This window comes from Akkermansia sp. UNK.MGS-1 (assembly GCF_000980515.1).
GTDB lineage: Bacteria > Verrucomicrobiota > Verrucomicrobiia > Verrucomicrobiales > Akkermansiaceae > Akkermansia > Akkermansia muciniphila.
The window spans coordinates 49,871-107,541 of the sequence record NZ_LBCB01000012.1; the positions used below are offsets into that span (position 1 = coordinate 49,871).

Annotated in this window: 44 protein-coding genes; 27 read left to right on the top strand and 17 right to left on the bottom strand. The window is 57.0% G+C overall.

Annotated features, from left to right (window positions below; all coding sequences use genetic code 11):
- From WW58_RS07855 to WW58_RS07890, 8 genes are all read left to right on the top strand, one after another.
- Positions 1-515 (top strand): HesA/MoeB/ThiF family protein (locus WW58_RS07855; protein WP_288143429.1); only part of this gene is annotated, 515 nt, incomplete at its 5' end.
- A 44-nt stretch (positions 516-559) separates the two neighbouring features.
- Positions 560-1,531: a KpsF/GutQ family sugar-phosphate isomerase gene (locus WW58_RS07860; RefSeq protein WP_046436727.1), complete on the top strand. Its 972-nt coding sequence runs from the start codon at positions 560-562 to the stop codon at positions 1,529-1,531.
- A 114-nt stretch (positions 1,532-1,645) separates the two neighbouring features.
- Positions 1,646-2,431: a YdjY domain-containing protein gene (locus WW58_RS07865; RefSeq protein WP_128154857.1), complete on the top strand. Its 786-nt coding sequence runs from the start codon at positions 1,646-1,648 to the stop codon at positions 2,429-2,431.
- Positions 2,432-2,437: 6 nt separating this feature from the next.
- Complete coding sequence (locus tag WW58_RS07870; protein ID WP_046436731.1) at positions 2,438-3,616, top strand: prenyltransferase/squalene oxidase repeat-containing protein; 1,179 nt, start codon at positions 2,438-2,440, stop codon at positions 3,614-3,616.
- 124 nt (positions 3,617-3,740) lie between these two features.
- Entirely contained in the window at positions 3,741-4,205 is a 465-nt protein-coding gene (locus WW58_RS07875) for a DoxX family protein (RefSeq protein WP_217730243.1), read from the top strand.
- A 111-nt stretch (positions 4,206-4,316) separates the two neighbouring features.
- Entirely contained in the window at positions 4,317-5,144 is an 828-nt protein-coding gene (cysE, locus tag WW58_RS07880) for a serine O-acetyltransferase (RefSeq protein ID WP_046436850.1), read from the top strand.
- Between the two features lie 200 nt (positions 5,145-5,344).
- Entirely contained in the window at positions 5,345-6,064 is a 720-nt protein-coding gene (locus WW58_RS07885; protein WP_288143430.1) for a GDSL-type esterase/lipase family protein, read from the top strand.
- 85 nt (positions 6,065-6,149) lie between these two features.
- Positions 6,150-11,171: an autotransporter outer membrane beta-barrel domain-containing protein gene (locus WW58_RS07890; RefSeq protein ID WP_046436735.1), complete on the top strand. Its 5,022-nt coding sequence runs from the start codon at positions 6,150-6,152 to the stop codon at positions 11,169-11,171.
- A gap of 80 nt (positions 11,172-11,251) precedes the next feature.
- Here the strand turns inward: WW58_RS07890 and WW58_RS07895 are convergent, their stop codons facing one another.
- Positions 11,252-12,541: a glutamate-5-semialdehyde dehydrogenase gene (locus WW58_RS07895; protein ID WP_046436737.1), complete on the bottom strand. Its 1,290-nt coding sequence runs from the start codon at positions 12,539-12,541 to the stop codon at positions 11,252-11,254.
- 4 nt (positions 12,542-12,545) lie between these two features.
- Positions 12,546-13,304 (bottom strand): glutamate 5-kinase, encoded by a 759-nt coding sequence (gene proB, locus WW58_RS07900; protein ID WP_046436739.1) that lies wholly within the window; start codon positions 13,302-13,304, stop codon positions 12,546-12,548.
- Positions 13,305-13,741: 437 nt separating this feature from the next.
- Between proB and tkt the strand changes: the two genes are divergently transcribed.
- Positions 13,742-15,745, top strand: coding sequence for a transketolase (gene tkt / locus WW58_RS07905; protein WP_046436852.1), 2,004 nt, complete (start codon positions 13,742-13,744; stop codon positions 15,743-15,745).
- A gap of 492 nt (positions 15,746-16,237) precedes the next feature.
- Here the strand turns inward: tkt and WW58_RS07915 are convergent, their stop codons facing one another.
- On the bottom strand, positions 16,238-18,073 hold the full coding sequence (locus WW58_RS07915) for a GreA/GreB family elongation factor (protein ID WP_215833621.1): 1,836 nt from the start codon (positions 18,071-18,073) through the stop codon (positions 16,238-16,240).
- A 255-nt stretch (positions 18,074-18,328) separates the two neighbouring features.
- On the opposite strand from WW58_RS07915, the gene purC reads away from it, so the two are divergent.
- From purC to WW58_RS07945, 6 genes are all read left to right on the top strand, one after another.
- Positions 18,329-19,039, top strand: coding sequence for a phosphoribosylaminoimidazolesuccinocarboxamide synthase (gene purC / locus WW58_RS07920; RefSeq protein WP_022198548.1), 711 nt, complete (start codon positions 18,329-18,331; stop codon positions 19,037-19,039).
- Positions 19,040-19,105: 66 nt separating this feature from the next.
- Positions 19,106-19,561 (top strand): hypothetical protein, encoded by a 456-nt coding sequence (locus WW58_RS07925; RefSeq protein ID WP_146023944.1) that lies wholly within the window; start codon positions 19,106-19,108, stop codon positions 19,559-19,561.
- Positions 19,562-19,582: 21 nt separating this feature from the next.
- Positions 19,583-21,985: a phosphoribosylformylglycinamidine synthase subunit PurL gene (gene purL, locus WW58_RS07930; protein WP_046436745.1), complete on the top strand. Its 2,403-nt coding sequence runs from the start codon at positions 19,583-19,585 to the stop codon at positions 21,983-21,985.
- A 48-nt stretch (positions 21,986-22,033) separates the two neighbouring features.
- Positions 22,034-22,741 (top strand): phosphoribosylformylglycinamidine synthase subunit PurQ, encoded by a 708-nt coding sequence (locus tag WW58_RS07935; protein ID WP_046436748.1) that lies wholly within the window; start codon positions 22,034-22,036, stop codon positions 22,739-22,741.
- Positions 22,742-22,780: 39 nt separating this feature from the next.
- Positions 22,781-23,560 (top strand): hypothetical protein, encoded by a 780-nt coding sequence (locus tag WW58_RS07940; protein WP_046436749.1) that lies wholly within the window; start codon positions 22,781-22,783, stop codon positions 23,558-23,560.
- Between the two features lie 142 nt (positions 23,561-23,702).
- Positions 23,703-24,782, top strand: coding sequence for a M42 family metallopeptidase (locus tag WW58_RS07945; protein ID WP_102732522.1), 1,080 nt, complete (start codon positions 23,703-23,705; stop codon positions 24,780-24,782).
- Between the two features lie 280 nt (positions 24,783-25,062).
- Here WW58_RS07945 and WW58_RS07950 read toward each other — a convergent pair whose 3' ends face one another.
- Together WW58_RS07950 and WW58_RS07955 are read right to left on the bottom strand one after the other, a co-directional pair.
- A complete protein-coding gene (locus tag WW58_RS07950) occupies positions 25,063-25,542 on the bottom strand; it encodes a MauE/DoxX family redox-associated membrane protein (RefSeq protein ID WP_128154849.1) in 480 nt (159 codons plus the stop codon).
- A gap of 7 nt (positions 25,543-25,549) precedes the next feature.
- Positions 25,550-28,291: a glycoside hydrolase family 2 TIM barrel-domain containing protein gene (locus WW58_RS07955; protein WP_215833622.1), complete on the bottom strand. Its 2,742-nt coding sequence runs from the start codon at positions 28,289-28,291 to the stop codon at positions 25,550-25,552.
- Positions 28,292-28,561: 270 nt separating this feature from the next.
- On the opposite strand from WW58_RS07955, the gene WW58_RS07960 reads away from it, so the two are divergent.
- The 3 genes from WW58_RS07960 to WW58_RS07970 all read left to right on the top strand — a co-directional run bounded on the left by WW58_RS07960 (position 28,562) and on the right by WW58_RS07970 (position 32,571).
- Positions 28,562-29,593, top strand: coding sequence for a rod shape-determining protein (locus WW58_RS07960; RefSeq protein ID WP_046436751.1), 1,032 nt, complete (start codon positions 28,562-28,564; stop codon positions 29,591-29,593).
- 184 nt (positions 29,594-29,777) lie between these two features.
- Complete coding sequence (locus tag WW58_RS07965) at positions 29,778-31,385, top strand: Rne/Rng family ribonuclease (RefSeq protein WP_232051454.1); 1,608 nt, start codon at positions 29,778-29,780, stop codon at positions 31,383-31,385.
- Positions 31,386-31,449: 64 nt separating this feature from the next.
- Positions 31,450-32,571, top strand: coding sequence for a hypothetical protein (locus WW58_RS07970; RefSeq protein WP_022198557.1), 1,122 nt, complete (start codon positions 31,450-31,452; stop codon positions 32,569-32,571).
- Between the two features lie 469 nt (positions 32,572-33,040).
- On the opposite strand, the gene WW58_RS07975 is transcribed toward WW58_RS07970, so the two are convergent.
- The 7 genes from WW58_RS07975 to WW58_RS13310 form a co-directional block, all read right to left on the bottom strand.
- Positions 33,041-34,084, bottom strand: coding sequence for a hypothetical protein (locus WW58_RS07975; protein WP_143246968.1), 1,044 nt, complete (start codon positions 34,082-34,084; stop codon positions 33,041-33,043).
- 26 nt (positions 34,085-34,110) lie between these two features.
- Positions 34,111-37,344 (bottom strand): tetratricopeptide repeat protein, encoded by a 3,234-nt coding sequence (locus WW58_RS07980; RefSeq protein ID WP_046436755.1) that lies wholly within the window; start codon positions 37,342-37,344, stop codon positions 34,111-34,113.
- Between the two features lie 1,160 nt (positions 37,345-38,504).
- Entirely contained in the window at positions 38,505-38,963 is a 459-nt protein-coding gene (locus WW58_RS07990; protein ID WP_046436759.1) for an ExbD/TolR family protein, read from the bottom strand.
- 11 nt (positions 38,964-38,974) lie between these two features.
- On the bottom strand, positions 38,975-39,481 hold the full coding sequence (locus WW58_RS07995) for an ExbD/TolR family protein (protein WP_046436761.1): 507 nt from the start codon (positions 39,479-39,481) through the stop codon (positions 38,975-38,977).
- Between the two features lie 78 nt (positions 39,482-39,559).
- Positions 39,560-40,351 carry a MotA/TolQ/ExbB proton channel family protein gene (locus WW58_RS08000; RefSeq protein ID WP_012419601.1) on the bottom strand — a complete coding sequence of 264 codons (792 nt, stop codon included), beginning with the start codon at positions 40,349-40,351 and terminating at the stop codon, positions 39,560-39,562.
- A 92-nt stretch (positions 40,352-40,443) separates the two neighbouring features.
- Positions 40,444-41,082 carry an endonuclease III domain-containing protein gene (locus WW58_RS08005; RefSeq protein WP_046436763.1) on the bottom strand — a complete coding sequence of 213 codons (639 nt, stop codon included), beginning with the start codon at positions 41,080-41,082 and terminating at the stop codon, positions 40,444-40,446.
- 87 nt (positions 41,083-41,169) lie between these two features.
- Positions 41,170-41,841 (bottom strand): 3D domain-containing protein, encoded by a 672-nt coding sequence (locus WW58_RS13310; protein WP_012419603.1) that lies wholly within the window; start codon positions 41,839-41,841, stop codon positions 41,170-41,172.
- An 894-nt stretch (positions 41,842-42,735) separates the two neighbouring features.
- On the opposite strand from WW58_RS13310, the gene WW58_RS08025 reads away from it, so the two are divergent.
- Together WW58_RS08025 and WW58_RS08030 are read left to right on the top strand one after the other, a co-directional pair.
- Positions 42,736-43,710: a uracil-DNA glycosylase gene (locus WW58_RS08025; RefSeq protein WP_046436769.1), complete on the top strand. Its 975-nt coding sequence runs from the start codon at positions 42,736-42,738 to the stop codon at positions 43,708-43,710.
- Positions 43,711-43,713: 3 nt separating this feature from the next.
- Positions 43,714-44,499 carry a hypothetical protein gene (locus tag WW58_RS08030; RefSeq protein ID WP_046436771.1) on the top strand — a complete coding sequence of 262 codons (786 nt, stop codon included), beginning with the start codon at positions 43,714-43,716 and terminating at the stop codon, positions 44,497-44,499.
- A 152-nt stretch (positions 44,500-44,651) separates the two neighbouring features.
- Here WW58_RS08030 and WW58_RS08035 read toward each other — a convergent pair whose 3' ends face one another.
- The 5 genes from WW58_RS08035 to rpsN all read right to left on the bottom strand — a co-directional run bounded on the left by WW58_RS08035 (position 44,652) and on the right by rpsN (position 47,753).
- Positions 44,652-45,008, bottom strand: coding sequence for a YraN family protein (locus WW58_RS08035; RefSeq protein ID WP_012419606.1), 357 nt, complete (start codon positions 45,006-45,008; stop codon positions 44,652-44,654).
- Between the two features lie 22 nt (positions 45,009-45,030).
- Positions 45,031-45,675, bottom strand: coding sequence for a ribonuclease HII (locus WW58_RS08040; RefSeq protein ID WP_012419607.1), 645 nt, complete (start codon positions 45,673-45,675; stop codon positions 45,031-45,033).
- Between the two features lie 4 nt (positions 45,676-45,679).
- Positions 45,680-47,092: a hemolysin family protein gene (locus WW58_RS08045; RefSeq protein ID WP_031930337.1), complete on the bottom strand. Its 1,413-nt coding sequence runs from the start codon at positions 47,090-47,092 to the stop codon at positions 45,680-45,682.
- A gap of 58 nt (positions 47,093-47,150) precedes the next feature.
- Entirely contained in the window at positions 47,151-47,411 is a 261-nt protein-coding gene (locus WW58_RS08050; protein ID WP_012419609.1) for an FmdB family zinc ribbon protein, read from the bottom strand.
- A 72-nt stretch (positions 47,412-47,483) separates the two neighbouring features.
- The gene (rpsN, locus tag WW58_RS08055) at positions 47,484-47,753 is read right to left on the bottom strand and encodes a 30S ribosomal protein S14 (protein ID WP_012419610.1); all 270 of its coding nucleotides are present in this window, start codon (positions 47,751-47,753) and stop codon (positions 47,484-47,486) included.
- 935 nt (positions 47,754-48,688) lie between these two features.
- On the opposite strand from rpsN, the gene WW58_RS08070 reads away from it, so the two are divergent.
- The 7 genes from WW58_RS08070 (at position 48,689) to WW58_RS13320 (ending at position 57,109) form a co-directional block, all read left to right on the top strand.
- Positions 48,689-49,981, top strand: coding sequence for an argininosuccinate synthase (locus WW58_RS08070; RefSeq protein ID WP_031930340.1), 1,293 nt, complete (start codon positions 48,689-48,691; stop codon positions 49,979-49,981).
- A 101-nt stretch (positions 49,982-50,082) separates the two neighbouring features.
- Entirely contained in the window at positions 50,083-51,642 is a 1,560-nt protein-coding gene (locus tag WW58_RS08075) for a sulfatase-like hydrolase/transferase (protein WP_046436775.1), read from the top strand.
- Between the two features lie 86 nt (positions 51,643-51,728).
- Positions 51,729-52,967, top strand: coding sequence for an RsmB/NOP family class I SAM-dependent RNA methyltransferase (locus WW58_RS13315; protein ID WP_102758738.1), 1,239 nt, complete (start codon positions 51,729-51,731; stop codon positions 52,965-52,967).
- A gap of 52 nt (positions 52,968-53,019) precedes the next feature.
- Positions 53,020-53,784, top strand: a complete 765-nt coding sequence (tpiA, locus tag WW58_RS08085; protein ID WP_046436777.1) for a triose-phosphate isomerase — start codon at positions 53,020-53,022, stop codon at positions 53,782-53,784.
- Positions 53,785-53,931: 147 nt separating this feature from the next.
- The gene (locus WW58_RS08090) at positions 53,932-54,615 is read left to right on the top strand and encodes a type II secretion system protein (protein ID WP_012419615.1); all 684 of its coding nucleotides are present in this window, start codon (positions 53,932-53,934) and stop codon (positions 54,613-54,615) included.
- A gap of 130 nt (positions 54,616-54,745) precedes the next feature.
- Positions 54,746-55,357, top strand: a complete 612-nt coding sequence (locus WW58_RS08095; RefSeq protein WP_012419616.1) for a hypothetical protein — start codon at positions 54,746-54,748, stop codon at positions 55,355-55,357.
- 180 nt (positions 55,358-55,537) lie between these two features.
- Positions 55,538-57,109 carry a sulfatase-like hydrolase/transferase gene (locus WW58_RS13320; RefSeq protein WP_180975841.1) on the top strand — a complete coding sequence of 524 codons (1,572 nt, stop codon included), beginning with the start codon at positions 55,538-55,540 and terminating at the stop codon, positions 57,107-57,109.
- Positions 57,110-57,671: the final 562 nt, after the last annotated feature.

The window sequence follows — 57,671 nt, forward strand, 5'->3', positions numbered from 1 at the left end:
CCGCCAGCGCCGCCAGACGCCTGTACGCCCTGAACCCCTCCGTACGCATCAACACGGTCCACAGGCGCCTTACGCCGGAAAATGCCGTTTCCCTGCTGGAAGGGTGCGACCTGGTCCTGGACGCTTCAGACAATTACGCGGCACGCTTCGCCATGGCGGATGCCGCCTGCACCCTGCGCATTCCGCTGGTGTACGGCGCCGTGAAGGGCTTTATCGGGCAGGTGGCCGTTTTCGCCCCCCATCAGGGAACCGCCTGTTACCGCTGCCTCTTCCCGGCAGATACGCCCATGCAGGAAAAAGACACCGCCTCCGCCGCAGGCATTCTGGGTGCGCATGCGGGCATCATCGGTTGCATCCAGGCCATGGAAGCCCTGAAATATCTTGCGGGCATTCCCTCTCCGCTGGTGGGCGCCATGCTCTCTGCGGACACGCGGCGCATGCGCTTCTCCACCATTCCCCTGACGCCTAATCCCGCGTGCAGATGCCGGACAAGCGGGGGTGCGGAGCCGCAATGAAAAATTGACGGCGACGGCGGCATCTGGCATCATTTCCAACAGGTATGAATCATTTAACACGCGCCAAATCCGTTTTTGAAATGGAGATTGAAGAGCTGCGCGGCGTCCTGTCCCGGCTGGACGACAATTTCAACAAGGCTGTGGACCTCATGTCCCAGGCTCTGGACCGCGGCAACAAGATCGTCATTGTAGGCGTAGGCAAATCCGGCAACATCGGGGCCAAAATCGTCGCTACCCTGAACTCCACGGGAACGCCCACCGTTTTGCTGGATTCCCTGAACGCCCTGCACGGGGATCTGGGCATCGTCCAGGACGGGGATGTCTGCATTGCCATGTCTTTCTCCGGAGAAACCTCGGAGCTGCTGGCCCTGCTCCCCTTTATCAAACGTTTTGAACTGCCCATCATTTCCATGACGGGCAACACGGCCTCCTCCCTGGCCAAATACTCGGACATCGTGCTGGACACGGGCGTTTCCCGGGAAGCCTGCCCGCTGAACCTGGCCCCCACTTCCAGCACCACGGCCATGCTCGTCATGGGAGACGCCCTCGCCATGGCTCTGGTGGAAGCGCGCCACTTCACCGCGCGGGACTTCGCCAAACGCCACCCCGGCGGCTCGCTGGGACGTGCCCTGCTCACCCGGGTGAGCGACATCATGCGCCGCGGGGAAGAAATGGCCATGCTTCCGGAAACCGCCTCCGTGAACGACTGCCTGAAAGCGATGACCACGGCCCACGCCGGCGCCTGCGTCCTGCTGACGGCGGACCGCAAACTGGCCGGCATCTTCACCCACGGAGACTTTGTCCGGGCATACGGGGCCAATCCCCTCATTGGAGAACAGCCCGTCAGCGGATTCATGACCCGCAATCCCATTTACGTCATGGAAGAAGACCTGGCCGCTGAAGCGGCGAAGGCCGTGAGCAACCGCCGCATTGACGACCTGGTGGTGCTCAATGCGGAAATGACTCCCGTGGGCATCATTGACCTCCAGGACCTTGCCAGGCTGAAACTGGTTTAAGCCCTCCCTTTCCCATTCCTTTCAGGCATCCGTGATTCAAAAGTAACAAATCAGTCACGGATGCCTTTTTCATTGAACGGAAGCTTCCGTTTCCACAATCTTAATTCCATAAACATGTTCCTGAAATTTACCATCGCCCTGCTTGCCTGCACCTGGGGCTTTTCCTGCGCACAGGACATCTCCGGCCCGGAAGCAAATCCCAATGCTCCCGCTGCGGAGGAAGCCCCGCGGGAAGTCCCTCTTCCGGACGGGAAAACGGTTCCCAAATTCGAACCCCTGGATGAGCACCGCATCAAAATAGGCCATGTGATTGTCAACCACAAGGAGCGCACCGTCAGTTTTCAGGCCCAGGTCAACATGAAGGAAGGAATTCTGGAATACGTCTGCTGCATGCCCAACGGCAAGCTGCATGAATCCCTGCTGGTGACGGAAGCGGATCCCCTGCATATCAGCCTGGGAATGACGCTGCTCAAATTCCGCCGCTTTGAAAAATTTTTCCCGGTGAGGGATGAAAATTTTGAATGGCTGCCCTTCACGGAACCCAAGCCGGAGGACTACGCAGACGCCTACGTGCAGATTGTCATGACCTATACGGAAAACGGCAGGGAACAGAAAAGCGATTTTTCCGACATCGTCGTAAACTCACAAACGCGGAAGGGCCTGAATCCCAGCGACTGGCTTTACACCAACTCCTTCTTTTACGAAGGCGCCTACCAGGCCAGCCTGAGCGGGGAAGTAATCTCCATTTTCGCGAGCCGTACCTCCCCCATCAACTACATCGGAGACTTCCATGACGGCGTCAACGACACGGGCTGGATCGTCAACCCGAAGAAAAACCTGTCTCTGGGCACGAACGTTACCATCACCATTTCCCAGAAACCGGTTCAACCCAGGCAATAACACCTTATGTTCAAATCCGTACTTTCACTAACGCTGGCCGCCGCGCTGGGCACAGCCTCATTCGGACAGACCACCCTGACGGCCGTGCCCGGAGAAGCGGCCTCCGCCAAATACGCCTCCATCAGCCAGGAAATCCTGCGCGCCATTGAAAAAGGGAACGAATACCTGAAAACCAGGCAGAACCCGGAAGGCTACTGGGCCCAGCCGTCCTACCCTGCTCTGACGGCCCTGGCGGTCACCGCCTACATGCGCGACCCCGCCAACCAGGGCAAGCCCCTTCCGGAATACATCCGGAAGGGGTATGACTTCATCCTGAAATCCCAGAAAGAGGACGGCTCCATCTTCAACCGCGGCATGTCCTCCTACAACACTGCGGTATGCATGATGGCACTTCTGGCCGCCAACAAGGAGGAATACGCCCCCGCCATCCTCAAGGGCCGCGCCTACCTCATCAAGCAGCAAAACCACTTTGCCCCGGACAACCCTTATAACGGAGGCATCGGCTATGGCGACAAGCAGGCTCCTCCCATTGCAGACCTTTCCAACACCTCCCTGGCGCTGGAAGCCATTTACTACTCCCAGAAACTCGCCAAAGACGGCAAGTACGGTGAACAGCCGGATCTGGACTGGAACGCCGCCACGGAATTCATCAACCGTTGCCAGCAAAACCCTGCCGTAAACAAGGAACCCTGGGTTTCCAATGACAAATCCCAGATCGGCGGCTTCGTGTACCGTCCCGGCGTCTCCAGCGCCAGGGACAAAAAAGCCGCCGCCTTTGACAAAGCGGAGCCCCCCAAAGCTTACGGCAGCATGACGTATGCGGGCATGCAGTCCCTTATTTACGCCAATGTGGATAAAAACGATCCCCGCGTCAAGCTGGCCCTCAAGTGGCTGGAAAACAGCTACAGCCTGGACGAAAACCCCGGCATGGGCGTCCAGGGGCTTTACTACTACTATCAGGCTATGTCCAAGGCGCTCAGCGCCATGGGAATAGATACCCTGACGCTGGAAAACGGCCGCAAGGTGGACTGGCGGGATGAACTGGCCAACAAGCTCATTTCCATCCAGAAGAGCGACGGTTCCTGGGTGAACACTAACAACCGCTGGTGGGAGGCGGATCCCGTCCTGGTGACCTCCTACTGCGTGCTGGCGCTGGAACAGCTCTACCACTCCATTCCCCGGTAACGGACTGCCATGCTGATTTCCCGGGCCGGAAGGGGAGGCAATGACCTCCTTTTCCGGCCTTTTCCGTACCCGGAAATGAACGCCCCATGAAATAGAAGGGTCTTTTCTTCAATACTTCAAATTCATGGACACCATTGATTCCATTACCATGATTGCAGCGGCATGGGGCCTGCTGGTTCTCCGGCTGACGCTGGCTTTTATCCTGTGGCCGCACGGGACCCAGAAAGTGCTGGGCTGGTTTGGGGGCGCGGGCTGGGAGGGCACCTACCGGGCCTTCACGGAAAAAATGGGCATTCCCCCCTTCCTGGCCAAGGTGGCCATGCTGACGGAATTTTTCGCCCCCATCTGCCTGGTGCTGGGCATCTTCACCAGGCTAGCGGCGCTCTCCGTCATCATCATGATGGCCGTAGCCATGACCAAACACGTCAAAAACGGCTACTTCTCCAACTGGTCCGGCAAAAAAACCGGGGAAGGCGTGGAATTCCACCTGCTTTATGCCGGCTCCGCCCTGGCGCTGCTGCTGACCGGTCCCGGCCCATGGTCCGTGGACGCCTGGTGCATGGACATCGTGCACGTCATCTTCGGCTGACGGCGGCAGACAGCACACGGAAGGGCATAGAACATACTTTCCGATTCTCAAACCCGCCGTATTCTGGTATTTATGGAAAGGCTTTCTTTTGCCTCGTTAACCCTTTCCGCCATGACCAGCCATAAACGCTTAAAACTCCGGCAGTGCACCAACTGCGAATGCGTCATTAACGGAGTATGGGAATGGGTGGAGGAATGCGCCCGCGGCGCAGCGGCGGAAGAACCCGCCATGCGCGGTATTCTGGATGACGTCTGCCTGTCCCGCAATTCCCTGGCCACTTCCATCTCGGCCCGGCTGGCCCGTAAGCTCTCCCGCCGGGATATGCCGCGGGAGCTGATTGAGCCCCTTATTCGGGAAGCGCTGGCGGAAGACCAGAACATCCTCAGCCAAATCGCCCAGGACCTGATCGCCATCGTGGACAGGGATCCCGCCTGCCGTACGCCGCTGGAACCCCTGCTTTTTTACAAGGGATTCCAGGCCATCACCACGTACCGCATCTCCCACTGGCTGTGGCAGCATGACCGGACAATCATGGCACTTCAGTTCCAGAGCCTGGCCAGTGAAGTATTTGCGGTGGACATCCATCCGGCGGCCACCATCGGCTGCGGCATCCTGCTGGACCACGCCACCAGTTTCGTAGTGGGGGAAACCTCCATCATCCGGGACAACGTCTCCATCCTGCATGAAGTCACGCTGGGCGGCACGGGCAAGGAGGAAGGGGACCGCCACCCCATTGTGGAATCCGGAGTTCTTATCGGCGCGGGAGCTAAAATACTGGGGCGCGTCACCATCGGCGCCTGCGCCAAAATCGCAGCCAGCTCCGTCGTTCTGGAAAATGTCCCCCCCCATACCACGGTAGCGGGCGTACCCGCCGTTATCGTCAACGATTCCATTCCGGACAATCCCGCGCTGGACATGAACCAGCGCCTTTGCAACTGATAGATAACAGATTAGAAATCCGTCACTTACAGCAGAAAACGAATTAAATACGCAACTCCGCAAACATCAGCGGGAAAGGTAAATTCTGAAAAGACCGGACATAATATAATAGTTTCAACCTCAATGCATTGAAATTCTCAATGCGCTTATTTTGAACATTTTGAGTTGATAATGAATTCAATCCGCATATTATATGGGATATGCGTTTAAGATTACCCCTCTCTCTAAGGTCTGCTTTGCTTGCATGCAGCGTCCTGTTTACAACCGTGGCTTCCGCCTCCGTTTCAGACGGAAACCTCGGCAATGTCATGTACATAGGGGACTCCATCACCCATGGCGTCAACAGCGGCTCCTGGCGCTGGGCCATGCACAAAATTTTCACGGACAACGGCATCAGCTATACTGAAAAAGGCATCATGACCGACAATTTCAGCGGGGGCGTGGCCGCCGGCGCCTCTTACGGCGGTAAGATTTTCCAGAATGTCCATTCCTCTGCGGCTTCCGCAAGAACTTATGAAATCGCCGGAAGAGCGAACGGCAGCAATTACGGACAATTTGACGGGTCCAACATCAAAAACTGGCTGGGCCTGAGCACGGAAAAGACCAAGGGAGGAACCTATGCAGGCCAGACTTTTACCGGGGCCGATAAACCGGACACGTTTTTCCTGCTCTCCGGGACCAACGATCTCCTTTCCGACGGCGATAATAATTTGCTGCTCTATCGTCTGGATGGAGTTTCCTCCCTTTTGCTGGGCGACATGGATTCCATCGTCTCTTCCATCCGTACCGCCAACAGCCAAGCAAGCATTTTAGTGATGACCATTCCCTGCTGGACGCAACATTCCAACGGGAACCTGGCTGAAACGCACCAGGCCGTAGCCTCCTACAACGAATCCCTGAAAAAATGGGGGGGCGAATAACGCCGCCAATGGCGTCAAGGTCATCGACATCAACGCTGGCATCATCGATGTAGCTTCCTCTACACCATTCTACGGGGTTCGCTCCATGTTCAACAATCCCACGGCGGACGGGCTGCACCCGAATGCCCAAGGCGACCTCCTGATGGCAGGCAACCTGGCCAAAGGCATGGGCTATGCCGGGCGGTCAGCCGGGCAGGAAAGGAAAGCCGCCCATGAGCTGGAGGTCAACTTCGGACAAAGCCCTTCCATCACCCAGCAGACGCTGGAGGCCAACGGCTTCACCGCTAATAACGTTACCATCTCCAATAATACGGTCAACTTCAACAAATCCGGCAGCAGCTCCCTGACCTATAACTGGGGAGCCGCCCAGGGACAGGACAAAGGCTACACGGTAGATTTCACTCTGCGCCTGGGCAACGGGGCCACGGGCGGCTGGGACACCACAAACAATTTCTCCCTGAACCTGGGAAACGGAACGCTGAACATTAATGAAGCGTATATCCAATGGGGCAGCACCATTCTTTATTCCAAAGACATGTCCGCCAATGCGGACTCCATCCGCGTAGCCTACGTGGCGGGAGACCGCGCCAACGGCCTGGACGCGGGCTATTACATCTGGCTGGGGGATGTTCTCATCGGGGAAGCGCAGACGGCAGCGGGGGGAAGTTCTTCCGGCCTCACGTTCAGCTATTCCGGCACGCTGGACGCCATCCTGTCCAATCTGGCTTTGGACGGTTCCCTTTCCTACGCCCCCTCTACCACCGGCATCACTGGCCCAGAATCTCTTTATCTGGCAAATGGCGCGTCTCCCTCCACTCTCAAACCGGGCATGATTGAATGGACTGCGGGAACCGCCGCCACCGCCGTAGCCACTGCCGGAACCAATGCCACGTATAATGTCCGTAACACAACCAATTCCAACATTGCCAGCATTACGGGAACGGGAAGCACCAAATTCATTTACGCCAATAACGGCGCTTACGGCAGCGCGGGTAACCGTCAGGACCTGTGGGTGACGCTGGGAGCGGGAACCAGCAGCGCCAACGGCTGGATAGGCGGCCATACAACGGGAGACCTGTACGGTGACATCCACCTGCGCCTGGCGGAAGGGGCCATCGGCAAATCCACGGTATTCGGCGTTGTGAACGCCGGAACCGTTCACGGGGACATTTACCTGGAATTCTCCTCATCCACCGGGGTTTACGATACTTCCTTCACCACCGGAGAAGCGGACCGCACCTCCGTGGCGGGATCCTATGCCTCCGCCGTGAACGGGGACATCACCATGGTGTTCAATGACGGCGTATTCTCCCACCGCATTTTCGGCGGCTTTTACACGGGAAATAAAACCATCTCCGGCTCCGCCTCCCTTTTCATCAATGGCGGAACGTTCATGAATGAAATTTACGCCGGGAACAAGACGGACGGCACCATTTCCCGGGGAACCAGCCTGACCGTCACGGGCACGGACGCCATTCTGGGCAAGGCTGACGGGGATAACTGGACGTGGACACTTCTGTGCGGAGGCAATAAAACCAGCGGCACCATCAACGGAGGCACCACGATCACCCTGAAAGATATCGCCGCCACTACCGGAGCCGGAACCGAACATCAGTTCGACAAATACGCCGGCATCATCGACGGCAAGGGAGCCGGGACGGTGAACGGGGAGAAGAAGCTCGTCTTTGACAACTACGCCGCCAGCTTCCTGGGAACGCTCCAGAATTTTGACAAAGTACAAATTACCGGGAATTCGGATCTCTCGCTGGACAAATCCCTGGGAAATACCGTCACCTCCCTGTCCGTGAACGCAGGTTCCACCCTCCGGTTCAACCGGGACCAGGACGCCACGCTGGACATCACTAACAACGGCACAATCCGCACCTCGCACAACCTGACCCTCAAATCCGCAGACACCGGAACCGGGACCTATCAGGTGGAAGGAGGAACGCTGGACCTGGCCGGGCAGGCCGTCTCCGGGAAAATATCCCTCTCCGCGGGGGCGCTCTCCAATACGGCGGGACTGGGAGCCGGGAGCGTTTCCGTCTCCGGCATCACCGGGAACGTCAACCTGGGCGGACTGGACGGCAGCAAGCTGAGCTCCATTAACATGGGCAGCGGTACAGGAATCATTTCCGGTCTGACGGGCCATGCGGACCTGTCCGGTTCCGACACGCAATTGAGGCTTTCCGCCGCCAACATGGGCGCGGACGGCACGGGAATCATCCAGTTCAATGACGCGGACAATGCCAGCTTGACGCTGGGCAACCTGACCCTGACGCTGACGGCGGATGCCGTGGCGCTCCTCGCCGCTCCGGGGGACTACTCTTTCCACGTCACCAACGCCGCCCTGCACGCGGATACCAACCACATTACGCTGAGCGAATACAACGGCATGGCGTGGGACATTACCCGGACGGAAGGCGGCCAGGTAATCATCTCCTTCGGCCAGTTGCTGGACGCCATGGTCATTGACAAGGGAGCTTCCAAAAACGTCACCTCCGCCAACACTCTGGCGGCAACTCCCAGCGTCACCAACAACGGAACGCTGAACATTGACCTGTCCGCGGCCACCGCGCCGGAAAACAAAACCACCATCCGCTACCTGGCCGGCACGGAAGCCGATGCCGTCGTGAATACGGGGACGGACAGCGACGTGATCATCACGCTTCTGAATGAAACCTCCGCAGATCCGGACAAACCGGGCAACACCGCTTACGCGGGTTCCATTGAAGGAGCGGCGCAGCTCGTCAAGGACGGGGAACAGAGGCTGACCGTTGACGGCAGGGTAACCGCCTCCGCTCTGGACGTGCAACAGGGAGAACTCGCGCTCCAGAACACGAAGGAAAGTTCCATCATCTCCGGCGCCCTGAACGTGGAACAGGATGCCGCGCTGACGCTGAACGCTGCCTCCCTGGCCGCCGGGGATCTGGCGGGCTCCGGCTCCATCACCCTGAACGGGGGCGCCCTGCTCTCCATCGCCAGGGACACTCTTTCAGACCTGACGCTCCACGCAAGCGTCACCGGCTCCGGCACCCTGAAACTGGACAACTGCAACCTGATTCTGGGTACGGACAATAATCTGGGCGAAGACGTGCTGCTCCATCTGGGGGGCGGCAGCCTGCGTCTGCAGGACGGCTCCGCGATCGCACTGGAAGGGCTCCACCAGGAGCAGGAGAACGGCGCGCTCCACCTGGGGGCTGACGGACGTCTGGAACTGGCCTCCAACGACGGGAAAACCTACTCCTTCAAAGGGGATATCACCGGCACGGGAGCCATTACCCACCGGGGCGAAGGCACGCAGATCATCCTTTCCTCCGGCAACGCAGGCGTGGACGTCAGCCATACCCGGACCGGCGGTCATCTCGTTCTGGGAGACAAGGATCTGGCAGCAAACGGCCTCATGACCTACAGGGATATTTTCATCGGCAGCAACACCCGGGACGCCTCTGACCTGGACGCCACGGCAGACCTCTCCCTGATGAATAATACCACGGCCAACTCACTTTCCATCGCCTCCAACGGCAAACTGTACCTGGGCGGTAATCCCAACCAGAGGGCCGTTCAGCTCGTGTTGACCGGCAACAACGGCGGCGTGGCGGCCACTCTGGCCTCCGGAGCTTCCCTGGATCTCACCGTCAATACGGAAACGCTGACCAATAGCGCGGACAACGCCTGGGCCGCCTTGAAGGCGGAAAACGGCTCCATCCGCATCAACGGAACGGATCCATCCATTAACGTCAACATTTACGGCCTGGGCGCCGCCGGAGACTGGGCCATCCTGCCGGAATTCACCGTTAACGCCTTCTATGCGGAAAACGGACTGGTCACGTCGGACGGGGAAACCTGGACGGAGGACATGGTGAACCTGACCTATGCCGGCTTCGCCAACCTTGTCTATGACATCAGCAAGAAACTCTCCGACGACGGCAAGCTGTTCCAGGTCCACTTCACCAAGCAGGGAGACAGCCCGCTGAAAGACTTCGCCTCCACGGGCAACCAGCAGGGCGCGGCGGACAGTCTGTGGGCCGTCACCTCCTCACCGGAAAACATCACTCCGGACATGATGGAATTCCTTAACGCCATGGGCAACGCCCAGGCCATGGGGAATGCGGAAGCTATCCGGTCAGCCCTTTCCTCCTATGCGGGCAGCGGCATTACCGCCCTGCATTCCGCCCAGAAGGGAGCCCTCCGGGACCAGGTGCTTCACCTGCGCAACCGCCTCTCCCAGATGGGAGTCTCCCCGCAGTACATTCACGATGACCTGCCCGGCTTCAACGCCTGGATTGAAGGGGAAGGCGGCTACCGCAGGCTGGATGACCGGACGGACGAATCAGGCTATAAGCTCAGCACCTGGGGCGGCACCTTCGGCTTTGACGTAACGTGCAGCGACAGCTTCGTATGGGGGGCGGCCTTCTCCGCCAGCTACGGCGACCTGGACGCCTACATGGCGAACGGAGACCTGGACTCCTATTACGGCAATCTGTTCTTCCGCATCCAGTCGGGCCGCTGGGCGCACAACATCATCCTCACCTGCGGATGGAACGACGCTTCCCTGGACCGCACCGCGGGAATCCCCGGAGCCGGCATGTACACCATGCACGGCAGCACCAGCGGCAGCAGCTACGGCGCCTTCTATGAAGGCACGTATGACCTGTACCTGAATGAGAACAACACTTCCGCGCTCCAGCCTCTAGTGAATGCCTCCGTGTACAGGAGCCGGATGGACGGCTTTACGGAATCCGGCGGCCTGGGCATGAACGTGGATGACATGGACTCCACCTTCGGAACCGTGGGACTGGGCGCAAGGCTCCGCGGAGAACTGTCCGCCAACCTGACGGGCCGCGCCTCCCTGGGTGAACTGCGGGTGCAGGTTGTCCAGCTTCTGGGCGACCGGGACACCGCAGCCGTCCTGGCGCCCGCCGGCATACCCGGCGCAGGGTTCCGCGTAAACGGAGCCAGGGAAGGAGCCACCGGCGTGCAGGTCGGAGCCGGAATCACCATTCCGGTGGGTTATACCGGCTCCGTCTTTGCAGACGTCAATGCGGACTTTCGCAGCCGCGCCAACAGCTTCAACGGAAGCATCGGCTACAGGCTGACCTTCTGACCGACTTCTTCAGGAGTATATATCAACGGAAGCATCGCGGCCATGCCGCGGTGCTTTCTTGTTTACGGCGGGCCTCCTGCTCAGGCACGGCCTTTCCGCGGAACTCGGGACGGGTCCTTCATCTGCCCGTCTCCTTCAATAACATACTTGTAGGAAGTAAGTTCCCGCAAAGCCATTGGCCCCCGGGCATGAAATTTGTCCGTACCGATGCCTATTTCCGCCCCGAAGCCGAATTCCTCCCCGTCGCTGAACCGCGTGGAACAATTATGGTAAACGCACGCGCTGTCCACCCGGTTCATAAAATAATCGCGCGCCCGTTCATCCTCCGTAATGATGGAATCACTGTGGTGGGAGCCGTAATGGTTAATGTGCTCCACGGCATCACGGACGCCGTCCACCACTTTCACGGAAAGAATCAGGTCTTCATATTCCGTGGACCAATCCTCTTCTTCCGCCGGAATGGCTTCCGGACCAAAAAACGGGCGGCTTCGCTCACACACGCGGCATTCCACGCCGCGCAGGCGCATGCGTTCCGCCGCCATCGGCAGGAACCGTTCTGCCGCGGCAGCGTCCACCAGCAGGGTTTCCGCCGCATTGCATACGCCGGGCCTCTGCGTTTTGGCGTCATCCAGCACGTTCACGGCCATCTCTAAATCCGCCGCCGCATCCACATACACATGGCAAACGCCGTCCAGATGCTTCAGCACGGGAACCCTGGCGTACTCCGTCACGGCGCGGATCAGTCCCTTTCCCCCCCTGGGAATAATCACGTTCAGGAAAGAATCCAGCCCGCACAACTGCCGCACCTCATCACGGCTGCCGGAATCCAGAAGCTGCACGGCGTCCGCGGAAACGGCGGACTCCTTCAGCGCGGCGCGCAGAACCTCCGCCAGCGCCCGGTTGGTCCGCAGAGACTCGCTTCCGCCGCGCAGAATAACGGCATTCCCGGACTTCAGGCACAGGGCGGCGGCATCGCAGGTGACGGTGCCGCGGCTCTCGTAAATAAAACCGATGACCCCCAAGGGAACGCGCACCTGGCGGATATGCAACCCGTTGGGGCGCGTCCATTCCCGGATGCATTCGCCCACGGGATCAGGGAGAGCCGCCACCTGTTCCATGCCGCGGGCCATGTGCTCCACACGCTCCGGCGTCAGAAGCAGCCTGTCCAGAAACGCGGCATTGCGGCCGCCTTTCCGGGCCTCTTCCATATCAAGGCCGTTCTCCCGGACAATCTTTTCCGCAGCGCTCCGAACGCCTGCGGCCATCAGGCGCAGGGCCAGAGCCTTCTCTTCCGGCTCCAGGGCAAGCAACTCCCGTGAGGCCTCCAGAGCGGTCCGTCCCGCCGGTTCAAGAGGATTCTTCATTTTCATAACTTCATCCCTTCGGTACAAAATATGTTCCGATTCCTTCCGCTTTCCCCTCCAGCAGCAGCGCGATGCGTTCCGGATGGCGGCCATGCAGCATGTAAACGCCCGTCCCCGCATTCACGGCCTCCCGGATAGCCTGAAGCTTGGCGCTCATGCCGCCCATGGAAAAGCGCCCCTGGTCCTCCTCCGCGAACGCCAGCACGGCATCCACGTCCTCCACCCGGGAAATGATGGCCTCCCGCCTTCCTCCGGGGGGATACAGGCCGTCCACGCTCGTCAGGATAAACAGAGCGTCAGCCTCCACCAGACGCGCGATATGCACGGACAGGATATCGTTGTCCCCAAACTTCAACTCCTCCACGGATACGGTATCATTTTCATTGACAATCGGGATAATGCCTCCGTGCTCAAACAGGCGCAACACCGTGGCCTGCACGTTGCGGCGGCGGAGTTTCAAATCCTCCGCTGTCAGCAGGAGCTGGGCCACATCCACGTTAAAGTGGTTGAAAAGATTCTCATACGCCTGCATCAGCCGCGTCTGCCCCACGGCCGCGCACGCCTGTTTCAAGGACAGTTCCTGAGGATAGGACGGAAGACCCAGGACGGACACGCCGGCCCCTACAGCGCCGGAGCTGACCAGAACCACCTGATGGCCCTGCTGCATCAGCCCCGCCAGGGCGCTCACCAGATGCACGATGGAAGAACCGTCCAACGTCCCATTCTCTCGGGTCAACACGCCCGTACCTACTTTAATTACGATTTTCATGTATTTCCGCCGCTTATGATACAACAATCCCTTTTTCCGCAAAAAGCGGAAAACGCGTCTTTTCCGCGCTAACCCGTGAAAGCGCCGGACGCAAAAACGGAAGGAATTCCCCCTTCTTCTTCCATAAAGATAAAAAGGATCATTCCCTCCGACTGACCGGCTCCGGCGCGGATGAAATCCGCCATCCCGGCCAATATCTGGACATCCATGAAAACCAGGGGCGGACAACACCGGAGAAAAGGACTGGAGCATGCCGTCCGACATGTTTCCCCCGGCTTTATTCCCTAAAGCGCCATACATTCCGGTGAGCGTGCCGCAAAACCGGGAGCGGCATGCGCGGCGCTTCCATCTTCAATGCTTTTCCCCGGTCCGGAACTGGCGCCGGAGACGCATTTTAGGCTTCCAATATGAAGCTGATCCGCTCATATTGCCCGGGCATGAATCTTGACCTTCTCCAAAAAGCCGCCAACCAGGCGCGGGGACTCGCCATGGATGCCGTTCACGACTGCGCATCCGGCCACCTGGGCCTGCCGCTGGGGTGCGCCGAAATCGGGGCCGTCCTGTTCGGCGATTTGCTCAACATCTGCCCTTCACAGCCCCGCTGGCTCAACCGTGACCGCTTCATTCTCTCCGCCGGCCACGGCTCCATGTTTCTTTACGGCTGGCTTCACCTGTCAGGATTCAACATCGGCATAGAAGATATCAAAAACTTCCGCCACAAAGGTTCCATCACGCCCGGCCACCCGGAATTCCGGGATACGGAGGGTGTAGAATGCACCACGGGACCGTTGGGCCAGGGCATTGCGAACGCCGTAGGCTTCGCCCTCTCCGCCAGGCGCGCGGCTGCCCGGTTCAACAGGCCCGGCATGGACATCTTCACCCAGCACGTCTTCTGCCTCACGGGAGACGGCTGCCTGCAGGAAGGCGTCGCCCGGGAATCCCTCGCCCTGGCCGCCGTGCTCAAGCTGGATAACCTTATTCTCATTTACGATTCCAACGACATCACGCTGGACGCTCCCGCGGAACGCACCCAGCTTACGGATCCGCGCGCCGTATACGAAGCCCTGGGCTGGGATGTGCGCCAGATTGACGGGCACGACATCAAGGCCATTAAGTCAGCGGTTGAAGCCGCCAAAAACGCCAAAAACGGGAAACCCCAGCTCATCATTGCCAAAACGGTCATCGGCAAGGGCATTCCCGGCATTGAAGGCACCACAAAAGGCCATGGGGAAGGCGGAGCCAGGCTTCAGGAAGAAGCGCACGCCAACTGGGAAATTCCTGCCGGAGAACGTTATTACGTCTCCGAAGACGTCCGTACCGCTTTCGCAGACCTGAAAGCCCAACGGGAAAAAGATTTCAATGCCTGGAACGCCATGTACGAACAATGGCGCCGGGCTTATCCGGAACTGGCAGAGGAACTGGACGCAGGCATCAACGCCTGCTCCTGCGGCGTCAATCCGGCAGACTCGGACAAGGCAATCCCGCCCTTCCCGCAGGACTATGGCGATGCTACCCGTTCGGCCGGAGCCGTTGCCATCAACGCCATCGCTAAAGCGAATCCCTGCTTCCTGACCACCAGCGCGGACCTTTACAGCTCCAATAAAAACTACCTTTCCGGCGCAGGAGACTTCTCTGCGGAAACCCCGGAAGGGCGCAACTTCTGGTTCGGTATCCGCGAACACGCCATGGCCGCCATCTGCAACGGCATTGCCTACGACGGCCTGTTCCGCGTAAGCGCCGCCACTTTCTGCGTCTTCGTAGACTACATGCGCGCCTCCATCCGTGTAGCCGCCCTCAGCGGGCTCCCCGTCACCTATATTCTGACGCATGACTCCGTAGCCGTGGGAGAAGACGGCCCCACCCACCAGCCGGTGGAAACAATTTCCGGCCTCCGCGTCATTCCGAACCTGGATGTCATCCGCCCGGCGGACCCGGAAGAAACCGCAGGAGCCTGGATGGCCGCCATGCAGCGTGCCGACGGCCCTACCGCCCTCATCCTGACGCGCCAGAAAGTGGCTACGCTGAACGGCATCCCCGTTGAGACGCGCCGGGAAGGCGTGCTGAAAGGAGCCTACATCGCCCGGAAGGAACAGGGCCCCCTGAAAGCCATTATTCTTGCCAGTGGTTCCGAACTGGAACTGGCCCTGAAAGCGGCGGAAAACATCGGGGAAGGAATCCGGGTCGTCTCCATGCCCAGCTTCTTCCGCTTTGACGCGCAGCCTTCCGAATACCGGGAAAGCGTGCTTCCCTCTTCCTGCATGAGAAGAGTTTCCGTAGAAGCCGGGGTCACGGACCTCTGGTGGAAATATCTGGGCTGCCAGGGGGAAGCCGTGGGCATCAACCGCTTCGGCTTCTCCGCTCCCGGAACGCAGGTGCTGAAAGAACTCGGCATGAATGTGGACAACGTCGTTGCCGCCGTTCACAAAGTGCTTGCCAGATAAACAGGGAATTTTCCCCTTCATCTCTTTCCAGGGGCTGTTCCGCATCCGCCGGAACAGCCCCTTTTTCATGTCTCCCCGGTTGCCAGGAAAAAGGCAAGGCCGTTTTCACGAACCACCATTATCCGTAACGCAGGAACTATTCTTTCCTGAGAAAATTCCGTTCGTTTCCCGTCCGGATTTCTCCAAATACAAGACCTCTGCAACAGCGGCGCCCATGACCTGAACCGGTCCCGGACAAGCTTAAGGCCGCAAAAGCCCCGGTTGCCAACAGCCCGTTTTCATCATGGCTGCCGGAACGGACAATGTCCGGGTTCCTTCCTGGCGCCAATGAATATTCGGAATGGTCAGGATAAAGCGATGCTTCTATTGACAATGCAATAAACCCCAACCCTGCAAAATAACGGGCGGGCGAACCATGAACAATGAAAAACGCCCCTTTCCGAAAAAAGGGGCGTTTTTATAAAGACCTTGGTAAAAAGGGAAGAGGCTCCGTTAGAAAGCGGCTTCAATCTTCATGATGGTATACACCTTTTTCTTGTCGCCGTCCATCGGGACAATCTTCACCTGATCCCCTACGCTCTTGCCCGTCAGCTCCTTGCCGACCTGGGAAAGATAAGAGACGATATGCTTTTCCGGATTTGTGTCCCACGCGCCCAGAATGGTGTACACCACGGGCTCCCCGCCATTCAACGGCTGAAGAGTCACCTTCGTGCCCATGGCGGCGCGGGAAGTATCCGTTACGGCAAAATCCGTGCCGCGGGCCAGGGCCAGCGCATGTTCCAGTTCCGCCCGGCGGCGGTTGAGCACCTTTTCCACTTCCTTGGCGTCCTGGTAGCCGCCGTTTTCGCGGAGATCCCCCTCCGCACGGGAAATCTTCTTGTTATGCAGGTTTTCCGGAATTTTCACGTTTACCAGTTCTTCCAGCTCCTTCTTGCGGGCCTCCAGGCTTTCCCAGGAAACGAAAATCGGTTCCGGTTTGTCGGAGTTGTCCACCAGGGCGTCCAGCACAATGGCGTGCAGGTCTGGGAATATGCTGATGATGCGGGCCATCAGCGCGCCGCGGTCCTGTTCGGAGAAAGCGGAGGTGTTGTACAGCATCTTGGCGAACTGGCGGACTTCCGCCACATCCTGCCCCTTGATCATTTCCTGAATGATGCTCTTGTCCTCCATGAACAGGTTCTTCAGGCGCAGCATGCGGTTGGGGCCGCCGTCCATGTGGTCCTGTTCAATCAGGGAAAGCATCGTAATGCCCACAGGGAGGCCAAAAAGAGGCTTGGAAGCGTCATGCCGCTGGCGGCATATCCAGATGAGGGACTCTGCCGGAAGGGTCTGGCGCAGCAATTCATGCTTCAAATGCTTGACCAGCACCTTGTCCTGCCCTTCTTCTATCAGGAATTTGGCGATTTCCCCCACGGCGCGGGCGCCGCCTGCATCAAAAAGCTCCAGCGCCTTCTGCGGCCAATCCTCCCCAAAGATGGCGGGCAGCGTGGCATACACGCGCTTCTGCCGCACGGCAGGCATGGAATTGAGCACTTCCGCGAAGCGTCCCACATCGCCGATATTGGCTTCCACGATGGAACGAAGGGGATAAGCTTCCTTGGCCGCCTCCGTATTTTTAAGGGAGGCAATCAGGTCATCCCTGAGCACGGCAAGCTCCAGCACCTGCTGGAGGGCCAGGCTGCCGCCGTTGCGCACATCGGCGTCCACGGCGCGAATCAGGGCATTGACGGCATCCGGCTCTGCCATGACCGCTTCCATTTTGATGCCGTCCAGCACGCGCACCTTGGCTTTCAGGTCGGCGGCCTTATTGTAATCTTCCAGAGCCGCCTGCGCGCGGGAAAGGATATTCGCGCGAAGCGTGATGCGTTCGCCCTTGCGGGTGGGCATCATGAACTGGACATTGGAACGGAGCATGGCGCGCACCTTGTCCCACCAGTTTTTCCACTTGTCCGCCGCAATTACGGTGCCTTTCAGCGCAGCTTCCAGCTTCTCCGGAGTAAGGGAATTACCGTAGCCCTGCAAGGTAACGCGCACCAGTTCCACCGGGTCATCCACGGACAGGTTGATCAGGGATTCCGTATCTTCATACCGCTTGGCCAGGAAATGGTCGTCACTGATGAACTCCAAAATTCTGGGAGCGAATTCCAGGGCAACTTCGTGTTCCGGATTTTCCTCAAAATCAATGACCAGCTTTTTGGCGGGGAGATTCCAGGAAATGACTTTTCCGGCGCCCCAGGAAGCATGGAAGCAGTAACGGCCAGGTGCGATGCGATCAAGTTTTTCGGCGAGAGAGGGGGTAATTTTCCCCAGAGACAATAATTTCTCCAAGTCGGCGTGCATACTAAAGCACATGATACGCCCCCCCCTACCGGTATCAAGACTAATTTCCCTCTTCCGTCCGGACTCCCTCCGTGCGGCTTTTCAAGGTTGCCCCGGAGACTGCGGCCGTCTGCGTCATGCTCCGACTTCGCATTCAGGTTTCGCTTCTTTTTCCCTCCCCTCCTTCATCCAGTTGCGGCTTGACCGTGCGGAGCGTCTGGCGTAACATTTCCGCACGCATTCAACCCCTGCGCAACACGTATCATGGAACCTATTTACGAAGGGAAGGCCAAACGCCTTTATACGACTGACAATCCCAACGTCCTCCGCATGGAATACAAGGACGACGCCACTGCCGGAAACGGAGCCAAGAAGGCCCAGTTTGAAAACAAGGGCAGGATGAACAAGGCCATCACCCTGGTCATCTACCGCATGCTGGAAAGCAAGGGCGTGAAAACCCACCTGGTGGCGGACGTGGACGACATCAACATTGACGTAAAAAAGGTTTCCATCCTTCCTCTGGAAGTGATCGTGCGCAACATTGCCGCCGGCTCCTTCAGCCGCCGCATGGGCGTTAAGGAAGGCACCCCCTTCAAGAAGCCGATTGTGGAATTCTCCTACAAGGACGACAGCTTGGGCGACCCCTTCATTAATGACGACTACGCCCGGGAAATGAACGCCGCTACGGAAGAGGAATGCGCCTTCCTGAAAAACCAGGCCCGCATCGTGAATGACGTGCTGATTGACTTTTTCAAACAGGTCGGCCTTACGCTGGTTGACTTCAAAATCGAGTTCGGCCGCCTGGCGGAAGATCCTTCCCAAATCGTGCTGGCGGATGAAATTTCCCCGGATACCTGCCGCCTGTGGGACATCAAGACCGGCGAGAAGATGGACAAGGACCGTTTCCGCCAAGATCTCGGCAACGTGATGGAAGCCTACGAAGAAGTCCTTTCCCGGCTCCAGAACAAGGCTTAAGCCCCTTTCCCCCTCCCATGGGAGCCGGCCTTTCCGCCGGCCCCCATTTTTCATTTTACCACATTCTTGAGCGATATGACCCTCCACTTTGAAGTTATCAGCCGGTTCCAGGCCGCCGCCAATGCGGACGCCCTGCTCTATACCCCCCTGAACGCCGGCCTCACGTTCCGCCGCAGCCGCGTTTACACCGTAGAAATCAACGGGGATGAACAAAAAGCCCGCGAATATCTCCTGAGTGTGCTGGTGGACCCCATTTCCCAGGAATGCACGGAACAGAACGCGCCCATCCTGGAAGGAGCCCTGTTCACGATTGACTACGGCATGAAAGCCGGCGCCCTGGATCTGGAAAAAGAAGCCATCCTGCAAAACTACCGCGGACGCCGGAATATGGGCTTTACTCTGGACGGTCTGAAAATCACCCAGCGCGTGTACATCTTCGGCCAGGGAGACAAGGAAACCCTGGCGGCGCGCTTTGCCAAGGACGTCTGCAACCCCGCCATTCACAACTGGACCATCGCCTAACCCTTTTTCTTTCCCATCCACATGTCCGCCAAAACCTACCGAACCGTTCCCGTGAGGAACCTGAGCAGCGACGAACTGCTTGAACTCAGCAAGAAGCAGAAGCTTTCCCTGTCCCGTGAGGATATGGAAGTCGTCCAGCAGATTTTCCGGGAAATCGACCGCGACCCCACTGACGTGGAACTGGAAGTAATCGCCCAGACGTGGTCGGAACACTGCAAGCACCGCATCTTCTCCGCCTCCATCAACCACAGCGTCAACGGAGGCGCGCCGGAAACGGTGAACAGCCTGTTCAAGACCTACATCAAGAAACCTTCCGAAAAAATCATGGAACGCAAGCCGGGCTTCGTGCTCAGCGCGTTCGACGACAATGCCGGCTTCATCGCCCTGGACGACAACCTGGCCGTCTGCCTGAAAGCGGAAACGCACAACCACCCCTCCGCCATTGAACCGTATGCCGGAGCCAACACCGGGCTGGGCGGCGTCATCCGCGACATCCTGGGCGCAGGCAAGGGCGCCAAGCCCATCGCCTCCCTGGACGTCTTCTGCTTCGGCGCTCCGGATACGAATCCGGCAGACATCACCGCCCCGGACGTCATCCACCCCCTGGGCATCATGCGCGGCGTGGTGCGCGGCGTGCGCGATTACGGCAACCGCATGGGCATTCCCACCGTCAACGGCGCCATCCAGTTTGACCCCACGTACATTTACAACCCCCTCGTCTTCTGCGGCACCGCCGGCGTGATTCCGCGCGGCGACATCCTGAAGGAAATGCGCCCCGGCCTCAAGGTCATCGTCATCGGCGGGCGCACGGGACGGGACGGCCTCAAGGGAGCCACGTTCTCCTCCGCCGCTCTGGATGAAGCCTCCCATGAGGAAGACTTCACCGCCGTGCAAATCGGCAACCCGATTGAAGAAAAGAAAACGCTGGACTTCATTCTGGAAGCGCGCGAACGCGGTCTCATCGTCTTCATTACGGACTGCGGCGCCGGCGGCTTCTCTTCCGCCGCCGGGGAAATGCTCTCCGTCACAGGAGGCGAAATTTTCCTGGACAACGCCCCTCTCAAGGAACCCGGCCTCATCTCCTGGGAAATCTTCCTGTCGGAATCCCAGGAACGCATGGTGATGGCCGTGGAGGAAAAAGACCTTCCGGAACTCCGGAAGCTGGCAGACACTTTCCAGACGGAACTGACCGTCCTGGGCCATTCCGACGACACGGGAATCCTGAAGGTCTGGCACAAGGGGGAACTCGTCTGCTGCCTGGACAACTCCAAGCTGCATGACGCCCCCATCAAGAAGCTGGAATCCGTATTCACCCCTGGCAAGGCGCTCACAGGCCAGCCCCTCCCGGACAAGGATCTGAACAAATCCCTGGAAACCGTGATGGGAGACTTCGCCATCGTCTCCCGGGAACCCATCATCCGCGAGTACGACCACGAGGTGCAGGGCAACACCATCCTGAAGCCCCTGGCGGGCGCGCAGGCGGACGCCCCGCAGGACGGTTCCGTAGTGGACATCGACGGCTCGGACAAATGCATGGCCATGGCTTGCGCCATTCTTCCGGAATGGGGCAAAACGGATCCCTACGCCATGGGTACCGGCACCGTAGATGAATGTGTGCGCCAGCTTATCCTGGTTGGCTCCAATCCGGACAAAATCGGCCTGCTGGACAACTTCTGCATGGGTAATCCGGAAGATCCGGCGGAACTCGGCCGCCTGGTGGAATGCGTGAAAGCCATCGCCAAGGCGGCGGACGCGTACAATGCCCCCTTTATTTCCGGCAAGGACTCCTTCTACAACTACTTTGAAACGGAAGACGGCCCCATCAACGTGCCCGTCACCTTCCTCTGTTCCGGCTTCGGCGTGGTGGAAAACCCGGACCACGTCATCGGTTCTTCCCTGAGGAGGAGCAACAGCCTGCTGTACCTCATCGGCCATACGGAAGATGAAATGGGCGGCTCCGTCTTCGCCCGCACCCACGGGGTGGAAGACGGCAAGGTTCCCCAGACGGACTGCGCCGCGAACATGGAGCTGTACAAAGCCTACTACAGCGCCCTGACTTCCGGTCTGGTGCTCTCCGCCCATGACGTTTCCGAAGGCGGCCTGGCCGTCACGGCTGCAGAAATGGCCTTTTCCGGCAAGGGTGGCGTTCGGCTGGATCTCACGAAGGTACCGACTGCCAATGGCTGGAAATCCCCGGCAGTGCCTCTGTTCAGCGAAAGCACGGGCCGTATCCTTGTGGAGGTGGATCCGGAATTCGCCGCGGATTTTGAAACGGCTATGGACGGCTTCCCCTGCGCCTGCATCGGCGGCGTTACGGAAGAAAAGCGCCTCACGGCCACCTGCTGCGGCGGGGAAAAGGTGCTGGATTGCGACATAGCCAACCTCAAAAAGCTCTGGAAGGACGGACTTACCCCCTATTATTGATCCCCTGAAACCGGCATCTTACCAAACCAACGATTCATTTCTACCAATATGCCTCACGCACTTTTATTGAAATACCCCGGCACCAACTGCGACGTGGAAACGGAACGCGCCCTGCGCGCGGCAGGGTTCTCCACCCAGATCCAGCCCATCGCCACGGCTACGCCGGAACACGTCGCAAAATCCCAGCTTGTCGTCCTGGGCGGCGGGTTCAGCTACGGGGACTACGTCACCAGCGGCCGCCTGGCCCAGCTGGAAACGGAACGCTTCCTGGGGGATGCCCTGCAGCGGCATCATGCCGGAGGAGGCATGCTCCTGGGCATCTGCAACGGGTTCCAGATTCTCACCAAACTGGGCATTCTTCCTGACTCCAGCCTGATTGACAATAAAAAGGAACGTTTTGAATGCGTCTGGGCCAAACTGGTGAAAGTAGCCAAAAACTCTCCCTTCCTTCAAGGCCTGCCGGATGAATTCGAACTGCCCTCCGCCCATGCGGAAGGGCGCCTGGTCACCCGCCCCGGAGATGCGGAAAAATACCTGGCTGCCGGAAATGTGGCTCTCCAGTACGTAGACAACCGCGACGGCTGTGAATGCAGCATCGCCGGCCTCCAGGATTCCACCGGGCGCGCCATGGGTCTGATGCCCCATCCGGAACGCTTTCTGCTGCCCCGCCACCACTATGACAAGGACTGGGCCGGCAATGAAGACTGGGGCTGGGGGTACTTCCTCTTCAAATCCGCTTTTGACGCCCTGAAATAAAGGTTCATTCCCCATCAACCGCTCCCCCGCATTCATTCCATGACAGATACGGCTCTCATCGGTTCTTCCTGTGCCCTCGGCGTTTTCTGGTCCTCAAAACGGTACTTTGACTACCTGATTGATGAAACCAACCTGTCCCTGCTGCGCGGCAAGGAATTCGGGCAGGCCGTCATTATCTGCCCATCCCTCCGGGAAGGGGGCGCGGCTATTCGGCGGAATACGGCTCCCTTTCTGGCTCAGGTTAAAACCCTGATTGATATCCTGCATGAGGTGAAGGCGGAACGGGTGACCTACATCACCAGCATTGACACCCAGCCGGAAACGGGCAATGAACTTTCCCCCTTGCTCCGTAAACCGGAGGGCGAATGGCTGATGGCCCTGGTGGAGTTGAAAGACTTCATCAACCTTCGGTTCGGCCGCGTGCTGAACGTTTGCCTTCCGGAAGTTACCGGAACGGGAGCAGGCATGAGTGTGGCGGATCTGCTGGCGGCAGTTCCGGAAGGGACGGAAGAACTGGACGTAGCCCTGCTGGAACGCCACCAGCTTTATCCCATGCACCGCCTGGTCAGGGACGTGGAAAAAGCCTGGGAGTGCGGCATTTTTTCCGTGAATCTGGTTCCGGAACCCGTCACCGTCTTTGAACTGGTGGAACAGTGCTTCCCTTCCCTGGTCAGCCGCCTCCCCGTAGCGAAGGAAACGGATCCGTACGGGAGCGCCAGAACATCCGTTTACTCCACGCAGTACCACGATCCGGACACGGGTTATATCATGGACAAAGAGGACGTTCTGGCGGGGCTTTCCCCGGACAAACAGCCCTAGCCCCCAGTCTGGCTCCCGTCTCCAGGCCCCGCCAGCTCCCTGTGCAGGCAGAGCTTTTATTCCCCGCTTTCCGGAAGGGCTCTCCCACCAGGAGCCGTGCTTTCCTGTTGAGCGCATGCCGGAACGGTGCTATACAAAAGCCATGAAGATCAGTGACGACAGCCTCGAATTTTTAACGGAACTTCTGGAAACCCCAAGCCCTTCCGGCTTTGAAATAGACGCCCAGCGCATCTGGGCGGACGAACTGCGCAAATATACGGAAGATGTCCAGTGCGACACCTACGGAAATACCTGGGCCGTCTTCCACGCGGACGCGGAAGAAGCTCCCACATTGATGATTGAAGCCCATGCGGATGAAATCGGCTTCATGATCCGCCATATCACCAAGGACGGCTTCCTGTATGTGGAACGCGTGGGCGGTACGGATACGGCCATCGCGCGGGGGCGCCGCGTGCGCTTCCTTGGTTCCCAGGGCGAAGTGATGGGGGTGACCGGAAACACGGCCATCCACTTGAGGGAACCCGGAGAAAAGGAACCCAAAATCTGGGAAATTTACGTAGACGTAGGCGCCTCCTCTGACAAGGAAGTAGCGGAACTCGGTCTGCGAGTGGGCCACGTTGGCGTTTACTGCGACGGCCCCATGCTGATGAATGAAAACAAGCTGGTATGCCGGGCTCTGGACAACCGGTTGAGCGGCTTCATCCTGTCGGAAATAGCCCGCAAGCTGTGCAAGCTGAAAAAGCCCGTCGCCTGGAACGTGGTGCTTGTCAATGCCGTGCAGGAAGAAGTGGGCTGCATTGGCGCGGGAATGATTACCCACCGCCTGCGTCCAGATGCGGCCATCTGCATTGACGTGACTCACGCCACGGACTCGCCCGGACTGGACAAGGGCAAATTTGGCGATATCAGGCTTGGAGGCGGCCCTGCGGTCATCCACGGCACAGCCAATCATCCCAATCTGGTGGCCCGTCTGGAAATCGTGGCGGACAAGAATAAAATACCGCTCCAGCATGAAGCCGCCGGACGCCGCACCGGAACGGATACGGACAGTATCTACGTCTCCCGCGACGGCGTGGCCTCCGCGCTGGTGTCCGTCCCCCTGCGCTACATGCATTCTCCGGTGGAAACGGCCTCTCTGACAGATGTGGAAAACACAATCAAGCTGTTGCTGGAACTGGTCAAATCCCTGACACCGGGAGACTTTTTCGGCCACAAGCTGTAATACGGAACGGACGGCGGCATTGTGGATATGAACCGTCCTGCCGGGGGAAGGCGCGTAAAGGAGGCAATTTCCCCCGGCATGCTCCAATGCGGCAGCATTCAGGCCGCACCTCTCATTTGAAGCAGGGGCGGAATTACCCGCCGCAGGCATCCTGCGCCCCCATACGGCATTCTCCGCTTCCCGGCAGCGCTTCCCGTTCACCGGGCCCTGGCTTCCTCCTCCGTCATATTTTCCCGGAAACTATTACGGACCGGAAAACGGCAGGCTCCTTTCCTTCCGGTCACATCTCACTGAAATCCAGCCGGGTCACATTAAAGTACGTTTTCCCTTTCCGGCAGGAATCCCACAGGAGAATAAGCATAAGGGAAAAGAGGACCAGTCTCCAGGCCACTTCAAAGGGGTAGCTGGTTACCACCCTCTCCACGCCGATGCAGTTGCACGAGAGGGAAAGCCCCCTGGCCCAGCCCTGGACGAACAACGCCACGAACGCGAACGTGAGCGCGCTGCCCAGCAGCGCTGCCCCGGCACAGGTTCTGCGAAACAGGAGTCCCATACCCACCGCAATCTCGCACGACACCCCCAGGCAGGCCAGGGGATGCCCCCAGGCCTCCGGGAAAATGGAAAAACGGTCGATCGTCTCCTGAAGCTGGTCCAGATGAAGCAGCTTGCGCACCGCAACAAAAAGGAAAAAGCCCCCCATCCCCAGCCGCAGCAGGAGCAGGCAGAAACGGATAATTTTTTCCCTTAGCATCATTGGCATATTCCGTTTATTCAAAGTGAGTCTGCTGGGCGCTCACTTTTTCATTGCGCAAACTGTTCAGTTCATGGCGCACCTTTTCCAGCTCCATCTGAAGGGACTTCTCCCGTTCGGAGGCAGGAGCCGCGGAGGAAGACGGCGTACCGGCAGCTTTCTTTTCGCAGTCTGCGGCGTCTTCCGTAAAGAGCATTTTCAACCCGGGAGCCTTCGTGTCAAACTTTATAATGCCGGAAACAGGCTTTTGGGAACCGGGATGCTTCACGGAAGCCCTCACCGTCACCGTGCCGGGCCTGGTTCCCAGACGCACCAGAGCCGGAGCGGACCCCCATTTAACGGACTGGGTCAGCGTGCCGTCCGGGGAATCCGTCAGAAGTTCGGCGGGACCTTCCACGGAAAAAACAATCTCCTCATCATTCAGTCGCTTCACCGTTCCGCGGCCATCCGTAACCTCCGCCACCACGGCAAACACGTCGGAACCGTTGGCGTAAAAATCCACTCCATCTTCCCGATCCAGAGTCAAACGGATTTTTTCCGCTCTCCGGGCCGGGCGGACTTCATGCCTGGTCACCACCTTGCCGCCTATCAGGCCTTCCGCCACCAATTTCACCGCCCCCTCCTTGCCTGACGAGGCAAGCTTCTTGTTTTCCATGAAGTCCCAGGCTTTCGGGAACACGACGGGAACGTGCTTGAGGCCTCCGGGACAGGACGCCACCTTCTTTTCCACCAGGGGTCCTCCGTTGACACTCAGGCGAACGGAATCACAATTGGAAAACACCGTCACGTCTTCCGGAGAAAAGGGAGTGCATTCATTGGCGATGTGCACCACAGGGCCGGAACCCAACCCGTTTCGCGTCTTCCGGGGACGCTGGGACATAAATGCGTAATAGGAGGTTTTGGGCTGCCTGAAAGCATCCAGAATACCGCCGTAGAAGGGATCCGGATGGTAACCGCGCTGATGGTCGAAAGGATGCCACAGGCAGCCGCCGAAATGATAGGCCGGAGCGGCGTTCAGCGTATCGTACGTCGTATATGGGAACGAGGTCTTGAGGTAGTGAAGGGCCTGCACCATCATGGGAGCTTCACCCCAGTGACGGGCTACACGGGAGGTGGAGTTGTGGGCGGACCAGGTATCCACGTTATCACCGAATTCACGGGTAAAATACGGTTTGCTGTTCTTCCGTTCCTTGATGGACCAGTGTTTGTCCCCCGTAACCGGGTGGGCATACAGAACTTCATAATGCTGGCTGCCCTGAGCCACCGCGTCGCAAGCGGTGTAGCATCCCTTGTACGGATATTCCTCATGCACCAGGTCGCGGGCCTTTTTGGCGAAATCCGCCGGGTAATGAGTTTCATTCAAAATAGGTTCCCACATCATCACGGAGGGATGGTTCCTATCCCGGCGCACCATCTGGCGGATATCGTCATACACCCGGTCAGCAAAAGGGCCGCTGCCCCAGAACTGCCAGCCCGGCGTGGCGACGATGACGAAAAGGCCCAGACGGTCGCAGGCGTCCATGAAAGCCGGATCCTGCGGATAATGGGCGCTCCGGATCACGCGCATGCCTGCCTTCCTCAATTTCACGGCATCCTGCCATTGCAGGTTGTTGGGCACTGCATTCCCAAGCCGGGCAAAATCCTGGTGCCTGTTGCCGCCAATCAGCTTTTCAGGAAACAGGGATCCATTGAGCACCAGCCCCTTTTCCGTAATTTCCACCGTCCGGACACCCACCCTTATGGAACGGTTGTCCAGCAAATGGGCCGGATCTTTGGAATGGTCCCCTCCAACAGCGTCCCATACTTCCACGCTCAACGTGTACAAATCGGGATTGTCCGGAGACCACGGTTTCACGTTGGAAAGCACAAGAGGAATATCCACTTCACCCGTGGAATGGGGCGGAATAGTCAGCGGAACCGTCTCCCCGGCAGGATCCACCCCCTTGGGGTCCGTCATCACCGCCTGCACGCGCACCTTCCGTTCCTTGTCTGCCTGGTTGGCCACCTGAACCTTCACCCCCACCTTGCCCTTGCGGGTACGGGGATCAAGAAATTCCGTCCGGAAAAAAACTCCCCCTCCGGCCACAGTTCCGGCCTCGTTCGGGTCCGTGATATACACGGGTCCGGTGGAAATGAGGTACACATCCCGGTAAATACCGCCAAAATAGGAAAAATCCAGGCCTTCCTGGGGTTTGCCGGGGGGATAGGAAGCGTCGTTGGAATTGTCCGCCTTCACGGCGATGACATTCTTTTGTCCCGGTTTCAGCCACTTGTCCAGATTGACAATCACGGGAAGATATCCGCCGAAATGCTCCGCGGCCTTCTCCCCATTCACCCAGACCTCGCTCTTTCCCATGATGCCCTCAAAATACAGGGTGTTTCTCCTCCCCTCCAACCGGGAGGGAGGAATAAATGTTTTCCGGTACCATACCGGCCCCTGGTAGTTGGAACAGCCGCTGGCCTCTTCCGGAAGAAGCTCAATGCCGTTGGGGAGGTTGACGGACTCCCAGGAGGAATCGTCAACATCCGGGCTGGCCGCTTCCTCCGGTGTCTTCTCTCCCTTGAACAGTTTCCAGCCCACATTCATGCCGTAAACGTCCCTTTTCGTTACGTTTTCCGGCAGGCGAAGAGCCCCTGCCACGGAATAGGCTCCCGTAGATGAAGCGGCCTCCTCCTGATCGGAAACCGCATCGGCATAAAGGGAAAAAGAGCCGGCCAGACATGCCGCCGTTATGAGAATGGTAGTGACTTTCATCATGGAATAGGGGAATGCAAAATTAATATACGGAGCTCCCCCGGCGCCATCTTTCATTCATATAATACATCCTTGCGTATAATGCAAATACATATGTCATCCGGCATCTTCCGCTTGACCTGGAAGGCATGTTTTTTCATAGTCGACTCGCCCTGTACGGGATTATCCCGCAGCCCCGGTCCGAGTGCCAGGTTTTCAGTCCCGTGAAAAGGAAAAAGCGAGGCGTTCCTCCACCGGCTGTCTCAGGGCTATGCCTTTATCCACTAGTTTTTTATGTCATCTTTCTTTCAGAAAATTGTCAAACTTTTCTCCTATGACATTGGCATTGACCTGGGCACCGCCAACACCCTGGTCAACGTCAAGGACCAGGGCATCGTTCTGCGCGAGCCTTCGGTCGTCGCTGTCAAGGGGGACAAGGTTCTGGCCGTGGGAGACGAAGCCAAGCGCATGCTGGGCCGCACCCCCGGCTCCGTCACGGCCATCCGGCCGTTGAAGGACGGCGTCATCGCCGACTTCTACATCACGGAGGAAATGCTCCGCTACTTCATCAAAAAAGCCACGTCCAGGTACTACCTGATCAAGCCGCGCGTGCTCATCGCCATCCCCTCCGGCATTACGGAAGTGGAACGCAGGGCCGTCAAGGAATCCGCAGAAGCGGCCGGAGCCCGCCGCGTGCATCTGATTGAAGAACCCATGGCCGCCGCTATCGGTGTAGGCCTTCCGGTTCAGGAAGCTGCGGGCAACATGATTGTGGACATCGGCGGCGGCACGACGGAAGTGGCGCTTATTTCCCTTTCCGGCATCGTTTACAGCCGTTCCGTCCGCTGCGCCGGGGATGAACTGGACGACGCCATCATCTCCTACATGAGGAGAACCTATAATCTCATGGTCGGGGAACGTACTGCCGAAGACATCAAAATCCGTATCGGCTCCGCCTATCCCCTGCCTCAGGAACTCTCTATCGAGGTCAAAGGCCGCGACCTGGTCGCGGGCCTGCCCAAGACAGTGACGATTCGATCGGAAGAAGTGCGTGAAGCGCTCACGGAACAGCTCAACACGATTGTTGACGCCGTGCGGACGACTTTGGAACGCTGCCCCCCTGAACTGGCCGCCGACCTTGTGGACCGGGGGATTGTTCTGGCTGGAGGAGGAGCTCTGCTGCGCGGGCTGGATCAGCTCCTGCATGAACAGACGGGACTGCCCATCCACATTGCGGAAGACCCTCTGAGCGCCGTTGCGGAAGGTACCGGGAAAGCCCTCCAGGAACTGGACTTCTTCACCAATGTTACTGATGCGGAAGACTAAAGACGGAATCTCCGGAGCAAGCGCTCCGGCCTTGCGTCTGCCGTACTGCCGCATCACATCAACGCAACTGCCTGCATGATTCCTTTCCGGCCATCCCTACAGCTTCAACTCCAGCCGCTCCTGACGGGAGACGGCCCACCGGAAACATTACGGGCAATAGCACACCCTAGCTTATTCTCACCCCGTGTTTACAAAAATGCTTAAAAAAATCAAACGGGCCTTCGGCTTCGGATCCTGCGATCCCATGGAAGGCTCCACTATCATCATCAATGCCGAAAAGCTCGAACGCCGCGTGGCCCTTCTGGAAAACGGCGTATTGGAAGAATACACCATTGAGCGCGAAGGCGAAGACAACATCGTAGGCGGCATTTTCAAAGGCCGCGTCAAGAACATCGAACCGGGCCTCAAAGCCATGTTCGTGGACATTGGGCAGGAAAAAAACGCCTTTCTGCACTTTTGGGACGCGCTTCCCGCCGCACTGGACTCCAGCCTGGAAGAAATCGAACGCGAAGGCCGTCCGAAAAAACAGCAGCGCAAAATCACGTCCAAAGACATCCCGGACATCTATCCCATCGGCTCTGAAATCATGGTGCAGGTCACCAAGGGACCGATCGGCACCAAGGGTCCCCGTGTCACAACGAACGTATCCCTGGCTGGACGCTACCTGGTCCTGATGCCCTTTACGGACCAGTTCGGCATCTCCCGTAAAATTGAAGACCCCAAAGAGCGCCTGCGCCTGCGCCAGATCATGCAGAAACTGAATGTTCCGGATGGAATGGGTATCATCATGCGCACGGTGGCACAGGGCCAGCGCTACCGCCACTTTGTCCGCGACCTCGCCATGCTGCTGGAACAATGGTACAGCGTGGAAGAAAAGAAGGAGGCCAATCCGGCCCCCGTCTGCGTGTACAAGGAACCGGATCTGATTGAACGCACGGCACGGGATTTCCTTACGGACACCGTAGACAACATCATCTGCGACAACGCGGAAACCACGGAACACATGCGCGCCATCGCCGGAAAAATCTCGCGCCGCGCCAAGCGCCACATCCAGCACTTCCCCGTGCGCACGCCTATCTTTGAAGAACTGGGAATTGAAAAACAAATCAATGAAGCTTTCCAGCGCCAGGTGCTCCTGCCCTGCGGAGGCTATTTGGTGATTGACGAAACGGAGGCGCTGATCGCCATTGACGTCAACACCGGACGCAACAAGGGAACCAAGGATCTGGACAAGACCATTCTGGATACCAATCTGGAAGCCGCCTATGAAATCGCGCGCCAGCTCCGTCTGCGCAACATCGGCGGTCTGGTGGTGGTGGACTTTATCGACATGCGCCACAGGAAGGACCAGCAGGCCGTTTACAAGGCCATGAAGGACCGCCTGAAACGGGACAAGGCAAAAACCCAGGTACTGCAGATCACCCCCATCGGCCTGATGGAAATGACGCGCCAGCGGCTCAACGAGAGCCTCCGGGAATCCGTTCATGATCCGTGCCCGTACTGCGGAGGCAGGGGACGCGTCAAATCCGTGATGACCATGAGCGTGGAAATCCAGCGGCAAATTTACGCCTGCATTCAGAAATACCGGGACACCATCGGGGACATGGTCATCGTCGTCAACTCGGAAGTGCTCTCCCGCTTCAAGAATGAAGACGCCAGTCTGCTCATGGAACTGGAACGCCAGCACAGCGGAAGGCTGATCTTCCGGGGCGACCACAACCAGCACCGCGAATCCTTCGCCATTTACGACGCCCGGTACGACAACAAGCCCCTCTACCAGTCCGGGCAATAGCCTGAAAATCAAATCCGGCTTTCCGGGCCGGGCGATACCCTCGCCCGGCCTTTTTTACGCCGCCATGAACAATATCCCCACTTCCCCCAACGACCCCGTCAACACGGACATTCTGCTGGTGGCGGAAGACCGCATCAAAGGGTTCCGCCGCCTGCCCTTCCACGCCATTTCCGAACAATGCGGACATCCTGTTCCGGTAGTTATCCAGCGGCTGAAAGCCATGATGGAGGCCGGAGTAGTGCGCCGCGTGCGCCAGACGCTGCTGGCGACCAAGCTGGCCCAGGGAGCCCTGGTGGCCTGGTCCCTGCCGGAGGAAAAACTGGATGCCGCTTTTGACTGGATGAAGGAGCAGGACCCTTTTACGGGCCATGTGGTGCTCCGCAATACGGATGCGGCCAACCCCGGCGCCAACTACAGGCTCTGGACCACGGTCAAGGTGCCCGTGGGATGCGGTACGCCGGAAGAACACTGCGGCATCCTGAAACGCCATATCGGAGCGGACGGCTATGTTCTGCTGCCGGCGCGCGGCGTCTTTGCGCTGGGAGTGGGACACATGCGCCGCAGGGGACTCAGGCCCGGAGAAAAAACCCCGGAACCGGCTCCCATGCAGGAAACGAAAACCGTTTCTCTCTCCGAACTGGAATGGAAGGTGCTCCTCTCCGTCAAGGAACAGCTCAGGCCTGAGGAAATGGTGGAAGATCCCTGGTCCCTCCGTGCCGCACGGGAAGGGCTGGGAACGGAAGAATACTGCCGCACGGCAGAAGAACTGGATCGGAAGCAGGTCATCGGCCGTTTCGCCACTTTTCTGGAACATGTGAGAGCCAAAACGGACGACGGCCCTGTTACCAAATACAACGGACTGTTCCATTGGACGGTTCCCTCCGGCATGGAAATCCGGGCAGGAGCGGAATGCGGGCGCCACATCTGCATGACCCATTGTTATTGGAGAACGGGCGGAGATGTTTTTGGAGGAGCGCAAATCATGGGTGTGGTGCACGGATTGGAAAAAGATGCCGTTTTGGAACACAAGGCGGCGATTGACCGTCATCTGGAGGCCTCCGGCATTCCCATCCTCCACACGGCTGTTTTCTGGGGCGAACGTTCGGAAATCAAGCCTTCCGAAATTTCTCCGGAACTGTATAGGAAATGGATGGAAGAAGTAAAAAAAGCTCCCGTTCTGCAGTAACTCCCTTCTCCACGCCCGCCTCCGGCGGTCTTCCCCCGGTCGAACAGCTTTTCCCTCCGAACTCCCGCGAATGCCGTCACGAAGCCACAAGCATTTTTAATGCTGCAACTGAGATGCCGGCTGTTTCCCCTCCCTCCGTCCTGCTGTACCGCTTAGTTCCCTGTTCCCGGCCTACAGCGGCTTAATACCGTTTTTCCGGACGTTCCAGGATCTTTGATACATCTTCCTGTCAATTCAGGAAACGGGACTGAAGAAATCCATTTCAAGCCTTCAGGGAGACGCACGTCCCAATCTGATGAGCTATTCATGTTCTCCTTTGCTACGACGCTGTTTCCTTTCCGGATACACCGGGAGAGGCTTCTGCCTGCAGAAACAAGAAGAAGGCAACATAAGGGACGCCTCCCCCTTACGGGGAGGCGTCCCTTATTAAAGAAATATCGGCCGGCGAACAACCTGCCGCGAAGCTTTATCACTGCTTTTTCTGCGGCTGTGCGGGAGCCTGGTCAGGAGCCTTGGCGGGAGCAACAGCGGCCGGATGCTTGTAGGAAACCGCAAAACCGTCATACTTGGCCGGCAGCTTCCTGTCCGGGAACATCAGTTCATGCAAACGGTACAGGGCGGCCGCTTCCTTAACAGGAGCGGGACGGGACTTCATCCGTGAATCCGGAATCACAGCTTCGGGATTATTCTTCCTGGATTCCACGGCAGATGAGACGACGGGATTCTCAAAGAATTTGACAACATCCGGCATGCACAGGTAGGCATCCAGGGAGCGGGCCACGCAGGCAGACGCCAGTTCTTCATCGGAACCATGCAGCAAAACCAGAGCTTCCGCAAAATAATCCAGAGCCTTGTTCCAATCCTGGGCCACCATGGCGGCCGCACCCAGGGCATATTTCATCCGCGCCTGCTGGAGGCGGGTGGCATTCTTTTTGGTTGCCAGGAAAGAACCGGCACGGCTTTTCACGCCGTTCCAGTCCTTATCCGGAATCAAGGCCATGATTTTTGCCACCTCCAGGTCATTCTGGGCGGAAGGGGACAGATTGGCCCCTCTGACGGGAAACTTGGCCGCCAACCCTTTGACTCCGGCCCAATCCATCATGCGCATGGCGCACTCCAGTTCATAGACGGCCGCCCGGGCGGACAGGCTGTCCTTGATGGAAAGCGTTGAGGCATACTTATTCACCAGAGCGTGGAATTTGTTGCGGGCTTCCTGGTACTTCCGGTTTTCCATAGCCACCTTGGCATCCACAAAGTCGGCCGTTTCAAAAATATACAGCGTCTTGAAGGCGCTGTCCATCTGCTGAAGGACTTCCTGGGATTCCCTGCTCTCCACAAACTGGACCGTGGGTCCATTGGCGGAAAGAATGTAGATATCCGTCGGATGGCCATTCTTGATGGTCGGTGCGGCAACTCTGGCGCGCAGGCGCTGGGGATTCTGGGCATTCTGGGCCATGGACGGAACCAGGGAGGACAGTCCGGCCAATACCATTATTACTGAAAGTGCTTTCATATGATTGATTACTAAACCTCTTGTTATTATTTCTGGCCCTTGGCGGCGCGTACGGCTGCTTCATAGGCGGCAATGTCCGCCCGTTCCTGACTGACGGCAGGATCGGAACCGAACTTGGCCGTCTTATCCTTCACCTCATTGACCAGGGCGCTGTCCTCCGCCGTCATCTTCTTGCGGTTGGCGGGAGTATCCAGCAACTGCACGTACTGGCTGCCGGCCTTCCAGGCAACGTACCTGTCGGAAGGCTGCTTGCCCGCACCCTGGGACATCGTATTCCTCTTCCACAGCGTATCCATCTGCGCCAGCACGGCGGGGGCGGACCACTTCACGAGCCCCTTGTACGTACCCGTGATGTTCATGAAGTTAATCAACGCCTTGTCCAGTTCATTCTGCTTCAGGTAGGCTTCACCCTGCAAATAGAGGACTTCCGGCAGATTCTTCTTATAGGTCTTGTTTTCGCGGTACTTGTCGGCAGCGGCAATGACGGCCGGCCAGTCCTGGCGGGCGAAAGTGAACTTGACCAGATTGTACTGGGCGTCTTCCATGGCTTTGCGGTCCGGGTTGGAGCTGGATTCTTCCTTGCTCAGTTCATCCCTCATCATCTTGATGGCGGTGTCCACCTTGGCGTTATCCTTGCTGCGTCCCAGAGCTACGGCTTTCCCGAAGACCGCATTCTTGCGGTACTTGGACATGCCGTTGATGCGAGCCTTCTTACGCACCGGATCAGGTTCCGACGGGTCCAGGATTTCATCAAAGTAAGCGATGCTTTCTTCAGGCTGGGAAGTGCCGGCCAGGTGCATGCCAAGCTTCACAAGCGTGTACGGGGGCAGATCGGAAGGTTTGAAGTCGCGCTTCAGCTCCACGAAGAGCTGCTTGACCAGACCTTCCAAGGCGGCTTTCTCGGCACGCTGTTCGTCCGTCTCCACAGGAGCCTTTTCATACCGTTCCTGAGTTTGGGCAATAACGGCCATGCGAAGCATGGCGCTCAGCGTCTTGTCTTTATCATTGTCCACGCCGGGGAACCGGTAGAAGTGGTTGCGCATGGCATTGGCATCCAGATTGCGGCCCAGGGCCTGATTGCCGGCCATGTACGTCTTGGTATAGGAATTGACGGCTTCTTCCAGAAGAACGGTCATCTTGGGATCGTCCTTCTTGCCTTCCCTCACAATAATTTCCTGCATCTTGACGGATGCCGGGTCAAACATCTCCTTGTCATCCTTGAAGAATTCCATGGCGGCGGCGGCCAGCTGGAGGCTGTAGCGGCTGCCGGGCTGGTCGCTGTCTTTCCAGTACTCGTCATACCATTTCTTGACCTCGTCCCGGCGCGCCGTCCTGGCCGTTTCCACGGCTTCCTTCGGTTCTACCGGAAGAGGCTTCTTGGTAGCGTTAATAAACAGGTTGTACACGGCCTCCGCAGCGGGACGCTTGTCGCCCAGCTTCTTGGCGGACTCCAGAGCGGCCAGGAAATAGCCTTCCGCTTCCTGCTCATGTTCCTTGCTGCCGGCATACAGATTAGCCAGCAGATTGTTGGCATACGGGAACAGGCGGTGGTCTTTGAAATTGTCCACAATTTCCTTCGCATCTTTCGCGGCGAGCTCTTCGTCTCCGGGGTTCTTGCGGTTTAGGTAGTTGAAGGCCCGGTCATACAATACGGCGGCCATATTGGCCTCACCTTTGTCCGGGAAACGGGCAATGTAATTGGTAAAGGACCGGATGGCTTCATCCGTATTGCCCAGGTTCGTGTAGGTTTCACCAAGAAGGTACATGGCCGTTTTCAGATAAGTGCTGTCACGGTATTCCTTCACGAAGCGTTCCAGCACCGGCACCGCTTCCTTATAACGGGAGGCGTCGGCAGCCCCCAGGTTGAACAGGGAGGCTCCTTTGCAGTACAGGGCCAGTTCATAGAACTTATGGGTGGGGTCATCCTTATGCAGCTCCATGACCTTGTCCGCCTGCTGAACGCAGAGATCGAATTTCTTTTCCTTCAGAAGCCCTTCCAAAGACAGCGTATTAAGCATGGGAGCATACTTGGAATTGGGGAATTCCTTCAGGTGCTGCGCCACAAGCTCGCCTCCCTTGTCCGCTTCTCCCAGCTGCCAGGTGGTCATTGCCAGATAATACAGGTTATCCTCCCTGCCCGGAGCATCCGGGTAGGATTCATTGATAAGCTGGTAGGCGGCGCGGGCAACCCTTTGGGAACCATGCACCAAGGCCTGGTTGCCCATGAAGCTGAACGTAAAAGCGTCCATGACCTTTCCTTCCTCCTTCATCTTGTTGAACTGGTCGATCAGGGCTGTCACCTTCGCTCTGTCCAGCGTATGGGAAAAATCCGTCACGCCAGGCACGGCCCCGTTGGCACGGCCCAGACGATCCAGGGAATAATTGGCATCCGCCATGACTCCGGACTGATCGGGAAGAAGGCCCATCAGCACCATCGCCAGGGAAGCATAATCTTCAGACTCTTTCTGCTTTCCATCCTGAAGCAGGGAACGGGATTTCTCCAGCACTTCCGCAACGTAGCTCACCAGCCGCGGAGTGTACAAAGCCACACGCGTGGGGCTGATATTCATCACGGAAGGGTAGTTTTCCACAAACTTCACCGTCTCACTGCATTTGCCGGTCTTAATAGCGGCATCCACCATCGCCAGGAAGCCATTGGTAATAACGGCATCCGTAATGCGGCGCCCCTTGTAGCGTGACGTAACGCAAGAGGTAAGGTTTTCCATTCCTTTTTCAAAAGCAGGCGGGGACATCTTGAAATAGCATTGGGCCAGAAGCCCCTGCACTTCACCGGCATTGACGTTTCTGGCGACAGGATCGCTGCGGTATTCTTTCAAGAATTTTTCCAGCAGCTCCGCGCCCTTGGCAAAATCCCCAAGACGGCAGTAGTTTTCCCCTTCCCGGAACAGGGCCATTTTCACGAGCTGGTTTTTAGCGCTCGGGAACTTGGTGTAACAAGCCTTGAACGCTTCCACAGCTTCCTTGTAATTCTTCAGCTGGGCCAGACAGACGCCCTTCTGGTAATAGAACCAGCCGAAGCCGTCATCCAGCCCCAGCATCTTGATACGGGGTTCATAAACGCGGATGCAGCGATCCACGGCATCCAGGGCTTCCTGCCACTTCCCTTCCTTAATGGCCGTCAGGGCCGTGCGCTGGTAATCGCGCGGGCCATGCTGGGCGCCGGATGGAAGAACCGCCCCGATACTCAGCACGGAAACCAGGCCTGCAGCCAGTGCAGTAGTATAGTTTGATTTGATCATGTGTTTAAAATTCGTTGAAACAGAAGAGATAATAAAACAGGCGCAATATCCGTGCAAATACACGGAATACACCTATCTGTAATGGATTGCGTCATTTTAACAAGATGTGTCAAACTCTAAAGAAGAAAGTTTTATCTTTTTAGTCATCCTTGCAAGAAAGTTCTTCCATCCCGCGTTTATCGGGAGTTGGAACAGGTCGGCGCCGCCCGGCCGGGAAAATACTGCTTTTTCAATACCCTGCTACACACTCTGCGGCCAAAGGAATGCACGCTTTCCGCCTTCAAAAGTTTTTCGGTGGAACACAGCCTACTGCTCCATCATGCCCTTAAGGAGCCTCGAATCCCGTCTGTCAAGATGCCAGAGGCATATTTAACATGGCGCAAACATATCGTCCGCCCAACCGGAATTCCATTTTTCCGGCATCCGCAGCCATACCGGCCTTCTCCCCGGCAACAGCTACCCCTCCCCTCTCAGTTCTCCTTTTTCAACATGAAATCCCATTCGCGAGTTGAAAGGAAATATCATGAAAAAACAGCTATTCTTCCCCACGGGAGGTACGGGAAAATACACTTCCTCCCCGTACTTCCTAATAACAACATCATTTCCCGAAAATCATCAACAAGGATTTTCCTGTTATTGCACAAATAAGATAAAGGCTTCGAGCCGCCTTTCTCTCTGCTCTGCTGCACCCTCCTTCCAATATACTCTTTCCATCTCTCCCGTGAATGAACTGGTTTTCTGAAGCCAGCCCTTCCAATACTCTCCTGAATCCGAATCTCCTGACTGCCTCTCCTCCTCCCAGCCAGACACGGAATGCAATACTGAAAAAAACGGCAACATTTCTCCTGAAGCTCCGTTCCCGGACAGAATTCACGGCTATCCGCCCGCCACCTGCGGTTTCACAAAAGGGAAAAACGGATTCAGAACCGGGCTATGAAAGGAGTATTGCTCCAGCCAAAACCGCATATCCCAACCAGAACATTTACCGTACAATAAAAAGGGCATGGTCCGGCTTCGGATTTCTCCACAGGGCTTCCCCTCCTTGCCGCAAAATGCTGCCGTATGCGGGCGTCCGTTTCTCCCGTCAATAACAAAAAGCTTCCGCTCCTTTTGGGGAGCGGAAGCTGAGAGTCAATGAAAAAAATAAGGGTAATTTATTTTTAGTCGTTCTTAAGGTCGGTCAGAGCCACCGTTGTAATCCCGGCCTCCGTCAACGCATTCATGACGTCAATAACGCGCTGGTGGGGAACATCCCCTTCCACCCACAACTGCACTACCGGCTTGGTGCCTACAGCGCTGGCCTCCTGTTTTTTGGCTTCCAGCTGCTGCACGAGCGTCGCCAGGTTATGGTTGTTCATGTCATTGTCGATCATCAGGCTGTTGTCCTTACCCCAGTAAATAGTACCGTCCTTGATGATGCGGATCAGCGCCGGCTCAATCTGGGAGGCGTTTTCGCCCATGGATTGGCCCGGCATGGACATATCCAGCTTGCGTTCCTGAATCAGGGAAGTCGCCACAATGAAGTAAATCAACAGAAGGAAACATACGTCGATAAGGGAAGAAATATCCAGCTTGGGATCTTCATCCTCGACTGCCTCTAGTTTTTTATGTCTTGCCATAGCGCGTAATGTTATTCAGCCTTGGTTGCAGGAGAGGAATTCTTGGCAGGCAGAACGGCAAAAATCACTTTGATGACACCGCATTCCGCAGCCACGCGGATTACCTCCCGGGACCCTTTGAAGAGGGCCTGCTGGTCGCCGCGCAGATAAAGGCGCGTTTCAAAATCCTGCCTGTCCTTGAAGCGTTCCGCAAGGTTCTTGATATATTCCTTGAGTTCGTCGGAGGAATTGAGCGGAGTGCCTACGTCGGAGGACCAGAGAACGCTGGGATCTACGCCGGGCGGCCGCTTACCCGCACCTTCCCCATAAACATTCACCACAATGCAGCCGTTGGCGGATTTCACTTCACCGGAGCTGCTGGCCGTGGGCATCTGAATGTTCTTATCCTTTTTAACGGTAATGGCCGTAGCGTTCACCACGAAGAAAATCAACAGGAGGAAAACCATGTCGATCATGGGGGACATATCCATTTCCCCATTTTCTTCTTCAGGCGCTACATTAGCTTTTTTCTTACCCATAAGCTACATTTTGTTGAGGTTCTCCGGCCCGGTTCCGACTGAGCGGACGCTTCTGGGCCGGACCGCCTGTTCCGGCAATCAGGCCAGGCCTTCGGGGATGCGGGCAAGCTGGGCTTCGGCATTCACCACGTTGATGGAGGTGTTCACCATTTCCTGCACAGTGCCCACACATTCGGCAATCTGGGCGTTGGCAATGCCCTTCTGGAAGAAGAAGAACGGAGTGGCGATAATGGCGTTGATCAATCCCCAGAACGTTGTCAGAAGAGCCACGGAAATGTCACCGGCCAGCTGGGTGGGGTCCGCCTGGCCGGCGGTAGCCAGCGTCCCGAACGCGCCCACCATCCCCTGCACCGTCCCGAACAGGCCGAGCATGGGAGAAATCTGCGCGCAAAGGGCCAGCATGTTGATCCATTTGAACACGGAACGGCTTTCATTGGCCGTAAAGTCGGCCACGGCGTCTTCAATAGCATCTTTGCCGAGGTCTTCCGGACGGGTAGCGTCCACATTCGGCAGGGCGTAGGCAACCAGACGGCCCAAATAGGTGGGACTGCCGGCCGCAACTTCAATGGCGGACCGGATGCGGCATTCGGCCATCAGCTGCAACAGAGTGACCTTGAGATCTTCCGGGCAGAATTTTTCCTTTTTCAGGGCTACCATGTTGTAAATCACCAGGAAAATGATGAAAGCTTCCACCAGCATAATCGGAATCATGGTCCAACCACCGGCGATGATCCATTTGTCAAGCATGGTCTGTTCCTGCGGGGCAACGGCTTCGGCGGCTTCCTGAGCGAAAGCGGATGTAGAAAACGCAGCCATCAGGACGGAAGCAAATGCAACGAAACGGAAACCCAGTCTAAAAAGGTTCTTCATAATTTAAGTTATATGGTTGTTCGAAAAGATACTGGTGTATTAAAGCATGCAAATTCAGACTTGCAAGCATCATTTTAGACCCTGTAAAAAATTCAGACGCCTTCGCAGCCGCTCTCCCGGGCCAGCCGGCTGCAGATGGGGCAGCGCCCCCCGCATCCCCGCGCAGGACAATATTCACGGCCGTACAAGACAATACGCAGATGAAGATCTCCCCATGATTTTTCAGGGAAAAGGCTTTTCAAATCGCGTTCCACGGTTTCCACCGTTTTTCCCGTGCTCAGCCCCCACAGCCGTGAAAGGCGGAAAATGTGGGTATCCACCGGAAAGGCGGGAACGCCAAAGGCCTGAACCATGACGACGGAAGCCGTTTTATGCCCCACCCCCGGAAGAGACTCCAGAGCAGCAAAGTCGCAAGGAACCTTTCCCTCATATTTTTCCACCAGGATGCGGCTGAGGTTCACGATGGCGGATGCCTTCCTTTCCGAGAGGCCGCAGGGCCTCACAATTTCCCGGACCGCTTCCACATCCTGCCGGGCCATTTCCTCCTGGGTGGAGGCCAGGGCAAACAGAGCAGGGGTCACCAGATTCACCCGCTTGTCCGTACACTGGGCAGACAAGAGAACCGCCACCAGCAGCGTGTAAGCGTCGCGGTGCACCAGGGGAATGGGAGGAGCCCCGTACAGGGACATGAGTTCCTCCTGGACAATGGAAGCCCGTTTTTCCGTATTCATGCCGCCAGATTACCACTCCGCCCGCACGGCGGAAAATAAAAAAGCGCCGCCATGCAGCGATGGCGGCGCCGGGATGGAAAACATGGGTCAGTCGGCCTTGGCATAAAACCCCTTGGAAACGCGGTGCTGCAGGGCCGCATACATGGCGCGGCAGTGCCTGTAGCCGCGACGGCTGCCGAGCACCTCCAGACTGTTGGCGGGATCTCCCCAGCGGACGATAGTCAGTTCCACATAACGGCGGCCCCATTCCTTCATCAGCTTTTTGTTGGGCTGGTAAATATCAATGGTTCCGGTGCCGACCAGGGCGCTTCCGTAATCATCAACAACGTAAAGGTAGGGCTGGCCCTTGATGCGGAAAGTAGTCCCCAAAGGATAAACGGACCAGTCTGCAGCGGCGCTGCGGACGGAAGACGTGTATTTCAGCGCCGTACCGACGGCATTCCGGGGACCGTAGGCCAAATGGTCGCGCTCGGAATGGGTATAAGCCGTGGTGCGCACTACGCGGGTACGCTGGGCGGGATGATAAAACGGCATCTTGTGCTTGTCGCGCCCCAACTTGGGAAGTTTGGAAGAAGGCGCTGCCGAACGACTGGGCGCCAGGGGCTGGACGAATCCCTGGGCAGTTTCACCTACACGGGCCAAAACAAGAGCGTCACTACTGGATTTCCCCATGCCGGTTACAGCGCCGTTTGTCGAACAGCTGCTGACAAACATGGCCGCGACGGCACAAGACAGGGTGGCAATTATTCTTAAATTCATGCGGTACGAGGTTAGGCGCCATACACATGGCAGTCACTCCGGCAAAACCTTCAGGCCATGTGCGAAAGCCGGAAAATCGGCAACGGCGGCTCTTGGGTACGAAATAATCCCTGCCTTGGCAATCCTTTTTTTCCGCCCACCCCCTCCCAAACAAGGAAAACCTATTAAGATAAATTACTAAAAATAAACAATATATAAAACATGCCGCATTTTTGTCATATCATGACAAATAATATACTTCCCGAAATACTTTTTTCTATCATAACACGACACACTTTTTTATTTTTATCATATTTCATTTATAATAAAAAATTTACACGCATGAAAAATACACAATCCCTCAAAAATATTCCCTGAAAAAAGTGTCAGGGGCTGTACTCCGCAAAGGCGTCATGAGCAAGAAAAACGCGTCTCCCGTTGAACGGATTTCCCTCTGCCGTTCAAGGTTCCACGCGAATCCTAATCGCCCCCTTGCCATATCTGCATTTTCACAGCCTTCCCATACAGCAGAATGAAGGGGTCAAGAAAAGACCGGAGAAGCTTCCTTTGTAAGGGAGAGCGGGAAAGGACGGATGTTATCAGGTAATATTCCCGCAGCAAAAACGGCCACGGGAAAAGACGCTCCAGCCCGGTTGAAAAAAACCTTCCCCTTGCCGCTGTCTTCTAAATTCTGGATAACGCTCATACCAGAAAAGCGTATCCAGCCGGGAAAAAAACTTTCCCCTCCGTTTAACGGCATCTAACGCGGGAAGGGAGCTCTTATGGAATTTTCTTCTTTCCCCTTCCCTTCCGGGCGGCCCTCCATAAGAGTCCCCGGCGTTTCACCCGGCAGACAGGCACATACCGAATGGACTGTTGCATCCATCCGGAAATAGATTACACTCCGGAACGAACATGTCCGCCGGCCTTCCCCAACACCTCACGCTGGATTATCTGCGCGCCCTGCTATCCCGGGGCGTGGAGAAAACCACCGTCACGGAGGAAGCCAGAATGGTCCTGAGAAAATGGGTCATGGACGCGCGCCGGATATCCGGAAGCCCCCTCCCCGCTTCCGTTTCCGCCAAGCCTGCCGCAAATGAAACACGGCCGAAACAGCCCACCCCGGAGCAGACGCCTCCAGATTCCGTGGATGAAGCATCCTTCGGCAATGAACTCCGGGATATCCTCAACGGAGTACAGCCGCACAGAACGGAGGAGGATGCTCCGGTACCCCGCCATATTTCCTTTGATCTGGAAGGTGAAACGGAGGAAGAAAAACTGTCCTCCCTGCGGGAGCTGGTCGTTAACTGGCCGCCGCTCCGGAACATGGATTCCTTGAGGGAAACGCCCGTGTTTTCCTCCGGCAATCCCAAGGCGGACATCATGATGGTAACGGACGCCCCCGGCCTGTATGAAGAAAAACAGGGGGTTCCCCTGGCCGGGCCTTCCGGACAAAAGCTGGACGCCATGCTGAAAGCCATGGGGCTTTCCCGTTCCGATATTTATCTGACCCATCTGGTCAAATACCGCCCGGCCCTCCCCCGGCAGCTTACCAATAACCGCCCGCCTACAGACCGGGAGATAGAAATTTCCCTGCCCATTCTCCGGGAGGAAATTATGCTGGTGCGCCCGAAAGTAGTGGTAGCCCTGGGAGCAATCTCCGCCCGAGGCATCCTCCAGTCAGGAGAGACGCCTCTTTCCGCCCTGAGAGGCACCTTCCACACAGCTTTCAACACGCCCGTGCGCGTTACTTATAATCCCAGTTATCTTCTCCGCACGGAAGATATTTCAGAAAAGCGAAAGGTTTGGGAGGATATGCTGTGTGTCATGGAACAGGCAGGTCTGCCCATCTCCGAAAAACAACGTTCCTACTTCCTGCCCAAAAAGTAATATATGGATTATTTAAACAGTATTCTGGAGCGCAAACGCGCCGATTTGAAAAAACTTCTTCCTCTGGAAGGAAAATTACGGGCCTCCGCCATCCAGCGGAATGATTACGCGGGATTCCGCACCGCGGCGGACCTTGGGGAAACCCGCCTCTCCGTAATTCCGGAGATATCCAGGGTACATCCCGCCCTCCGCCTCCGGGAAGCAGCCCAGGATATCCGGCACATGTACGGCATGTTCCTCCAGGGCGGAGCGCAGGGCATTTCCATCGCTGTGGAACCGGAAGTATACGGCGGGTCATGGGACATGGTTTCCACTGTTTCCAGAATCAGTTCCATTCCCGTCATGGCGCGCGACGTGTTCATTCATCCCGCCATGATCTGCCAGGCCATCGTCTCGGGGGCGGATGCCGTCAATCTGGTGACGGCCGCCCTGCCGGCAAAGGATTTGTCGGAGCTGTACCGCATGGCTTCCGGGCTGGGATTGGACGTGATGATGGAGGTCCATACCCTGAAGGAGCTTGAAACCGTCATGGACCTGGAAGCGGAATTCATCTGCATCAACAATGCAGACCCGCACACTCTCCAAGCCAATCCTGCAGTCACGGAGAAACTCATTGAAGAAATACCCGCCTCTGTCACTGTCCTGTCCGCAGGGGGCATCTGCACCGTGGAAGACGCGCGCCGCATGCTGGACGCAGGAGCCAATGGCGTCCTTCTCCAAGACGAACTTGCCCGCATGGATATTCCCCAGGATTTCATGGAGGCCATTCTGGCTCTCCGGGCGGACTGAGTTTCCACTCCCGCTATATTATAATAGAAAAACATCTGCATCCGCATGGGGAAATGCGGGGCTAAAGAGATTGTCCCGTCCGCTGCGGCAGGGCTTCGCGACCTGAGCTCCGTATCCGCCGCGTTTCCTTCCCGCCTTTCCCTGCCGTCTTTTCATGAAGCGGGCAAATCCTTCGCCCCGAATGCTCCGCGGATATGCCTGAATTCCGGAGGCATCCCTTCCCTGTACAGGACTTCCACAACATCGTAACGGGAATTCACCGGTTCCGGAAGCAGGCGAAGCCATTCCGCCGCTCCCCGGCGTATCAGCGCCCTTTTACGGGCATTCACAGCGCGGCGGGCACCTCCATAACCATTCCCCGTACGGGTTTTCACCTCCACAAAAACCAGACACTCCCCTTCCCGGCACACAATGTCCAGCTCTCCGCCTCTGACGGGACGCCAGTTTCTCCTCAGGATAACGCACCCTTCCGCACGCAGGAAGGAGGCCGCAGCCAGTTCCCCGTACATTCCCAGCCATGCCGTATCCCGCTTACCCCTGCTCAGGGATGGACAGTTCCATTTGTGAAACCGGCGCAAACGAGCGGCGATGGAGCGGACAGGGCCCATGCCGCCGCAGAGCTTCCATGTGGGCTTTTGTGCCATATCCTTTGTGTTTTGCAAAACCATACTGCGGGTAGGAGGCGTCCGCTTCCATCATCATGCGGTCCCTCGTCACCTTGGCCAGAACGCTGGCGGCGGCTATGGAAAGGCTCCTGCCGTCCCCCTTTACAATGGCGCGGTGCGGCACAGGAAGCCCCTTGACAGGCAATCCATCCACCAGGCAGAAATCTGCACGCAGGGCCAGACCTTCCACCGCACGCGCCATCGCCAGATGAGTGGCCCTCAAAATGTTGAACCGGTCTATTTCTTCCACGGAAGCCACTCCTACGGAACACACCGCCTGTTCACACTCCAAAAGAGCCAGAAACAGGCGTTCCCTTTTTGCTGCGGTCAACTGCTTGGAATCGTTCAAACCGGTTAACTCCTCCGCCAGAACAGGCAAAATAACGGCGCCGGCTACCACGGGACCGGCCAACGGCCCGCGCCCGGCCTCATCCACTCCAGCCACGCAAAGAAAACCGGAGGCCCGGGCCTCCATCTCAAAACTCATATCCGGATGCGGTTTTTCCTTCATGGCGCTATTCCTCCTCCTGTTCCTCCGGAAGGCGGGCCAGCAGAATCTGCGTGATTCTCCTGCCGTCAGACCCCGTCACCACAGCCCGGTAGCGGCCAATCCGCAATTCCTCCCCTTCTTCCGGAATATAACCCATCCGGCTGATTACGTAACCGCCCAGCGTAGTAACGCCCGGACAATCCAAATCCATTTCAGGCAGGTAATCTGCCAGGTCAAACAGGGTAATAGCCCCATTGACGGCATATGTATCCTTGCCGGTTTTCACAAACTCCCGCATTTCCTCCTGGTCAAACTCGTCCTGAATGTCATCCCCCACAATCTGTTCCAGCACATCATCCAGGAATACCAGGCCGATAGAATCACCGAATTCATCCACTACCAGGGCAAAGTGGGCATGTTCTTTCAGAAAGAACGTGAGAAGGCTGTCCAGGGGCATCGTATCCGGCACCACGCGCAATTCACGCCGCACGCTCCTCAGATCCGGATTTTCCCGTCCTACCAGTTTGAGCAGATCTTTGACATGCACCCAGCCTTTCACTTCATCCAGGTGGTCTCCCTCCACCAGCGGAAACCGGGTGTGGCGGGATTTCCGGGCAAGCTCCCAGTTTTCCTCAAAGGGAGCCGTCAAATCCATCACATCCACTTCAGAGCGCGGGGTCATTACGTCCTTGACGCACATATCGTTCAGTTCAAGGGCATTTTTGGAAATTTCAGCCTCCTGCTTCGTCAGCTCGCGGGAACGTTCGCTTTCTTCCACCAGATACATCAATTCATCCGTGCTGTGCACTGTGCACGCCGTGGAACGGGGGTCTATGCCCAGCAGGTATTTCAGCACAAACCGCGCCATTCCGCCCGTCAGGCCAAGAATACCCGTATATCTGAACACCGTATAAAAGAAATACAGCAGGGGAACCGTCGCCAGGGCGGCCTTGTCCGGCTGGCGCATCGCCATAGCCTTGGGGATAAACTCCCCAAATACCACCTGGCAGCAGGCAAAGAAAATAAATGTAACGGCCAGAGCGATTCCGTAAACGGAAACCATGCCTCCCAATCCCAGGGAGACCAGAAAGGGAGCTGTCAGTTCCGATACAAAAAACGTTCCCAGGAATCCCAACGCCAGGGAAGAAAGCGTAATGCCCGCCTGGCAGGCGGCCAAATAAAGATCAGGATGCTTGGCAGCCTTCCGCGCCCGGGCCAGTTTTTTCCGGGTTCGGGCCGGAACACCTTCCCCGGCGTGCAGCTGGCTTTCACGAACCTTCATCAAGGCGAACTCGCCTGCCGCAAAAAACGCATTCAACAACAAAAAAAGGATAAAGCCGGCAACTGCCAGCATCATCCCACCCAGCGCCGGGCCTGCACCGGGCGCTTCAGCGGCCCCGAAGGCCGCAAGAATACTCAGAGGATCCGGATCATTCATTCTGATTCAAATAATATATTCGGAGAAGAAGGCAGAGATATTGCCCGGCACTTTGTCATCACAGTTTTTCATAAACGCCCTTGTCCCGGCGCTCCAGCACGGTGAATCCGGCAGCCTTGGCGTCTGAAACGGAAAGAGGCTTGGTCACCTCCGGCACATTAATGCGGCTGATGACCTTACGCACGGGATGCTTGCACACCAGGCATTTTTCAAGCGGAGCACGGTCCACGGGACGCCTCAACTCAAAACCGCGGCGGCACACCGGACAGGACTGTCCGGGGTCGTCAGGGTTTTCAGAAATATACTCGTATATGGGCATAGCAAAACGCTAGGCTAAATAAAAATCAGCCTAGCGTCAAAATCTTTATAAGGCTGCAACCTTTTCCTGTCCTTACCAGCTGGACTTGGTCACACCGGGAATCATGCCGGCATTGGCCAGTTCACGGAAGGAAATACGGGAAAGCTTGAAACGGCGGATAAATGCACGGCGGCGGCCGGAAACAAGGCAGCGGTTGACCGTACGGGTCGGGCTTGCATTGCGGGGCAGCATGGTTAAACCGATATAATCCTTCTCAGCCTTCAATTGCGCACGCAGTTCTGCATAGCGCTTGACGGTTTCAGCCTTTTTCTTGTCTCTTGCGATCCAGCTCTTCTTAGCCATAAGTTCGGCGGAATAAGTAGAGGGACGGGGATGAAAAATCAAGCGCTTTTTTTCGATTTTATCAAATTCAAGCCGTTTTCAATGTCATCCGACCTTTCCGGCGGTCTTTGCGCATGGAATTGAATACCTGTTTCTTTCACAAACATATCGCGTGAGGAGGCATCCGGAACATTCGCAACAGGATGGAAGAAGCTAATTTATTTAACTCTTCCTAACCATTATCTCCAACACCCCAGGAAACATATTTGAAAGAAGTTCATGCAAAATACCCCGCTCCCAGGGCTCGGAGGACATTTTCTGAAAATTTTTCTAGAAATATTCCGGCATGAAAACGGCGATCGGGCAGGGAAGCTCCGTCGTAAAAAACGGCCCTTATCTCCGTCCCTGCAGTAAATATTGAAGAAAAAAGACATGGGGAGTTCTGCCTACACGCACCGCCTGTTTCAGATCCATTGCGCAATCAAATTCATCATCAGGGAGGACAGGACCGGGAACTGCACCATTTACGCAGACTGGCGGCGGAACCGTTCACCGGACAGGCTTCAGCTGGGAATTTCCGTGAGAGTATGCAAAAAGAACGCAAGATATGGCTATCTTTATATAGGAAAGCGGCTGTTTCACTCCTGTTCCGGATGATGGCCGAAGATTGCCGGATTCATGAACGGAAACCGGAAAGGGCCGACATTTTCAGCATTTTGTACGGAGTGCCGTTTTCCAATGGGTTCCAGTAAAAATCCCGAGTAAATTCCGGAAAAAGCTGTGGAAGAAATGAGCGTTGCTTTCCCCGGTAAGGCCGGTTCATCTCCGCTTGGAACCGTTTCATCAAAGCAGTCTCCGGCGGTTCCGGGAAAAAGCCCGCGGCGAAACATGATTTTGTCCTTTCCTCCGGGGGGGGAATGGGGCATCATGCCGCCGCACACTAATCATTGACGTACATGAAAATCGTAGTTGCATACTCTGGCGGCCTTGACACCTCCGTTCTTCTGAAGTGGCTCAAGGAAAAATATAATGCCGAAATCATCGCCTACTGCGCAGACGTAGGCCAGGCGGAAGAACTGGACGGACTGGAAGCCAAAGCCCTGGCGACGGGCGCCTCCAAGTGCTTCATCGGCGACCTCAAGGAAGACTTCGCCACCAACTACATCTTCCCGATGATGCAGGCCAATGCCCTTTACGAAGGCCGCTACCTGCTGGGAACCTCCATCGCCCGCCCCTGCATTTCCAAAGACATGGTGGATCTGGCCATCCGGGAAGGCGCGGACGCCATCGCCCACGGCGCCACCGGCAAGGGGAACGACCAGGTACGCTTTGAACTGGCCGTCAATGCCCTGGCCCCGAACATCAAGGTCATCGCCCCGTGGCGCGATCCCGAATTCCGCCAGCAGTTCCCGGGCCGCACGGAAATGATCGCCTACGCGGAATCCCACGGCATCCCGATCCGGCAGTCTCTGAAAAAGCCTTATTCCATGGACCGCAACCTGCTTCACATTTCCTTTGAAGCCGGGATGCTGGAAGATACCTGGTACGACGGCACCACCCCCGCCGACCGTGAAATGTACAAGCTTTCCGTTTCCCCGGAAGACGCTCCGGACCAGGCCGAATACATCCAGCTCCTGTATGAAAAGGGCAATGTCATCGGCATCCAGTACGATGGTCTCGACGTTCTGCTGAAAGAACTGGGCGTCACCCCGAAAGGAGAACGCGACGGGTATACCCTGCTCAGCCCCCTGGGCGTCATGTACGTGCTGAACGCCCTGGGCGGCAAGCATGGCATCGGCCGCGTGGATATCGTAGAAAACCGCTTTGTGGGCATGAAGAGCCGCGGCATTTATGAAACTCCCGGCGGCACCATCCTGCTGGCGGCCCACCGCGATATTGAAACAATTACAATTGACCGGGAAGTGCAAAAGGTGCGCGACTCCCTCATCCCGGAATACGCTACGCTGGTTTACAACGGCTTCTGGTTTGCACCGGAACGCGAGGCCATCCAGGCCCTGGTAACCAAATCCCAGGAAACCGTCAACGGGGAAGTACGCCTGAAGCTTTACAAGGGCAACGTCATGTACGCCGGACGCCGTTCCCCGCAGTCCCTGTATTCCGAAGAAATCGCCACGATGGAAGGCGGCCACGAGGAACTGTACAACCAGAACGACGCGGAAGGGTTCATCCACCTCAACGGATTGCGCCTGAAGCAATTCAGCCGTGTCAACAAACCCTACGGCAATTAAGCGCCCGTAACGGTACCACTCTTTATCAAACCGTCCGGAAAAGGTATTCCGGACGGTTTTTTCTTTGCAATAACCTTTTCTTTTCCTGCGTAGTGACCGTTATGGGATTTCTTTCACACGCATTTCTGGCGGCTGCATTTTCGCTCTCTCCGTTTTTGGCATCCGCCGCGGCCTTCAAACCCAATATCATTTTTATTTATGCGGATGACCTGGGCATGGGCATGCTGGGCTGCTATGGCCAGGAAATCGTGAAAACACCCAATATCGACCGCCTGGCCAGCCAGGGCATCATGTTCACCCGGTGCTACAGCAGCCAATATTGCTGCCCGGCGCGCGCTTCCCTGCTTATGGGCGTGCACGACAGCCACTCCCATTCCTACACCCAGACAGCGGGAGCCCTGGTCATCACGGCGGAACGGGAAGGCTGGTCCAATGAGCAACTGGAAGAGAAAGCGGCACGGGCAGTACGCATCAAGGCCGCCGAGGGAGAAGTGTTCCTCCCGGAATTGCTGAAAAAGGCCGGATACGTCACGGGACAGTTCGGCAAGCTGGAATGGGGATTCACCACATGGCACGGAGAATTGAAAAGACACGGCTGGGACCGCTATGTAGGGTACATGGACCATCAGAGGGCCCATGGCTTTTATCCCTCCTTCCTCTGGAAAGACGGCGAACGCCTCCCCCTGAAAGGCAACACCCATGCCGACGGAGGCAAAACTCCGGAAGACTACAGTCCGGGAGCCACAGAAAAACGAAGAGGCAACAGGGAAGGCAAAGTCACCTACGCTCCGGACGTGATGCTGGCGGAAACCCTTCGTTTCATGGAGGAAAACCGGAACAGGCCCATGTTTATCTTTTTTTCCACCAACCTTCCCCACGGCCCGGTAGATATTCCTCCGGAAGAAAACACGTACGCGGGCTCCCCTGCCATCCGCCAGGCCTATGGCAATGCCAGCGGAACCAACAGGGAATGCTCCGGAGCGGCAGAAGAATACGCTTCCATGGTGGACAAGCTGGACAGGCAGGTCGGAGCCATCGTGGACCAGGTGCGCAAGCTGGGCCTGGACAAGCGCACCATTATCATTTTCAGTTCCGACAACGGGCATGAACTTTACTACCGTACGGATAAAGGCCGCGGCCGCGGGCCCGACTGCCACGGAGGCGTCCTAGACGGCACCGGGGAACTGCTGGATGTTTTCCGCGGCAGCCGCGGCCGCGTTGGGCCAAACAACGCCATGGCCAATCTGGCCGGCCTGAAATGGACCAGCCATGAAGGGGGCATCCGCGTTCCCCTTATCATTTCCTGGCCCGGCACGCTGCCCCATGGAAAGGTCTGCCACAGCCTGGTGGCCAATTACGACCATATGGCCTCTTTCGCCGATCTTGCGGGGATCCGCATGCCGGAAGGCAAAGATGCCGTTTCCTATATGGATATACTGTCCGGCAACTCCTCCAGGCAGCGCGATTATGTAGTCGTGGATCACACCGTCATCACGGGAGACGGCTGGAAGCTTACGCAAAAACAAAATAAACCGTTCCTCTTTCACATAGGCAGGGATCCTGAAGAAAGGAATAATCTTGCGGGAACAAGGAAAGACCAGCTGGAAAAACTCCGGGCCATTTACAGGAAGGAAGTGGGCAGCCCCAGAAAAGACAGGTGAAAACCGGAACCGATCCGGCGTCCCCCTTTTTCCGCCGGGCGTTTTTGCAGGTTGAAACCTGAACGTTCCGCATGTAGAGTTCCCCGGTGAAGAACAATCCCCCCTCCCCCCGCCAGACAGCACTGAATTGCCTGAGGAGCTGGCATGCAGGCCGCTCCTTTGCGGAAACCCTCGTGGACCGGGAATGTTCACGAGCTGCGCTTCCACCGGCAGACAGGCATCTGGTGCAGGCTTTGGTCTTCAGCGTATTGCGCAACCAGACCTGGCTTGACCACGTCATCGGAACCCTCCGGAAAGGCAAGCTGGACGTGGAAGCGCGTCTTATTCTCCAACTGGGGTTGAGCCAGCTTTTCCTGCTGGGCATGGCGGACCACGCCGCTGTGTATGAAACCGTGAATCTCGCGTCCGTACGCCTGAGAGGACTGGTAAACGCTATCCTGCGCAACGCTTTGCGGCGGGAGAAAACCATTCTGGAGGACCGGGAAAAACTTCCGCTTTCCATTCATTATTCCACCCCCGCATGGCTGGTACAGAGATGGACGGAACAAATGGGGCCGCAAATGACCCGCGACCTGCTCCGCTGGAACAATACCACACCGCGCCTGTATGTGCGCGCCAATCCTTTGATACCCATGAAAAATATTCCGGCCTCCCTCGCACCGCTGGACCGCGCGCCCGGCTGGTTCTCCGTGGAAGGCCTTCTGCCGCTGGAGGAAATTAAAACAGGCTCCCTTTACGTGGCGGACCCTTCCACCCGTTATTCCATTGATTTGCTAGCCCCCCAGCCCGGAGAGGAGATTCTGGACGCCTGCGCCGCCCCCGGCGGCAAATCCGCAGCCATCATCGCCGCTACCGGAGGCAAAGCCCGCCTGACCGCCACGGATCTCCACAAACACCGGCTGCCCATCCTGAAGGAAAACCTGGACAGGCAGGGATCCCCCTTCGTCAGGACGGCGCAGGCGGACTGGTCCCTTCCCTGCCGCACGGAATGGAAGGGCCGCTTTGACGCCGTGCTTCTGGACGTTCCCTGTTCCAACACCGGAGTCATCCAACGCCGCGTGGACGTGCGCTGGCGCCTGACTCCGGAGGAAATCCGTCGCCTGGCCGCACTCCAGAAGACCATCCTGGAAAATGCCTCCCGCGCCGTCAAACCGGGCGGCAGACTGGTTTATTCCACCTGTTCCATTGACGCGGAGGAAGACGGACTGCTGGTCAGGGACTTTTTGCAGAACCATCCGGAATGGACGCTGAAAGAAGAAAAACTTATCCTTCCCCACGAGGAAAAATCGGACGGCGCGTATGCGGCCCTTTTGATCTGTGCTTGACCTCAGCTTCAATTTGTCAACAATGCGTGTTCCTGATTAATATCATTCCATTATGTCCCGCAAACCCATCATTGCCGCCAACTGGAAGATGAACATCGGCCCCGCCGAAGGCGCCCAGTTCATCGAAAGCTTCAAAAACCTCATTAAGGGGAAAGACGTCGCGTGTGACGTGGTCATCATCCCTCCCTTCACCACCATTCCCTCCGTGCAGAACGCTCTGGGCGGTTGCTCCTGCATCACCGCCGGAGCCCAGAACGTCTCCCAGTACGACAACGGAGCTTATACCGGTGAAATCTCCACCAGCATGCTGAATGAACTGAACCTCAAGTATGTGGTGCTCGGCCACAGCGAACGCCGCCAATATTTCGGAGAAACGGATGCCATTATCAACTCCAAAATCAAGAAGGCCATCGCCGCAGGCATCACCCCCATTTTCTGCATCGGAGAAACGAAGGACGAACGCCTGGGGGGCATTTTGGAACCCGTGCTGGAAATCCAGCTCAAGGGCGGCCTCAAGGATCTCACCCCGGAGGAGGTATCCAACCTGGTCATCGCCTATGAACCCGTCTGGGCCATTGGCACCGGCCTGACCGCAACTTCCAAGGAAGCCCAGGAAGCCCATTCCTTTATCCGCAAGGTTATTTCCGACGTCTTCGGAGCAGACGCCGCCGCCAAGGTGCGCATCCAGTACGGCGGCTCCGTAAAACCGGAAAACGTGGAGGAACTCATGGCCCAGCCGGACATTGACGGGGCTCTGGTTGGCGGCGCTTCCCTGAAGCCGGAATCCTTCGCTGCTCTGGTAACTTCCGCCAAATAAGTGGAATCCGGCTCCACCCTTTCTACAGGCCGGTCCTTCACGGGACCGGCCTTTTTCATCTCCGGAGCACCGGCCTCGCTCTTTTCACCCAAGAGCGCAGTTTCTGCCTTTTCAAGCAGCCTAAATCGTGCATAATGGCGGGAAATCATGAAAACCCGCTTACTTACCCCACGCAGCAAAGGTTTCACACTCATTGAAGTTCTCGTAGTCATCGCCATCATTGCCCTGCTGGCAGGCGTCTCCTACAGCATTTATTCCCATGCCACGGAAACGGCAGCCAGAACGCGCTGTACGGACAACCTGCGCCGCATTAGCGACTGGGGCAAGGAATTCGCAGGCCAGAACGGCGGAAAACTGCCCTCCAGCGGCATGAAAGACAGCCTCCTGAGCGCCAGGGAATGCCGGAACTGGTGGGACGCCCTGGCGCCCATCGTTAATGCGGAACAACCCGACCTGATCGCCCGGAACGCCAAGGAACCCAACATGCTCCCGGACACGTTCCGCTGCAAAAACGACAAGCGTCCGGAAATCCTCGGAGCGGAGGATGCCAACCTTCCCGCCGGGCCGGACACCATTTCCTACACCAGCTGGCTGGACAACCGGAAGGGGCGTCCTATGAATGTGGCGCGCGGCCAGGCCCTGCGGGGCAAACCCTGGATCAGCGACGGCATCCCGATTGACGGGCGCAGCGTCATCACGGAACAGGATTTTGAGGAAATCGTAGTCCCGGCCCTTGAACGCCACCAGGGAGGAATCATGGTGCTTTATGCGGACGGGAAAATATCCCCCGTTGAGGACCCTACGCTTAACAAAGTCACCCAAGGTTCCTGAACCCCTTGTTTCTCCGCCCGGCGCGGGCGGGAAGCTGCCGGACCATTGCCGGCAATCCAGTGGAATTTTCTTCCTACTCCCACTGATTCGCCTTTACGAAACCGGGATAATCATTAAGGTTAGCGTCCAGATGAACCAGCATGCTCCCTTCCTGCATCCGTACGATGGAATGATACCACTGTCTGTGGCGGGGTATATCCTGGGAACCGTTCTGTTGCTGGTCCACCTGTATGCGCTGGTAAAAAGGCAGCAGGTGCAGGCTTTTCTGCTGGCGTCTCCGCGCAACCACCTGCTGGCTCAGATTCTGCTGGCCGGCGGCCTGTTCTGGTTCTTTCTGCTGGTGGCTCCCGAAGGATTGGGCGTGCTGAGCCGCTTTCGGGTGGGGCTGGCGGAATTTGAAGGTATCCGCTGGCTGCTCCAGCTGGCATGCCCCGTCTTTCTGGTGCTGATGGTCACGCAGGTGAAAAACCTGCTCTTTCCACGGGCGCTGGGCATCTTCGGCCTGATGGTGGCAGCTCCCCTGCTCAGTGCCGCCTTCCTTCAGGAGCCAGTGACCAGGCTCCTTATTCCCATCTGGTGTTACATCGTCATTTTCCTTTCGATTCTCTGGATAGGCAAGCCCTACCTGTACCGCGACATGGTCAATAAAATATGCTCCAAACCTGCTTGGTGGACGCCTCTTTGCCTGGGAGGAATGGCCTATGGAGCCGCCATTCTGCTTTGCGCCATCCTATGGTGGTAGGGAGGCCGCCTCTTCCGGCACCGCTTCATCACGCAGAAAAGACATTCAGCCGCAGGAGAAGGCCTCCGGCAAAAACAGGCATACGCAGGACGGATCTTTCCGGAACGGCCTGTTTTTTCCTCCTGCTGCAAGAATCAATAGCGGTTCCGCTTATTATATATGATATTCCATATTCCTTTCATGTGCTCTACCCTGCGTTCCTCCATCATGTCCAGCATAGCCTTCTGGTTGCTTACCCTTGTCCCTTCACTGGCGGACAGGCCTAATATCGTCCTTATCCTGGCTGATGACATGGGATGGTCCGACCCGGGCTGCTACGGTTCGGAAATACCCACTCCTGCCCTGGATACCCTGGCCAGACAGGGGATGCTGGCAACCCGGCTCTACACCGCTTCCCGCTGTTCACCCTCCCGGGCCTCCATCATGACCGGCGGCGAACCTCACAAGGTGGACGTAGGGCTCCTGGATGACGACAGCGGGCGCCCCGGCTACCGCGGACGCCTGAACCCGGGTATCCCCACCCTGCCGGAACTTCTGAAAAAAGCGGGATACCGTACCTATCTTTCCGGGAAATGGCATCTTGGAAAAGTTCGGGGATCCTACCCATGGGACCGCGGCTTTGACCGTTCCCGCGGTTTGCTGGGTGGAGCGGCAGATTACTACAGGCCCATGCCGGACAGACCCTTCGGTGAAAACGGGAAACTGCTCCGTCCGGAGGATCTGCCGGAGGATTTCTACATGACGGACGATATCACCAAAACGGCTCTGGCCTATATTGACGATGCCGTCAAAAGCAGGCAGCCCTTCTTCCTTTACGTGGCTTATACGGCTCCGCATACACCCCTCCAGGCCCCCCGGAGGGAAATAGAAAAAATGCTCCCGTTCTACAACGGCAAATCCCCCCATGCCATTGCTTCCAAAAGACTGGAAAAACAAAAGCTGCTGGGAATCGTCCCTCCTGCCGCCAAACTGGGCATGGCCGGTAAATTCAATCCAGAAGGCTATGAAAAAACTTCCGCAAAGCGGAAGGATTATATTGCCGAATGCATGGCCACCTACGCCGCCCAAATCGTTATCATGGACCGCGGCATAGGCCGCATTCTCGCGTCCCTGGAACGTCACCGCCTCAGTGACAATACCATCGTCATGTTTTTATCAGACAATGGCGCAACAGCGGAAATGCCCCAGAACAATAAAAACAAGAAGACTACCCTCCCCACAGGCCCGCTGGGAGAAGTCGGATGCAAGGACGGATACGGCCCCATGTGGGCGGCTGTGTCCAATACCCCTTACCGCCAGTATAAAATAGAAACCTTTGACGGAGGGCTGTCCGCCCCCTTCATCATTCGCTACCCTTCCAAAATACGTCCGGAATCGCGCTACCACTCGCCTTTCCTGCTCCAGGACATCGCCCCAACCTGCCTTGCGTGGGCCGCTCTCCCAATTCCGGCCCATATGGACAGCAAGCCGCTCAACACCTACTGGAATAATCCTCCGAAACTTCCTCCGTCCAAGGTGTGGGACTTCATTCCCAATACCTGCCCTCCCCGCACTATCTTCTGGGAACATCAGAGAAACCGGGCGGCCCTGACAAGTCAATTCAAGCTGGTGGCCCCCAACCGAGGCCCCTGGCAGGTGTACGACATCAGGGACAGGACGGAACAGAAAAATCTGGCATCCAGGCACCAGACGCTTGTAGAACAATTGTCCGCGCAGTACAGGAAATGGGCGGCGGAAAACCATGCCGAATGACACGGCACGGCAGGAAAATGGGCATACGCGCCCTAAACGTTTCTATGGGAATCCCCTTCCGGAAGAAAATTCTGATTTCCGTTTCCTCAAGTAACGGAAAACGGCACGTGATTCACCGGGAAAGAAAAAGCAGGGAATAACAGTTATTCCCGTCCGCGGCAACATTCCTGCCTCCCGGGCATTCCGGGAACCATTCATTATTTTCACACTCCTTGCCATCCTTTCCCATGAAGGGGAATTGCATAAAAATCCGCTTCTTCATTCGGATTTTTCCTATGCCCTATTTTTTGCCCTGTAATCAAAAATAATTCCTTTATAAGGTTAAAACTAGACAAAACACCGCTGTTTACCAAATCATTTCCCAAAAGGAAAATTCTTCTTTTTTCCTAACAATTATTGGAATAAAAGAATCCTTATCATTCAAAGAAATACCGTATTAGAATACTTCTAAATTAGCAAAAAACTCATTGATTGTAAATAAACTTAATTTAAAATGCCATAAGAAAAAACCTTTCTGCACCTTACCTCCGTTCTGTACTGCCGTCACACCAGATATGGAATA

Coding starts and splice junctions, on each gene's coding strand:
- WW58_RS08030 (WP_046436771.1), top strand. CDS start 43,714: ATGGATTATTTAAACAGTATTCTGGAGCGCAAACGCGCCGATTTGAAA.
- WW58_RS07960 (WP_046436751.1), top strand. CDS start 28,562: ATGTCATCTTTCTTTCAGAAAATTGTCAAACTTTTCTCCTATGACATT.
- WW58_RS08070 (WP_031930340.1), top strand. CDS start 48,689: ATGAAAATCGTAGTTGCATACTCTGGCGGCCTTGACACCTCCGTTCTT.
- tkt (WP_046436852.1), top strand. CDS start 13,742: ATGAATCTTGACCTTCTCCAAAAAGCCGCCAACCAGGCGCGGGGACTC.
- WW58_RS07955 (WP_215833622.1), bottom strand. CDS start 28,291: ATGATGAAAGTCACTACCATTCTCATAACGGCGGCATGTCTGGCCGGC.
- WW58_RS07870 (WP_046436731.1), top strand. CDS start 2,438: ATGTTCAAATCCGTACTTTCACTAACGCTGGCCGCCGCGCTGGGCACA.
- WW58_RS08090 (WP_012419615.1), top strand. CDS start 53,932: ATGAAAACCCGCTTACTTACCCCACGCAGCAAAGGTTTCACACTCATT.
- WW58_RS07995 (WP_046436761.1), bottom strand. CDS start 39,481: ATGGGTAAGAAAAAAGCTAATGTAGCGCCTGAAGAAGAAAATGGGGAA.
- WW58_RS07950 (WP_128154849.1), bottom strand. CDS start 25,542: ATGCCAATGATGCTAAGGGAAAAAATTATCCGTTTCTGCCTGCTCCTG.
- purL (WP_046436745.1), top strand. CDS start 19,583: ATGTCCGCCAAAACCTACCGAACCGTTCCCGTGAGGAACCTGAGCAGC.
- WW58_RS07935 (WP_046436748.1), top strand. CDS start 22,034: ATGCCTCACGCACTTTTATTGAAATACCCCGGCACCAACTGCGACGTG.
- WW58_RS07860 (WP_046436727.1), top strand. CDS start 560: ATGAATCATTTAACACGCGCCAAATCCGTTTTTGAAATGGAGATTGAA.
- tpiA (WP_046436777.1), top strand. CDS start 53,020: ATGTCCCGCAAACCCATCATTGCCGCCAACTGGAAGATGAACATCGGC.
- WW58_RS08075 (WP_046436775.1), top strand. CDS start 50,083: ATGGGATTTCTTTCACACGCATTTCTGGCGGCTGCATTTTCGCTCTCT.
- WW58_RS07990 (WP_046436759.1), bottom strand. CDS start 38,963: ATGGCAAGACATAAAAAACTAGAGGCAGTCGAGGATGAAGATCCCAAG.
- WW58_RS08005 (WP_046436763.1), bottom strand. CDS start 41,082: ATGAATACGGAAAAACGGGCTTCCATTGTCCAGGAGGAACTCATGTCC.
- WW58_RS07945 (WP_102732522.1), top strand. CDS start 23,703: ATGAAGATCAGTGACGACAGCCTCGAATTTTTAACGGAACTTCTGGAA.
- WW58_RS08045 (WP_031930337.1), bottom strand. CDS start 47,092: ATGAATGATCCGGATCCTCTGAGTATTCTTGCGGCCTTCGGGGCCGCT.
- WW58_RS07980 (WP_046436755.1), bottom strand. CDS start 37,344: ATGATCAAATCAAACTATACTACTGCACTGGCTGCAGGCCTGGTTTCC.
- WW58_RS07970 (WP_022198557.1), top strand. CDS start 31,450: ATGAACAATATCCCCACTTCCCCCAACGACCCCGTCAACACGGACATT.
- WW58_RS08000 (WP_012419601.1), bottom strand. CDS start 40,351: ATGAAGAACCTTTTTAGACTGGGTTTCCGTTTCGTTGCATTTGCTTCC.
- cysE (WP_046436850.1), top strand. CDS start 4,317: ATGACCAGCCATAAACGCTTAAAACTCCGGCAGTGCACCAACTGCGAA.
- rpsN (WP_012419610.1), bottom strand. CDS start 47,753: ATGGCTAAGAAGAGCTGGATCGCAAGAGACAAGAAAAAGGCTGAAACC.
- WW58_RS08035 (WP_012419606.1), bottom strand. CDS start 45,008: ATGTACGGGGAACTGGCTGCGGCCTCCTTCCTGCGTGCGGAAGGGTGC.
- proB (WP_046436739.1), bottom strand. CDS start 13,304: ATGAAAATCGTAATTAAAGTAGGTACGGGCGTGTTGACCCGAGAGAAT.
- WW58_RS08050 (WP_012419609.1), bottom strand. CDS start 47,411: ATGCCCATATACGAGTATATTTCTGAAAACCCTGACGACCCCGGACAG.
- WW58_RS07875 (WP_217730243.1), top strand. CDS start 3,741: ATGGACACCATTGATTCCATTACCATGATTGCAGCGGCATGGGGCCTG.
- WW58_RS07940 (WP_046436749.1), top strand. CDS start 22,781: ATGACAGATACGGCTCTCATCGGTTCTTCCTGTGCCCTCGGCGTTTTC.
- WW58_RS13310 (WP_012419603.1), bottom strand. CDS start 41,841: ATGAATTTAAGAATAATTGCCACCCTGTCTTGTGCCGTCGCGGCCATG.
- WW58_RS07885 (WP_288143430.1), top strand. CDS start 5,345: ATGCGTTTAAGATTACCCCTCTCTCTAAGGTCTGCTTTGCTTGCATGC.
- WW58_RS07895 (WP_046436737.1), bottom strand. CDS start 12,541: ATGAAAATGAAGAATCCTCTTGAACCGGCGGGACGGACCGCTCTGGAG.
- WW58_RS08025 (WP_046436769.1), top strand. CDS start 42,736: ATGTCCGCCGGCCTTCCCCAACACCTCACGCTGGATTATCTGCGCGCC.
- purC (WP_022198548.1), top strand. CDS start 18,329: ATGGAACCTATTTACGAAGGGAAGGCCAAACGCCTTTATACGACTGAC.
- WW58_RS07865 (WP_128154857.1), top strand. CDS start 1,646: ATGTTCCTGAAATTTACCATCGCCCTGCTTGCCTGCACCTGGGGCTTT.
- WW58_RS08040 (WP_012419607.1), bottom strand. CDS start 45,675: ATGAAGGAAAAACCGCATCCGGATATGAGTTTTGAGATGGAGGCCCGG.
- WW58_RS08095 (WP_012419616.1), top strand. CDS start 54,746: ATGAACCAGCATGCTCCCTTCCTGCATCCGTACGATGGAATGATACCA.
- WW58_RS13320 (WP_180975841.1), top strand. CDS start 55,538: ATGTGCTCTACCCTGCGTTCCTCCATCATGTCCAGCATAGCCTTCTGG.
- WW58_RS07975 (WP_143246968.1), bottom strand. CDS start 34,084: ATGAAAGCACTTTCAGTAATAATGGTATTGGCCGGACTGTCCTCCCTG.
- WW58_RS07890 (WP_046436735.1), top strand. CDS start 6,150: ATGTTCAACAATCCCACGGCGGACGGGCTGCACCCGAATGCCCAAGGC.